The organism is Staphylococcus sp. HMSC62A08 (genome assembly GCF_001839105.1).
GTDB classification, from domain to species: Bacteria; Bacillota; Bacilli; order Staphylococcales; family Staphylococcaceae; genus Staphylococcus; species Staphylococcus caprae.
The window spans coordinates 1-57,671 of sequence record NZ_KV840045.1 but is presented as its reverse complement, the minus strand read 5'-3'; the positions used below and the strand labels follow the sequence as shown (position 1 = coordinate 57,671).

At 35.6% G+C, this 57,671-nt stretch carries 46 protein-coding genes, 5 pseudogenes, 1 riboswitch and 1 other annotated feature (1 of these 53 running past the window's edge); of the genes and pseudogenes, 11 read left to right on the top strand and 40 right to left on the bottom strand.

What is annotated here, in order from left to right; genetic code table 11:
• The 3 genes and pseudogenes from HMPREF3264_RS10660 to tadA all read right to left on the bottom strand — a co-directional run.
• Positions 1 to 263: pseudogene (locus HMPREF3264_RS10660) on the bottom strand (NADPH-dependent FMN reductase); it reaches 305 nt to the left of the window's first position.
• Between the two features lie 16 nt (positions 264 to 279).
• Positions 280 to 1,155, bottom strand: coding sequence for a Cof-type HAD-IIB family hydrolase (locus tag HMPREF3264_RS10655; RefSeq protein ID WP_070873299.1), 876 nt, complete (start codon positions 1,153 to 1,155; stop codon positions 280 to 282).
• Positions 1,156 to 1,246: 91 nt separating this feature from the next.
• Positions 1,247 to 1,753: a tRNA adenosine(34) deaminase TadA gene (gene tadA / locus HMPREF3264_RS10650; protein ID WP_070873298.1), complete on the bottom strand. Its 507-nt coding sequence runs from the start codon at positions 1,751 to 1,753 to the stop codon at positions 1,247 to 1,249.
• A gap of 66 nt (positions 1,754 to 1,819) precedes the next feature.
• Here tadA and HMPREF3264_RS10645 point away from each other — a divergent pair, with 66 nt between their 5' ends.
• From HMPREF3264_RS10645 to HMPREF3264_RS10630, 4 genes are all read left to right on the top strand, one after another.
• Entirely contained in the window at positions 1,820 to 2,437 is a 618-nt protein-coding gene (locus HMPREF3264_RS10645) for a deoxynucleoside kinase (RefSeq protein WP_044466950.1), read from the top strand.
• On the top strand, positions 2,430 to 3,095 hold the full coding sequence (locus HMPREF3264_RS10640; protein WP_002441135.1) for a deoxynucleoside kinase: 666 nt from the start codon (positions 2,430 to 2,432) through the stop codon (positions 3,093 to 3,095). The genes HMPREF3264_RS10645 and HMPREF3264_RS10640 overlap by 8 nt, the downstream gene beginning before the upstream one ends.
• A 76-nt stretch (positions 3,096 to 3,171) precedes the next feature.
• Positions 3,172 to 3,271: riboswitch (TPP riboswitch) on the top strand.
• 106 nt (positions 3,272 to 3,377) lie between these two features.
• Complete coding sequence (locus HMPREF3264_RS10635) at positions 3,378 to 4,130, top strand: 3-oxoacyl-ACP reductase (RefSeq protein ID WP_070873297.1); 753 nt, start codon at positions 3,378 to 3,380, stop codon at positions 4,128 to 4,130.
• 57 nt (positions 4,131 to 4,187) lie between these two features.
• Positions 4,188 to 5,489, top strand: a complete 1,302-nt coding sequence (locus HMPREF3264_RS10630; protein ID WP_070873296.1) for an LLM class flavin-dependent oxidoreductase — start codon at positions 4,188 to 4,190, stop codon at positions 5,487 to 5,489.
• Between the two features lie 123 nt (positions 5,490 to 5,612).
• On the opposite strand, the gene HMPREF3264_RS10625 is transcribed toward HMPREF3264_RS10630, so the two are convergent.
• The 3 genes from HMPREF3264_RS10625 to HMPREF3264_RS10615 form a co-directional block, all read right to left on the bottom strand.
• Positions 5,613 to 6,317 (bottom strand): HAD family hydrolase, encoded by a 705-nt coding sequence (locus HMPREF3264_RS10625; RefSeq protein ID WP_070873295.1) that lies wholly within the window; start codon positions 6,315 to 6,317, stop codon positions 5,613 to 5,615.
• Between the two features lie 159 nt (positions 6,318 to 6,476).
• Positions 6,477 to 7,553, bottom strand: a complete 1,077-nt coding sequence (locus HMPREF3264_RS10620) for a branched-chain amino acid aminotransferase (protein ID WP_070873294.1) — start codon at positions 7,551 to 7,553, stop codon at positions 6,477 to 6,479.
• Positions 7,554 to 8,030: 477 nt separating this feature from the next.
• A complete protein-coding gene (locus HMPREF3264_RS10615) occupies positions 8,031 to 8,990 on the bottom strand; it encodes an NAD-dependent epimerase/dehydratase family protein (protein WP_044466951.1) in 960 nt (319 codons plus the stop codon).
• A gap of 313 nt (positions 8,991 to 9,303) precedes the next feature.
• Between HMPREF3264_RS10615 and HMPREF3264_RS10610 the strand changes: the two genes are divergently transcribed.
• Positions 9,304 to 11,031 carry a 5'-nucleotidase C-terminal domain-containing protein gene (locus HMPREF3264_RS10610; RefSeq protein WP_070873293.1) on the top strand — a complete coding sequence of 576 codons (1,728 nt, stop codon included), beginning with the start codon at positions 9,304 to 9,306 and terminating at the stop codon, positions 11,029 to 11,031.
• Positions 11,032 to 11,094: 63 nt separating this feature from the next.
• Here HMPREF3264_RS10610 and HMPREF3264_RS10605 read toward each other — a convergent pair whose 3' ends face one another.
• Complete coding sequence (locus HMPREF3264_RS10605) at positions 11,095 to 12,729, bottom strand: ribulokinase (RefSeq protein WP_070873292.1); 1,635 nt, start codon at positions 12,727 to 12,729, stop codon at positions 11,095 to 11,097.
• A 228-nt stretch (positions 12,730 to 12,957) separates the two neighbouring features.
• Here HMPREF3264_RS10605 and HMPREF3264_RS10600 point away from each other — a divergent pair, with 228 nt between their 5' ends.
• From HMPREF3264_RS10600 to HMPREF3264_RS10590, 3 genes and pseudogenes are all read left to right on the top strand, one after another.
• Complete coding sequence (locus tag HMPREF3264_RS10600; protein ID WP_070873291.1) at positions 12,958 to 14,025, top strand: alcohol dehydrogenase catalytic domain-containing protein; 1,068 nt, start codon at positions 12,958 to 12,960, stop codon at positions 14,023 to 14,025.
• 27 nt (positions 14,026 to 14,052) lie between these two features.
• A pseudogene (locus HMPREF3264_RS10595) lies at positions 14,053 to 15,257 on the top strand (MFS transporter).
• Between the two features lie 175 nt (positions 15,258 to 15,432).
• A complete protein-coding gene (locus tag HMPREF3264_RS10590) occupies positions 15,433 to 16,218 on the top strand; it encodes a DeoR/GlpR family DNA-binding transcription regulator (protein WP_070873290.1) in 786 nt (261 codons plus the stop codon).
• A gap of 528 nt (positions 16,219 to 16,746) precedes the next feature.
• Here the strand turns inward: HMPREF3264_RS10590 and HMPREF3264_RS10585 are convergent.
• From HMPREF3264_RS10585 to HMPREF3264_RS10575, 3 genes and pseudogenes are all read right to left on the bottom strand, one after another.
• Positions 16,747 to 17,706, bottom strand: a pseudogene (locus tag HMPREF3264_RS10585) (ornithine cyclodeaminase family protein).
• Between the two features lie 636 nt (positions 17,707 to 18,342).
• Positions 18,343 to 18,849: a GNAT family N-acetyltransferase gene (locus HMPREF3264_RS10580; RefSeq protein ID WP_070873302.1), complete on the bottom strand. Its 507-nt coding sequence runs from the start codon at positions 18,847 to 18,849 to the stop codon at positions 18,343 to 18,345.
• Between the two features lie 156 nt (positions 18,850 to 19,005).
• Positions 19,006 to 20,193, bottom strand: a complete 1,188-nt coding sequence (locus HMPREF3264_RS10575; RefSeq protein ID WP_070873289.1) for a glycine C-acetyltransferase — start codon at positions 20,191 to 20,193, stop codon at positions 19,006 to 19,008.
• A gap of 185 nt (positions 20,194 to 20,378) precedes the next feature.
• On the opposite strand from HMPREF3264_RS10575, the gene HMPREF3264_RS10570 reads away from it, so the two are divergent.
• Positions 20,379 to 21,545 (top strand): M20 family metallopeptidase, encoded by a 1,167-nt coding sequence (locus tag HMPREF3264_RS10570; protein WP_070832704.1) that lies wholly within the window; start codon positions 20,379 to 20,381, stop codon positions 21,543 to 21,545.
• A gap of 213 nt (positions 21,546 to 21,758) precedes the next feature.
• On the opposite strand, the gene tuf is transcribed toward HMPREF3264_RS10570, so the two are convergent.
• The 28 genes and pseudogenes from tuf to HMPREF3264_RS10430 form a co-directional block, all read right to left on the bottom strand.
• The gene (tuf, locus tag HMPREF3264_RS10565) at positions 21,759 to 22,943 is read right to left on the bottom strand and encodes an elongation factor Tu (RefSeq protein WP_002432994.1); all 1,185 of its coding nucleotides are present in this window, start codon (positions 22,941 to 22,943) and stop codon (positions 21,759 to 21,761) included.
• 218 nt (positions 22,944 to 23,161) lie between these two features.
• Entirely contained in the window at positions 23,162 to 25,243 is a 2,082-nt protein-coding gene (fusA, locus tag HMPREF3264_RS10560; RefSeq protein WP_002441110.1) for an elongation factor G, read from the bottom strand.
• A gap of 117 nt (positions 25,244 to 25,360) precedes the next feature.
• Positions 25,361 to 25,831: a 30S ribosomal protein S7 gene (gene rpsG, locus HMPREF3264_RS10555; RefSeq protein ID WP_001137495.1), complete on the bottom strand. Its 471-nt coding sequence runs from the start codon at positions 25,829 to 25,831 to the stop codon at positions 25,361 to 25,363.
• A 70-nt stretch (positions 25,832 to 25,901) separates the two neighbouring features.
• Complete coding sequence (gene rpsL, locus HMPREF3264_RS10550; RefSeq protein WP_037541120.1) at positions 25,902 to 26,315, bottom strand: 30S ribosomal protein S12; 414 nt, start codon at positions 26,313 to 26,315, stop codon at positions 25,902 to 25,904.
• A 90-nt stretch (positions 26,316 to 26,405) separates the two neighbouring features.
• The gene (locus HMPREF3264_RS10545) at positions 26,406 to 26,666 is read right to left on the bottom strand and encodes a ribosomal L7Ae/L30e/S12e/Gadd45 family protein (RefSeq protein ID WP_002441106.1); all 261 of its coding nucleotides are present in this window, start codon (positions 26,664 to 26,666) and stop codon (positions 26,406 to 26,408) included.
• A 141-nt stretch (positions 26,667 to 26,807) separates the two neighbouring features.
• Positions 26,808 to 30,404, bottom strand: a pseudogene (gene rpoC, locus HMPREF3264_RS10540) (DNA-directed RNA polymerase subunit beta').
• A gap of 161 nt (positions 30,405 to 30,565) precedes the next feature.
• Complete coding sequence (gene rpoB / locus HMPREF3264_RS10535; RefSeq protein ID WP_002441102.1) at positions 30,566 to 34,117, bottom strand: DNA-directed RNA polymerase subunit beta; 3,552 nt, start codon at positions 34,115 to 34,117, stop codon at positions 30,566 to 30,568.
• A 216-nt stretch (positions 34,118 to 34,333) separates the two neighbouring features.
• Positions 34,334 to 34,942: a class I SAM-dependent methyltransferase gene (locus HMPREF3264_RS10530; RefSeq protein WP_070832674.1), complete on the bottom strand. Its 609-nt coding sequence runs from the start codon at positions 34,940 to 34,942 to the stop codon at positions 34,334 to 34,336.
• 205 nt (positions 34,943 to 35,147) lie between these two features.
• Positions 35,148 to 35,516 carry a 50S ribosomal protein L7/L12 gene (gene rplL / locus HMPREF3264_RS10525; RefSeq protein ID WP_002433406.1) on the bottom strand — a complete coding sequence of 123 codons (369 nt, stop codon included), beginning with the start codon at positions 35,514 to 35,516 and terminating at the stop codon, positions 35,148 to 35,150.
• Positions 35,517 to 35,556: 40 nt separating this feature from the next.
• Positions 35,557 to 36,058, bottom strand: a pseudogene (gene rplJ / locus HMPREF3264_RS10520) (50S ribosomal protein L10).
• 38 nt (positions 36,059 to 36,096) lie between these two features.
• Positions 36,097 to 36,243 (bottom strand) — a sequence feature (ribosomal protein L10 leader region).
• Positions 36,244 to 36,336: 93 nt separating this feature from the next.
• The gene (rplA, locus tag HMPREF3264_RS10515) at positions 36,337 to 37,032 is read right to left on the bottom strand and encodes a 50S ribosomal protein L1 (protein WP_002441096.1); all 696 of its coding nucleotides are present in this window, start codon (positions 37,030 to 37,032) and stop codon (positions 36,337 to 36,339) included.
• 238 nt (positions 37,033 to 37,270) lie between these two features.
• Positions 37,271 to 37,693, bottom strand: a complete 423-nt coding sequence (rplK, locus tag HMPREF3264_RS10510; RefSeq protein ID WP_002433084.1) for a 50S ribosomal protein L11 — start codon at positions 37,691 to 37,693, stop codon at positions 37,271 to 37,273.
• A gap of 203 nt (positions 37,694 to 37,896) precedes the next feature.
• Positions 37,897 to 38,445: a transcription termination/antitermination protein NusG gene (nusG, locus tag HMPREF3264_RS10505; protein WP_002441094.1), complete on the bottom strand. Its 549-nt coding sequence runs from the start codon at positions 38,443 to 38,445 to the stop codon at positions 37,897 to 37,899.
• A gap of 10 nt (positions 38,446 to 38,455) precedes the next feature.
• Entirely contained in the window at positions 38,456 to 38,638 is a 183-nt protein-coding gene (secE, locus tag HMPREF3264_RS10500; protein WP_037541116.1) for a preprotein translocase subunit SecE, read from the bottom strand.
• A 58-nt stretch (positions 38,639 to 38,696) separates the two neighbouring features.
• Entirely contained in the window at positions 38,697 to 38,840 is a 144-nt protein-coding gene (gene rpmG, locus HMPREF3264_RS10495; protein ID WP_070873288.1) for a 50S ribosomal protein L33, read from the bottom strand.
• A 116-nt stretch (positions 38,841 to 38,956) separates the two neighbouring features.
• Positions 38,957 to 39,535, bottom strand: coding sequence for a sigma-70 family RNA polymerase sigma factor (locus HMPREF3264_RS10490; protein ID WP_176746842.1), 579 nt, complete (start codon positions 39,533 to 39,535; stop codon positions 38,957 to 38,959).
• 69 nt (positions 39,536 to 39,604) lie between these two features.
• Positions 39,605 to 40,132: an NYN domain-containing protein gene (locus HMPREF3264_RS10485; protein ID WP_002441085.1), complete on the bottom strand. Its 528-nt coding sequence runs from the start codon at positions 40,130 to 40,132 to the stop codon at positions 39,605 to 39,607.
• Positions 40,129 to 40,878 carry a 23S rRNA (guanosine(2251)-2'-O)-methyltransferase RlmB gene (rlmB, locus tag HMPREF3264_RS10480; RefSeq protein WP_037541526.1) on the bottom strand — a complete coding sequence of 250 codons (750 nt, stop codon included), beginning with the start codon at positions 40,876 to 40,878 and terminating at the stop codon, positions 40,129 to 40,131. The genes HMPREF3264_RS10485 and rlmB overlap by 4 nt, the downstream gene beginning before the upstream one ends.
• Positions 40,879 to 40,885: 7 nt before the next feature.
• Positions 40,886 to 41,272, bottom strand: a complete 387-nt coding sequence (locus HMPREF3264_RS10475) for a Mini-ribonuclease 3 (protein ID WP_037541525.1) — start codon at positions 41,270 to 41,272, stop codon at positions 40,886 to 40,888.
• Positions 41,273 to 41,275: 3 nt separating this feature from the next.
• Positions 41,276 to 42,676, bottom strand: coding sequence for a cysteine--tRNA ligase (cysS, locus tag HMPREF3264_RS10470; RefSeq protein ID WP_070832668.1), 1,401 nt, complete (start codon positions 42,674 to 42,676; stop codon positions 41,276 to 41,278).
• On the bottom strand, positions 42,660 to 43,289 hold the full coding sequence (gene cysE / locus HMPREF3264_RS10465) for a serine O-acetyltransferase (RefSeq protein WP_002441077.1): 630 nt from the start codon (positions 43,287 to 43,289) through the stop codon (positions 42,660 to 42,662). The genes cysS and cysE overlap by 17 nt, the downstream gene beginning before the upstream one ends.
• Positions 43,290 to 43,707: 418 nt before the next feature.
• Positions 43,708 to 45,162, bottom strand: a complete 1,455-nt coding sequence (gene gltX, locus HMPREF3264_RS10460; protein ID WP_002441075.1) for a glutamate--tRNA ligase — start codon at positions 45,160 to 45,162, stop codon at positions 43,708 to 43,710.
• Positions 45,163 to 45,569: 407 nt separating this feature from the next.
• Positions 45,570 to 46,634 carry a PIN/TRAM domain-containing protein gene (locus HMPREF3264_RS10455; RefSeq protein ID WP_002441071.1) on the bottom strand — a complete coding sequence of 355 codons (1,065 nt, stop codon included), beginning with the start codon at positions 46,632 to 46,634 and terminating at the stop codon, positions 45,570 to 45,572.
• A gap of 202 nt (positions 46,635 to 46,836) precedes the next feature.
• Positions 46,837 to 48,204 (bottom strand): DNA repair protein RadA, encoded by a 1,368-nt coding sequence (gene radA / locus HMPREF3264_RS10450; RefSeq protein ID WP_002441068.1) that lies wholly within the window; start codon positions 48,202 to 48,204, stop codon positions 46,837 to 46,839.
• Positions 48,205 to 48,545: 341 nt separating this feature from the next.
• The gene (locus tag HMPREF3264_RS10445) at positions 48,546 to 51,002 is read right to left on the bottom strand and encodes an ATP-dependent Clp protease ATP-binding subunit (RefSeq protein WP_070832658.1); all 2,457 of its coding nucleotides are present in this window, start codon (positions 51,000 to 51,002) and stop codon (positions 48,546 to 48,548) included.
• A gap of 14 nt (positions 51,003 to 51,016) precedes the next feature.
• A complete protein-coding gene (locus HMPREF3264_RS10440) occupies positions 51,017 to 52,021 on the bottom strand; it encodes a protein arginine kinase (RefSeq protein WP_002441063.1) in 1,005 nt (334 codons plus the stop codon).
• Positions 52,014 to 52,577 (bottom strand): UvrB/UvrC motif-containing protein, encoded by a 564-nt coding sequence (locus tag HMPREF3264_RS10435; RefSeq protein WP_002441061.1) that lies wholly within the window; start codon positions 52,575 to 52,577, stop codon positions 52,014 to 52,016. The genes HMPREF3264_RS10440 and HMPREF3264_RS10435 overlap by 8 nt, the downstream gene beginning before the upstream one ends.
• A gap of 20 nt (positions 52,578 to 52,597) precedes the next feature.
• A complete protein-coding gene (locus HMPREF3264_RS10430; RefSeq protein WP_037541112.1) occupies positions 52,598 to 53,059 on the bottom strand; it encodes a CtsR family transcriptional regulator in 462 nt (153 codons plus the stop codon).
• 155 nt (positions 53,060 to 53,214) lie between these two features.
• Here HMPREF3264_RS10430 and HMPREF3264_RS10425 point away from each other — a divergent pair, with 155 nt between their 5' ends.
• Positions 53,215 to 54,429, top strand: a complete 1,215-nt coding sequence (locus HMPREF3264_RS10425) for a NupC/NupG family nucleoside CNT transporter (RefSeq protein ID WP_002441057.1) — start codon at positions 53,215 to 53,217, stop codon at positions 54,427 to 54,429.
• 143 nt (positions 54,430 to 54,572) lie between these two features.
• Here HMPREF3264_RS10425 and pdxT read toward each other — a convergent pair whose 3' ends face one another.
• Positions 54,573 to 55,133, bottom strand: a complete 561-nt coding sequence (gene pdxT, locus HMPREF3264_RS10420) for a pyridoxal 5'-phosphate synthase glutaminase subunit PdxT (RefSeq protein ID WP_002441056.1) — start codon at positions 55,131 to 55,133, stop codon at positions 54,573 to 54,575.
• Positions 55,134 to 55,136: 3 nt separating this feature from the next.
• Positions 55,137 to 56,024: a pyridoxal 5'-phosphate synthase lyase subunit PdxS gene (gene pdxS, locus HMPREF3264_RS10415; protein ID WP_070832655.1), complete on the bottom strand. Its 888-nt coding sequence runs from the start codon at positions 56,022 to 56,024 to the stop codon at positions 55,137 to 55,139.
• A 97-nt stretch (positions 56,025 to 56,121) separates the two neighbouring features.
• Between pdxS and HMPREF3264_RS10410 the strand changes: the two genes are divergently transcribed.
• Positions 56,122 to 57,501, top strand: coding sequence for a MocR-like pyridoxine biosynthesis transcription factor PdxR (locus tag HMPREF3264_RS10410; RefSeq protein WP_070873286.1), 1,380 nt, complete (start codon positions 56,122 to 56,124; stop codon positions 57,499 to 57,501).
• The last annotated feature ends 170 nt before the right edge of the window (positions 57,502 to 57,671 follow it).

Here is a 57,671-nt window from a genome sequence, read left to right as displayed (position 1 = left end):
GAATACGAACCATGATAATTAGGCGTTCCTAGAATGAAGAAATCAGCATTCATGGCTTTTTCTTGAAGATCTTTCACATTCTTCTTAATCTCATCAACCGCTTGAGTTGTACCTGAAAAGTCTAATTGATGAATAGGCGTTTCAGCTAAATCGAATATTTCAACATCCACCCCGTGTTCGTCTAATTGACCTGTAAGGTATTTAGCTAACGCGTTCGTATGTGAACCTACTCTAGCACTACCTACTATAATTAATCCTTTCATTATTTACACCTCTTGTTTATGATAATTGATTTTCATCTTTTAAAAATTTCATAATTGCTTTACCGACGCCACTATTTTCATTTGAATCAGTGACATACTTAGCCACAGCTTTCACTTCTGGTGCAGCATTATCCATGGCTACAGGGTAGCCTACTCTTTCTAGCATCGAAATATCATTTAAGTTATCTCCGAGTGCCATGACATTCTCTAAGTCAATACCAAGTTGTTTAGCAATGGTAGCTAAGGCAATCCCTTTTTGCGCATCTGAATGCGTAATTTCTAAATTACCTCTTGAAGAAGTAGAAACGGCAAGATTAGGTGATTTGGCTAGTTCTTGACCTACAATATCAATTTTTCCTAAATCAGAATCGAACGCTAAAATTTTCATAATCAATTCGCCAGGGATCTCTTCAATTTTGTCATAGTTATCTACAATTTTTAAAGTTCCATTATCGATACGTTTTTGAATACTATTTTTAATTTTTTCAACATCTGCTTTTTGACCGGCACGTTCAGCGATATCAATATATATTTCTAAATCTCTTTGAGGATCTTCTGTATAAATTCCTCTATTTGTATAGACTTGATAATAAATGTCTTCCTTCTTCAACGTAGTTGTAATCTTATTTACTAAGGAATGATTGAGATGAGACGTGCTCATGATATTGAACGTTTCGTCGCGAACTTCCGCTCCGTTCAGGCAGATATATGGTACTTTCAAATCTGTTTCAGCAACGGGTGTATTCGCTTCGTAAAAGGCACGTCCTGTTGCGATAACGACTGTAATACCGTGTTCTTGCGCAAATTTAATAGCTGCTTGATTTTCTGGAGTGATTTCATGTGCTGCATTAAGTAGCGTTCCATCCATATCTGTTGCAATTAACTTTATCATTCATTGACCTCGTTTCTTCCTGTTTGAAGGTAATATTTATGTTTTATTTTTTGAAAAGGCGAACGTGAATAGTCACCTTTAATTTACACAGTTATTCTAACAAATTTGTGTCATTTTGTATCTTGGCTTGTTTGAGGGCTCTCTTTTGTTGGCGTATGTTTTTGAAAAATTCACGTAGCAGTGTGCTGCATTCATTTTCCAAAATACCAGACTCAACTATCGCTCTGTGATTAAATTGCGGCTGTGCTAATAAGTTCATTAAACTCCCTGTACAGCCACCTTTAGGATCAATAGCACCGTAAACGACGCGTGGAATACGACTCATCACAATTGCACCCGCACACATCACACACGGTTCCAAAGTGACGTACAACGTGCAATCTTCTAAACGCCAACTCCCAATCACTTCTGACGCTCGTTCAATAGCAATGTGTTCAGCGTGAGCCGTGGGTTGTTGTAAAGTTTCTCTCAAATTATGAGCGCGAGCAATAACGTGATTATCTTTCACGATGACAGCGCCAATTGGAACTTCCCCTAGTTCTTGAGCCTTTCTTGCTTCTTTAATTGCTAAACGCATGTAATCATTATCAGTTCTCATATGTGTTGCAATACCTCACTTATGGTACAATACTCAATGTCTATTTTAACATTTGGAGAAGTGAATATGAATAAACCATTTATTGCAATTGAAGGACCTATAGGTGTAGGTAAATCCTCACTTGCACACAAGCTCAGTCAGACGCTTAACTATTATGAAGAACGAGAAATTGTTGACGAAAATCCATTTCTCTCAGATTTTTATGACGATATTGAAAAATGGAGTTTCCAAACTGAAATGTTCTTTCTGTGTAATAGATATAAACAAATTAGAGATCTTGAAGCGTTAGATCAAGGTGTTGTAAGTGATTACCACATACATAAGAATAAAATTTTTGCGAGCAATACGTTAGATGAGAAAGAATTTGATAAATTCAGCCGTATTTATGATATTTTAACTGAGGATCTTGAAATGCCTAATATGATTATCTTTTTAGATGCAGATTTAGATATTTTGAAATCTAGAATAGCCAAACGTAATCGTGACTTCGAACATACGATTGAAGATGATTATTTATTAACATTGAAAAAAGATTATAAAGCATATTATGAATCTTTAAAAAAGGAAGGCGCAAACGTGATCCTTATTGATACAACCGAGAAAGATTTTGTGGAAAATGATAACGATTATAAAGAAATTTTAGAATTAATAAAACCCATGATTGGAGATAGCAAAGATGAATAATTTTGGCATTCCTCAAAATGCAGTGATTACGATTGCAGGTACTGTAGGTGTAGGTAAATCTACATTAACGCAAGCACTTGCTGACAAATTAAATTTTAAAACTTCTTTTGAAAATGTTGATCATAATCCTTACTTAGATAAGTTTTATCACGACTTCGAACGTTGGAGTTTTCACCTACAAATATACTTTTTAGCGGAACGTTTCAAGGAACAAAAACGTATGTTTGAATATGGTGGCGGGTTTGTGCAAGACCGCTCTATCTATGAAGATGTTGATATCTTTGCGAAAATGCACGAAGAACAAGGTACAATGAGTCAGGAAGATTACCATACATACGCAGAATTATTTAATGCTATGGTAATGACACCTTATTTTCCAAAACCAGATGTACTGATTTATTTAGAATGTGATTATGACGAGGTCATTGACCGTATTAAGCAACGTGGTCGTGACATGGAAATCAATACAGATCCAGAATATTGGAAGAAGTTATTTAAACGTTATGAAGATTGGATTAACAATTTCAATGCGTGTCCTGTCGTGCGCGTCAATATAAATGAGTATGATATTCATGAAGATTTCGATTCATTAGACCCAATTATTGAGAAAATTGCACACATCATACAGACACATCGAAATGTAGATACAAGATCGTAAAACGACTTGAAACATAGTTCATATCCTATGTTTGACAACCATTTAAATTAAATATACGTTAATATTGCAAGTTAATTATTTGCACTAGGGGTGTTTTTTAACTGAGATGGAGACAATCCAAACCCTTTGAACCTGAACTAGTTCGAACTAGCGTAGGAAAGTGTGGACATCAATCTTACCATTAAACTGTTTTAATATTTAATCACTAAGATGCACAACTTTTCTTACGGAAGGGTTGTGCATTTTTATACCTAATTACAATTATTTTATTGGAGGATTATTATGTCAAAAACAGCAATCGTTACAGGAAGCAGTCGTGGTCTAGGCGCTAAAATCGCTCAAACATTAATTGAGAAAGGTTATAATGTCGTCGTCAATTACAAGCAGAGTAAAGAAAAAGCCGAAGCGTTAATTGAACATATAAGTGATGAAAAAGCCATCGCAATTCAAGCAGATGTAACGTGTCGTGATGAAGTTAACCAAATGATTGAAACAGCTACAGCACACTTTGGAAACATCGATATTGTGATTAATAATGCGTTAGTTAACTTTAAATTTGATCCTAATCAACAAAAAAGTTTCAAAGATCTAACATGGGATGATTACCAACAACAACTAGATGGTACTTTAAAAGCTGCATTCAATGTCACTCAAAGTGTCATTCAGCAATTTATCAACCAGCAAGATGGCAGAATTATAAATATTGGAACAAATTTATATCAAAACCCTGTAGTTCCTTATCATGAATATACTACTGCAAAGGCTGGCTTGATAGGATTCACACGTAACATTGCAGCAGAGTTAGGACAATATGGGATTACTGCAAATGTCGTTTCTGGAGGATTATTAAAAACAACAGACGCAAGTGCAGTCACGACACCTGAAGTGTTTGATTTAATTGCTCAAACTACACCTTTAAAAAAGGTAACTACACCACAAGATGTAGCAAATATGGTGGCCTATTTGGCATCAGATGAAGCTCGTGGCATCACTGGTCAAAATATTACAGTTGATGGCGGATTAACAATGAATTAATGTCTCAATTTTTCAAGTCATTCTTTATTAAAATAGAGAGACAAAGAGGTGTCATAATTGGAAGAATCACGTGAACTTAACATCGGTGTTTTACTTTATGGATGTGGACATCATCAAGCAGCATGGCGAATGGATAATTCTTATATAGAACAAATCGGAGACATATCGTACTATCAGCATCTGGCTCAAATTGCTGAAAGAGGATATTTTGATGTTGTATTTTTTGCAGATAATCAAGCTTTTAATGCAAGTGATGATACAACGTTGCCTGCGTTTTGGTTTGACCCTATCATTAATTTAACCGCAATTGCTCAAGTGACCTCTCATGTTGGTTTGGTACCCACAATCTCTAGCACCTTTTCAAATCCATTTACAGCAGCACGACAATTACTCAGTCTAGATCATATAACTCAAGGTCGAGTGGGATGGAACTTAGTCACATCTATGACCGATGCAGAAGCTCAAAATCACAGTCTTAAAAAGTTACCAGAAAGACCTGAACGTTATAAAAAAGCGGATGAATTTGCGTCAGTCATGAACCAATTGTTTACATCATGGTCAACATCATCTTTCGTTCCTAACAGACAGGACGATAAAATACTAGAATCTAGCGCTATTCAACCTTTCAATCATAAAGGGGACAACTTTCAAGTGCGTGGGCCATTAACAACGCCGCAAAGTCCTCAAGGAAAACCAGTATCCATGCAGGCTGGCGCCTCTAAAGAGGGCGTCGCATTAGCTGCAAAATATGCTGATGCTGTTTATTCTGTGTCTTGGAATATTGAACAAGCACGGGCTTACCGTGACAAATTGTCTGATGCCGTTGCTAAAAGTGAAAACCCAAATAGAACCATCAAAATTTTTCCTGGTTTAGTTACGTATGTGGCAGAGACACACGAGCAAGCAATGGCTAAAAAAGCAGAATTAGATCGTTACCTACCTATTGAAGAAGCCTTAAAGCAATTGAGCTTTTTCGTTCAACAAGATTGTTCAAATTGGGAACTGGATCAACCTGTGCCAGACTTACCACCTGTTGAAGCGTTCAAAGGCCCCGTTGGCCGTTATGAAACAGTGCTCGCCATTATTGAAGACAAGCAACCTACTGTACGCGAATTACTAGGATATTTGAGTGCGGGAGGTGGCCATCTTACTCTAATAGGTACACCCGAAGAAATTGTAGATACCATGGAGAAATGGATAGATGAAGGCGTCGCTGATGGTTTTAATCTTATGCCACCTTCTTTACCTTATAGTTTAGAAGATTTTGTGGAATTGATTGTACCTGAATTACAAAAACGTGGACGATTCAGAAGTGCTTATCAAGATGAAACTTTCCGTATGCGTTTAGGATTAGAATAAAGCAAAACGTTAAAGCGCAACTAAGATATTTTAAAAAGCGTGGTCTTTTTCTTGAGTCTGTACTGTACCCAAAAGTTGTACTTTGGTTTAGTATAGTGATTCAAGTTCCCACGCTTTTCTATATCAATTTGATTCATTTTTGTACTGGTCTAAAATTTGTTTCACATCTTTAGCACTATCAATAATGACATCCGCTTCATGCAATTCTTCTCTTTTAGCAATCCCAGTGAGTACACCAATACCTAGACCTAGTTTAGCATTAATTGCCGTTTTCATATCGTTGGCTGTATCGCCTATCATCGCCACTTGATTTGGTGAAACATCATATGCATCAAATAAGGGTGCCAAGACTTTTGGATTAGGTTTCTCTTCGGCATGTGTTTCTGTAGAGATGATGAGATCGAATAATGCTTTAGACTGTGTTTCCTCTAAAAATTGATTCACGCCTTTTTTCGTATCGCTTGTGACAATACCAATTTTATAGCCTTCATTTCTAAGTTCTTGAATCACATCTTGAACGCCTTCAATCCAGTTATTTTCAGGAACTCTCGTATCAACAAGTTCTTGACTTGTATCTCTTGTCCAGTCCGTTGTATCTTGACCCGTCACATCATTAAAAGATTTAATCATATCTCCTAGAGATCCTGAACCCATCACTGAATCAGGAACAATTTTGTCATCGATAATTCCAAGTTGACGATGCGCAACCTCTTTGTCATGAACCGGAAATGTTTCTAATAGTTTATCAACGAGACGGACACCAATTTTCTCCCAACTTTTATCAAATTCGATGAGCGTGCCATCTTTATCAAATAATATCCATTCCATCTTTACTTCTCTCCTGAAAATGATTTTATTAGTTTATACGTTTATTTATTATTGTAATATAGAGACATCGATAATTATAGAAAAGAGGATTGTTATTGAAAAGATGGTATTTAAAAAAGAGCCCTCTCATATGAGAAAGCTCTTTCTGAAAAAGACAAATTAATATTTAGGGACTTCTACTCTCCAGCCGTATTTATCTTCTAATTTGCCACTTTGGATTCCTGTATAAGTATCGTAAAGTTTTTGTGTAATTTCACCAGGTTCGTTATTATTGATAACAATTTCTCTGTCTTCATAGCGAAGTGTACCAACAGGTGAAATAACTGCTGCTGTACCTGAACCAAATACTTCTGTAAGTTCACCTTTATCGTAAGCATTGAATAATTCTTCGATAGAAACTTTACGTTCTTCAACTTCATATCCTAAATCTTCAGCTAATTGGATAATTGATTTTCTAGTGATACCTGGTAAAATACTACCATTTAATGCTGGCGTAACTACTTTTCCATTTTCAACGAAGAAGATGTTCATGCTACCCACTTCTTCAACATATTTCTGCTCAACACCATCTAGCCATAAAACTTGGTCATATCCGAGCTTGTTAGCATTGGTTTGTGCAAGTAAGCTAGCAGCATAGTTACCAGCAACTTTAGCGAATCCTACACCACCGCGAACGGCACGTACATATTCATCTTCAACATAAATTTTTGTTGCTTTCAATGTATCTCCGCCGTAATAAGCGCCTGATGGTGATAAGATAATTAATAATTTATATTGTTGAGACGCGCGTACACCAAGAATACCTTCTGTTGCGAAGACGAACGGACGAATGTATAGAGATTGTCCTTCTCCTTCTGGTACCCAATCACGTTCAATATCAATAAGTTGTTTCAATCCTTCAAGTAAAGCCTCTTCATCTACTTCAGGCATTTCTAAACGTGCTAATGAATTATTAATACGTTTGAAATTTTGGTCTGGACGGAATAAAACGACTTCATCATTATGTTTATATGCTTTAAGACCTTCGAAAACTGCTTGACCATAATGTAAACCTTGTGCAGCTGGCGAAACTTCTAATGGTGCATAAGGCACAATCTTCATATCATGCCAACCTTTATCTGCGTCATAATCCAGACTTAACATGTAGTCTGTGAAATATTGACCGAAGCCTAAATTGGATGGATCTGGCTTCTCTTTTAAGTTATCTCGTTGTTCAAATTTTACTTTTTCTGACATGATTATTGCCTCCTAATAATTTCTCCCAATCGAATAGTTATACTAGATTATATCAATCGTATATTTACTATTCAATAAGTTTTCTAAATATTCAAAATAAATACCCAAATGTAATTATGTATTCTTAATTAGTTAAACATTACCATACTAAAGTTACAAGTTTCGTTATTTATATTATACAAAATACTTGAATAAGAAATTAACTTCGCAACAAATTAAAAGAGGTTGGGACATAATCAATTGTCTCAACCTTCCTTAACATATTGGCAGTAGATGTCTGAATTGAAAGTGCGCTTATATCAAGCTTCTTTCAATCCTAGCCATCCTTGCCGGCGGGGCCCCAACATAGAGAATTTCTTAAAAAGAAATTCTACAAACAATGCAAGTTGGGAGAGAGACAACGAAAGTAATTTTGATAAATTATATTTCTGTCTCACTCCCAAAAAATAAGTGAACTTCGTTGTAAATAGTGAGTGGTTATTTAGCAACCTTTTCTTTCTCTTCGATAGCCTCAAGCATTACCTTTGTCATTGAAGCTAAATCATACTTAGGATCAAATCCCCATTCGCCACGAGAACAACTTGTATCAATACTATCTGGCCAAGTTGATGCAATTTGTTGACGGTCTGGATCAACATCATAATCTAATTCAAAGTCTGGATAAAATTCTTGAATCGCATTCTTAACCATTTCAGGTTCAATACTCATTGCACTTAAGTTATATCCATTGCGTGTTTCTAATTTAGCACCATCAGCTTCCATTAATTTAATAATGGCATCGATCGCATCATCCATGTACATCATATCCATGTATGTGTCTTTATCGATATAACTTGTATAACGACCCTCTCTCACTGCTTTAAAGTATATTTCTACTGCATAGTCTGTTGTACCTCCGCCAGGCTCTTTCACATGTGAAATAAGTCCAGGGAATCTTACACTACGAGTGTCTACACCAAACTTAACGAAATAATACTGGCATAATAATTCACCTGCGACTTTATTTACACCATACATCGTTGTAGGCTGTTGAATTGTTACCTGTGGCGTATTGACTTTAGGCGTTGACGCACCAAACGCCCCAATAGAACTTGGTGTAAAGAATTGCAAGTGATATGTACGTGCCGCTTCTAAGGCATTCATTAACCCACCCATATTTAAATCCCATGCAAATAATGGGTTCTTTTCAGCAGTCGCAGATAATAATGCTGCCATATGCATCAATGTATCTGCTTCAAAGTCTTTTACTAATTCAAACATATGATCTTTATCTGTAACATCTAAAATTTCGAACGGTCCATTTTGAACCGGAGAATCGACTTCAGGTTCCCTTATATCAGTAGCCAATACATTTTCAGTACCGTAAATTTCCCTACATTTCACAACTAACTCGGTTCCAATTTGGCCTAATGCGCCTGTAATCATTATCTTTTTCATCACGAAATCTCCCCTTGTTCATTTATAAAAATGCGATGTCCTTCTGATATGTACATATTCTTAATTTACATCTATATTATATTATAAAAGCGCTTTCTTGTATATGTAGTGAGCACATAATTGTATGAAAATAATATTTGGAGTTTTAAAATTTGGAGTTATAACCATATTAGTGATTGTGCTTTATACTCAGTGATTTTACTTTTTGTTAAATAGGTCTAAATTTAAAGTTAAAAATTTTAATAAAATAATTATCTATTCTTTTTATATGGTAATATTACATTGTAAATCCATTTTTATAAAGGAGGAAAATATGAAGAGAATACTTTTTAGTATCATCATTATACTACTCGTTGGTCTAGGTATTGTACCTAACGTAAATGACGCCTTTGCAGCTGAACATACTAGTACGAGTCACTCAAATCAAGAGCAGTCTCTAAGTAAACATAAGATATTACATACAAATGATATTCACGGTCGCTTTGTAGAAGAAAAAGGTCGTGTGATAGGCATGCCAAAATTAAAAGGATTAAAAAATAAAGAAAATCCTGATTTAGTTTTAGATTCAGGAGATGCCTTTCAAGGATTACCTGTTTCAAACCATTCAAAAGGTGAAGAAATGGCTGAAGCGATGAATAAGGTTGGTTATAATGCCATGGCTATCGGTAACCATGAATTCGACTTTGGCTATAACCAATTATTAAAGTTACAAAGTAAAGTGAAATTTCCGATGCTTTCTTCTAATATTTATAAAAACGGCAAAAGAGTTTTCAAACCTTCCACAGTGATTAAAAGAAACGGCGTACGTTATGGAATTATTGGCGTCACAACTCCAGAAACCAAAATTAAAACTTCTCCAGACGCTGTTAAGAATGTAGAGTTTAAAGATCCTTTAAATAGCGTTAAAAATGCTATGAAACACATTGACGGCAAAGTTGACGTTTATATTGTTTTATCTCACCTTGGTATCGATAAAAATACGAAAGAACAGTGGCGAGGTGATTATTTAACAGATCAATTATCGAAGGACAAATCATTTAAACAACCTATTATTGTATTAGACGGTCATTCTCATACAGCTATTAAACATGGTATGAAATTTCATAATAACATCTTAGCTCAAACTGGGACTGCTTTAGAAAATGTTGGTAAAATTGATTTCACTTTTAACCATGGTAATGTTTCAGATTTAACAGCGAGTTTGATTAATGTTAAAGACACAAGCAATGTGAAAGCTGACCCAGCTCTTGAGAAACAAGTCAATAAAGCAAATGATGAATTCAAAAAACAAACTTCCACTGTTGTCATTCCTAATAATAAAGTCGAATTCAACGGCGAAAGAAATATAGCTCGCAAACAAGAAACAAATCTAGGCAATTTAATTACGGATGCAATGGAAGATTATGCAACTAAGAACTTTAAACATAAACCTGATTTCGCTATCACAAATGGTGGCGGTATTCGTGCATCAATTTCCAAAGGCAAGGTTACAAAATATGATATTATATCTGTTCTTCCTTTCGGTAATTTAATATCTCAAATTAAAGTTAAAGGTTCAGATGTGAAGAAAGCTTTTGAACATAGCTTAAGTGCACCAACTGAAACTAAGAATGGCAAGAAACAACTCTCATCAAACGGCGGTTTCTTACAGGTTTCTAAATCCATACGCGTTTATTATGATATCAATCAAAAATCTGGTTCAAGAGTGAAAGACATTCAAGTGGTTAATCACGATACTGGAAAGTTTGAAAAATTAGACCCTAATAAAACATATTATGTAGCTACGAATGACTTCACTGCTAATAAAGGTGATGGCTATGATATGTTTGGAGGAAAACGTGAAGAAGGTATTTCGTTAGACGAAGTTGTAGGCAGTTATATCCAAAAACATGATCTAAGTAAATATAATACTACTCATCCTGTAAGAGTGATTAATGGTAAACCAAGCTCAGCTAAGAAATCCACAAGTGATTCTAATCAACATACTCACTCTAAAAATTCAACATCAAAAACAGCACAACCTCATAAGAAGTCAGCATAAAAATAAAGTGACTCTGAGTTGAACCTCTATTCTCAGAGTCACTTTCAAAATTTAATGATTGTTCTATACTTCCATTAGTTTACCCACATTGCGCATAATTCTCGCTTTTTTATAACCATGTATGTCATGAAGTTCTTTATACGCACTAAATAACTTTTTGTAACGTTTCACTTTCTCTGGTGTTGGCTCAATTTCATATAGTACAGGTTCTTTCATTGCACCAATTGCCTGATTTAAATTACTATGTGCCCCACCACATAACGCACCTAGTATTGCTGCTCCTATAGCAGGTGCATACTCACTATCAATGATTGTAATTTTTTTATTTAACACGTTAGCGTAAATATCCATCATTAGAGGATTCTTTTTAGGAATACCACCACAAGCGAAGACTTCTTCTACATCCATATTCCAACTTTGATACTGTTGCATAATCATTTTAGTACCGAACGCAGTAGCTTCTAAATAAGCACGATATATTTCTTCATGCGTTGTTTGTAAAGACATTCCAAATATACAACCTTTAAGATTGCTATCACTAAGTACACTTCTATTACCATTGTGCCAATCTAACACAACCAACCCACTCTCACCTGGTAATTGATGTTCAACTTTTTCATTTAATAATTCAAATATTGAAATGTCTCTTTGTTGTGCTTCATCTACATATTCTTTCGGTGCTTGTTTCGCAACGTATTCAAACAAATCTCCAACTGCTGATTGACCAGCTTCGTATGCATACAATTCCGGAATAATTGCGCCTTTTACCGAACCAGAGATACCTGGGACTTTATGTTGTTCCTCATTAAGCATCAAATGACATGTGCTCGTACCGATAACCATCGTCGTTTGTTTATCTTTTTGTGAACCAATACCTAATAAACTAGAATGGGCGTCGATAATAAATGGGCTGACCTTTGTTTCTTTACTCAAACCTAATTTCTGAGCCATTTCTTTAGATATTGTACCAACTGTTTCTCCAATTTTTACGATTGGCGCATCGACTTTGTCACGCACGATTGCAGATAATTCATCGTCGACTTTATCAAATAAATCATAATGGAATCCTTCATTTTCTTCCCAAAATGATTTGAAACCAAGCCCACAATTCGATCTCACATTTTGACCAGTAAGTTGGTTAACAATCCAATCACCGGCTTCCATAATATTCTGAGTCACATTCATAACTTCAGGCGCTTTATTTTTCACTTCCATAATTTTTGGAATCATCCATTCACTGCTCACATTAAATCCATAATATCCTAGCCAACGATTTTGGTTATCTAGTGCTGTTTGAAATAGTAAATCTGCTTCAGCTTGAGCTCCATGATGTTTCCATAATTTGACGTATGCGTGCGGATTATTTTCGAACCCCGGCAGGTTATGAATCGGTGTTAAATGTTCATCTGTAAACATGACCGTAGAAGATGTGAAATCTATTCCAATTCCTACGATTTCACTCGCATCGACACCAGATTCTTCAATAATTGCTGGTATCCCTTCTTCTAAAACTTCCATATAGTCATTACTATTTTGTAAAGAAAAACTTTGAGGTAACTTTGTACCATTTAATGATCGTTCTATTGTGCCATGTGTATACGGCTTTACATACTTAGCAACAATGCTCCCATTATCTGTATTCACTAAAAAAGCTCTACCTGAGCCTGTACCATAATCTACACCTATACTATATGTCATTCGTAATACCCCCGATAGTATCTATCTTTAACATCTCTTTATCAATAGCTTAAGAAAGCGTTTTCTTAAATAATAAGCATAAATAAACAATAAATCAATGATAAAGTTTCCAACGAAACATAAATGTGCAGATTTTGAACAAAAGTGATTGACAATTACAATTGTAAGCGTTTACTATTATTCACATAAACAAAAAAGAGCAATCGAATTAAGGGGAGTTGAACATAAATGAGCATTAATGCAGATGCATATCGTTTAGTAAAACCGGGAGAATTTGAATTCACTACTATCACACATGAATTTAACGATGGAGATGTCATCGTAAATCCTAAAAAAGCAAGTGTGTGTCACGCAGATTTACGTTATTACACAGGTAATCGTCGTAAAGAAGCGTTAGAGAAAAAATTACCTATGGCATTATTCCATGAAGGTATTGGCACAATCGAAGAATCGAAACATCCTAATTTTAATAAAGGCGACAAAGTAGTGATTGTACCAAATATTCCATCTCGTCTTAGAACAGGTGATTTCGCAGAGACAGATTTATTAGATAATTACGATGAAAATGCCGTGTTTATGGGTAGCGGTTATGACGGTATTTGCCAAAATAGAATGGTCGTACCTGGAGAAAATATCGTAAAAATTCCTAATCATTTGGATGAAGACGTCGCATTATTAGCAGAACTTTGTTCTGTATCACTATTTCCAATTAATCAACTTAAAGAAGTCACAACTCAGTCTTCTCCTCAAGTAGCAGTCTTTGGTGACGGCCCTGTAGGCTATCTTGCTGCTACTGCACTTCACTACATTTATGGTATCGATAAAGAAAATTTAATTGTCTTCGGTGCGATTGAAGAGAAATTAAAATCATTCGAAAGTTTTGCTACTACGCATCTTGTTTTTGATTATGACTTTAACAGTCATAGAGGTGTACACACAGTGTTTGAATGTTGTGGTGGTAAATTCTCAGAGTCAGCAATTAACCAAGCGATTGATTTAATCGATCGTCAAGGCCAACTCGTATTGATGGGTGTCACTGAAGAACTTGTTGGAATAAATACTAGAGATGTCTTAGAAAAAGGATTAACTCTATCTGGTAGTTCTCGAAGTACAAAAAAAGAATTCGAACAATTAATTCAAGCATTTGAAAACGAGGAATACCAAGAAGCATTAAAAAAATTAATTCCAGAAGATTACTATGATATTTATAGCACTGAGGATCTTAAAAAAGCAATGGATGACACTGCAGCTCATAAAGGTTGGAAGAAAACATATCTTCAATATCACTGGGCTTAGGTTGATTACATCTAAGGAGAGAGTCATATGATAAATCAAAACACTATTTTAGGTATGCCACGCAAAATTGTTTGGGGATATATAGGTATACTTGTCTTTATGATGGGTGATGGCTTAGAAATTGGATGGCTAAGTCCATACTTACAACATAATGGTTTTAATAGTCATGAAGTAAGCTGGTTATTCAGTTGTTACGGTATAACAGTAGCCATTGCAAGTTGGTTCAGTGGTGTACTTGCGGAAGCGCTTGGCGGAAAACGTACGATGTTTATTGGGCTCATTTTATATGTGATTGGAACTGTCTGCTTCGTAGGGATTGCTCTACCATCAGAAAGTTTAGCAATTATGTATCCAGCTTATGCATTAAGAGGACTAGGTTACCCACTATTCGCCTATTCTTTCTTAGTTTGGATTTCTTATCGTTCTGAACAACGTACTTTAGGCGCAGCAGTTGGCTGGTTCTGGCTCGTCTTTACTGGCGGTTTAAATGTGCTAGGTGCGCTATACTCAATTTTCGCGATTAAATATTTCGGACATATTGGAACATTATGGAGCTCACTCTTCTGGGTTATTCTCGGTGCTATTTTAGCGTTAGCGTTGAATCGAGATAAATTACCTACGGATAAAAGTAATGCTAAATCTAAATTATTAGAGATGGGCAAAGGTTTTACAATTGTAGTGGAACAACCTAAAGTTCTTTTAGGCGGTATTGTCCGTGTAATTAACACAACTGCACAATTTGCATTTCCTGTATTCCTACCTCTAAATGGCTTGCTGTATGGTCAGCTATTTTCTTCGGAAATATCGTCTTTAATCTAATTTGGGGAATAATCGGTGATAAAATTGGTTGGCGTAATACTGTTATGATTTTTGGTGGTATTGGTAGTGGTATTTCATGTCTATTAATGGGCTATGTGCCTATTTGGACTCATGGTAATATTATCTTACTTACAGTAGTCGGTGTTGCTTGGGGTATCTTCATCGCAGCTTATGTTCCTTTAACTGCTTTAATCCCTTCACTCGTTAAGAAAGACAAAGGTGCAACACTTTCTATATTAAACTTAGGTGCAGGTTTACCTGTATTCGTAGGTCCTATGATTGTACGATTCTTCTTAGATCCTTTAGGTGATTTAGGAGTCATTTGGATTCTTGGCATATTGTATTTCATTAGTACTATTTTAACGTTCTTTATAAAGATGCCTAAAAGTCAACAATACGGTGAAATAGAATAGGTAATAGGCTGTGGAGAGAATTAGTTTCCTTTCTTTCTACAGCCTTTTCTCTTCGTTTGTTATAATAACGTTGAAGATAACTCTTTTTATTGAAAATTAATATAAAATCTCGAGATACAAATACATATCATACATTTTACACAAATCAATGATATCGAAAATGGAGACGACGCCTATGTTACCAGCAGAAAGAGAACAAAATATAATTTCATACTTGAAAAAACATAAAACTGCAACGGTTCATACCTTAGCTGCAGAGTTCAACGTACATGACGCAACCATACGTCGTGATTTAATTAAACTTGAACAATATAATCAAATTAGACGTACACATGGTGGTGTCGTCTTAAACAGTACTGACGTATCAAGTGAACTTAATTTTGATGATCGAGAAACTACAAACTACTATGAAAAATTAGGAATCGGTCAAAAGGCAGCGGAATTTGTCAATGACGGAGATACACTCATCATTGATACACTCATCATTGATTCTGGCTCAACGACATTACAATTTGCACGAGCGATAGTACATAAACAGAATCTCACTGTCATCACTAATGATATTCATATTGCCTCAGTTTTACGTTCCATGAATCATCGTGTCATCGTAACAGGTGGCGTATTATATCATAATAACTATGTACTCAACGGCTTTATAACAACTCAAACATTACAATCCTTTAATTCTATGAAGGCATTTATAGCGACGCCTGCTTTAGACGCTGTCAAAGGTATGACGCATTATAGTGAAGAATTTATTGCTGCAAAAAGACAAATGGTCGAACAAGCGCATGAAGTCTATTTACTTACTGATAGTACGAAGTTAGATAAAGTTGCATTCTATCAAGTGAGTCCAATTGAAAAGATTCATACACTTATTACAGATAACCAACATGATTTAAGTGCATATCGTGAAGTATGTTCGAACGTTGTAGCAATTGATCCCAAAGATTATGAATAGTTTATCATGTTATTTGGAATTAGTATTTCTCGGGAAATAACTTGAAGCATTAATCTCTTCTATTCAGTCTGAGGTTTGTCTGAAGTCAGAGTGAACACCCTCTTTTTTGAAAACATTTGAAAATGATAATTGAGAACGGTATCATTTATTATATAATCGTAAAGTACAAGGATGATTGACATGAAAGAGGCACCAAAAACATATAAACAAGAACAATTGGGTTTAATCATTTCTTTAATCGTGTTTATATGTTTTATCTATCAAGATATACATATCCTTTGCACGAAACAAGAGTTAACTCGTATTCTTCTTTGTAGCTTTAGTTTAATTGGATTTCTGTTTCTTTGTGTGCTCAACGTTATGCGCATTATTTCAAATTATCGTCGCCGACCATAAGTGATTTTAAATAGGAGATCGGGACATAATTCCATTAAAAAAGTAGTAGCAAGATGACTTCAATGGAAAATCATCTTACTGCTACTTTTTGTTTATCTTTTAAGGATAATGCTTTTGTTCACCCTCGTCTGATTATGATTTTTTATTTTCTAGTGACTTTTTATAAAAATACTGTGCAACAACGATATCTACAATTGCTAATCCTACTGATTTAAATAATGTGACCTCTTTTTCGTCTTCACGACCCGCTTTCTTTCCTGAGACGATATCACCTAACTCACTGTATAACATATCATCAGTCAATACACCCTCATCTTGAGGCACTTTTAAGTCACCTGTCTCCTCCATAGCCGCTTCAGTTGATTCAACAACGATCTTATTAGCAACCATCATAGACTCTGAAGGTAACTCTTGCATATCAGGCTTGAATGATCCTACTGCATTAAGATGTACGCCCGGATGTAACGTATGTGAATATACTGGCTTTGAAGCATTTGTAGCTGTTACAACAACATCTGCTCCTTCCATTGCCTCATCCGCTTCATCATAAACTTTTACTTTAACTCCGAATTGTTGTTGAGTTGTTTTAGCAAGTTTTTCAGCCTTTTCCTTTGTCCTACTTGAAAAGTGAATTTCCTCAATATTTCTTACAGCCATTACAGCTTCTATGAGACCTTCAGCTTGTACACCAGCACCAATAACGGTTTATACTTTAGCATCTTCACGAGACAAGTATTTGGTAGCAACACCAGAGATCGCGCCTGTTCTAATTTTAGTTAAATAACCACCATCTAATACTGCCAGCGTTTCCCCTGTTTCATAATCGCTTAATATGACTGAACCAGTAATCGTTGATTTTCCTTTTTTAGGATTGTCAGGAACGAAAGAAACTGTTTTTAACCCAACAATTTTTAATTCATCTGATAATGCTGGCATGACTAAATAACGATTCTCTTCATTAAATGGTATGACATGTCGTAGCGGTGTTTCGGTCTTACCTTCAGAAAATGCCTGAAGCGCTTGTCCTACCTCTTCGATAACTTCATTCATATTTAATAACTCTGCTTGAGTTTGTTCGTCTAAATATCGCATTTAACCCCTCCTTATTAATGAAAAAGCCTCTTTTTTAATAACATTCCCTATGAAAAAAGGATGTAACACTTTAATTAATTTTAAAACAAAATCGGTAGTAATATTGGAAGAAGTACAATGACATTAAAGAGATTAATGAAAATACTGACATTAAGAACATTTTTAATAGCATTTTGACGTTGAAGTAGAAATCTTAAACATAATGAAATGATAAGTAATGTGATACTAAACAAACCAAAAATTGATATAATATCTAGCCCAAATTTACTTATATTGTTGAAATTGATACAAATACAAATGATTAAAATAAGATAATTCAATAGGTTCATTCCATAAATTAAATACTTCATTGTTTGCTCCTATTTATGTGACTTTATTTTCATGTGCTATGGTTCATAAGCATTTAACTTTTCTAGATGATATATTGACTAAATCCGATATTTGAAACAAAAGTGTTGGATTTATTAAATTTATGTTGTGACAATGTAAATTCCGTGCTATTCTTTTATTTATAAATAAAAGGCAATGTGCACTAACACATTACCTTGCGATTTTGCTTTTATATAAGCAAAACTATTTAACTAACTTTTGACACATATCATTCTTCGTTTTCGAAGGATGATTTTTTTATTTTTATTATTTATTCAAAATTTGATATCGATTAACGACTTTCCCATTCTTTTTAATATAGGGTTCGATTTCATAGCCACCGTACTTTTTTATTACATTTTGTGAGGCATAATTGAATGGATTTGTAGTCATGAACACTGTTTCAACATTGAGAGATTTTAAATAATTAAGAGCTTGTCCTAATAAGATTGAGGCATACCCTTTACCTCTATATGATGACGCGACACCGTATCCAACATGACCACCAATATTAAAAAACCTATAAAAAAGAACATGTCTAATATCTACTGCGCCCACGATATTTCCGTCAACAAAATAGAATAGTGTCGTTGAAGGAACACCACCCTCACTCGGCTTTTCTTGATTAAGCTCATCAACCATAGCTTTAAATGATTGATATTCTTTCAAATTTGTATTTCCTGGGACTACTTTCTCATCATTGTCATACCATTCTTGAATATAAACTTTGAATGCTTCTTCGTCTTTATACGTAAGTTGCCTTAATTCTTCCACACCGTCATACCTCTTCTCATCCATTCTTATCACTTTTATTGTAAAATGAATGCCCCATCATATTAAAGCATTTTAAATAGAAAAAATTAAGGAAGTGGGTTAGAAATATAATTTAGTAACATTACTTTCATTTCCCACTCCCTATATAATAGCAATTTATATAATATTTAATTCTTTTCCGACCTTTTCATAAGCAGCGAGCGCTTTGTCTAACATGTCTTTCGTGTGCGCAGCTGTAGGCATGTTTCTTACACGGCCAGTGCCTCTAGGAACTGTTGGGAAGACGATTGATTTAACGTAGATGCCTTCTTCTTTAAGACGTTTACTGAACGCTTGTGTATCTTTCTCATCACCAATTATTACAGGAGTAATTGGTGATTCTGATTTTCCAGTATCGAAACCTAATTTAGAAAGTCCATCCTTTAAGTATTGTGCATTCTCCCATAACTGATCGTGTAGTTCTGTAGAAGCCATTAACTTTTTAACAGCTTCAGTAATAGCCTTCGTATCTCCAGGTGCAAGTGATGTTGAGAATAAGAATGGTCTTGATTGTGCTTTCAGCCAGTCGATTAATTGTTGAGATCCGGCAACGTAACCACCTACTACACCGATTGCTTTAGACAATGTGCCAATTTGGAAATCGATTTTATCTTGTAATCCAAAATGTTTAACTGTACCTGCACCTTTGCCCATCACGCCTGAACCGTGCGCATCGTCAACGTATGTTAATAAACCAAATTCTTCAGCAATTTCAACGATTTCTGGTAGTTTGGCAACGTCTCCATCCATACTGAATACGCCATCAGTGATGTACATCACTTTATTATATTGACCTGACTCTACCGCTTCTTTAGCTTTTGCACGTAAATCATCCATATCTGAATGATTTACACGGATAATTTTAGCTTTAGATAAACGACAGCCATCAATAATAGAAGCATGGTTGAGTTCGTCAGATAAAATCGCGTCGTTCTTATTCATGACAGCTGAAATAGCAGCCATATTACAGTTAAATCCTGATTGATATGCGATAGCTGCTTCAGTTCCTTTAAACTTTGCAAGTGTTTCCTCTAATTCATCATGTAAATCTAACGTACCATTAATAGATCGTACAGCACCTGCACCCACACCATGTGTATCGATAGCTTGTTTGGCTGCTACTTTTAAATCATCGTTTGTTGCTAGTCCTAAGTAGTTGTTTGATGATAAATTAACATATGTTTTTCCATCAATTTTAATTTCAGGTCCGTTGGCACCTTCAATTGAATCAATTTCATTGTATAAGCCATTGTCTTTTAAGTATTGAATATTTTCATCTAAAAACTCATGTAGTGATTGAACCACAATGGAATCCCCCTTGCATTGTCTATTTTCTTTAATGATACCTTAATTTTTGAAATCATGAAAGCCTTATCATTTGAGCATTATAACTGTTTAACACTCTTGAAAATAATTCATATGAAGGTCTACTGTAGCTATGGCAATAATGATATACTTATAACGATAATATGACGGAAGAAGTGATAAACGTGTTTGATTGGTTCCAATTGGCAAGCAAAAAAGAGAAGAGAATGGTTCAGCTGCGACGATATTTACATCAATATCCTGAACTCTCTTTCGAAGAAAAACGTACACATGACTTTATTGTGAATCAATTAAGCCAGTTATCATGCAATATAGAAACGCCAGTTGGCCGTAATGGTATTAAGGCGACATTCAAAGGCGCTGAAGACGGTCCTACAATTGCATTTCGCGCAGATTTTGATGCTTTACCTGTTCAAGAATTAAATGATGTTCCATATCGCTCTAAACATGAAGGCTGTATGCATGCATGTGGTCATGATGGTCACACTGCCATCTTACTTGGCGTTGCTGAGATTGTGAATGAACATCGTCATTTGTTGAAGGGTAATGTGGTGTTCATTTTTCAATATGGTGAGGAAATCATGCCAGGTGGTTCTCAAGAAATGATTGATGCTGGATGTCTTCAAGATGTTGATAAGATTTATGGAACGCATTTATGGAGTGGTTATCCATCAGGTACAATTTATTCAAGACCCGGAGCGATTATGGCATCGCCTGATGAATTTAGTATTACGATCCAAGGAAAAGGCGGTCATGGTGCAAAGCCTCATGAAACGATTGACCCTATCGTTATCATGGCTGAATTTATATTGAGTGCACAGAAGATTGTTTCTCGTACGATTGACCCAGTTAAAGAAGCCGTATTAACGTTTGGCATGGTTCAAGCTGGTTCTACAGATAGTGTGATTCCTGATACCGCGTTCTGTAAAGGAACCGTTCGCACCTTTGATACTGCACTACAAAATCATATCCAAGAAAAAATGGATAAACTTTTACAAGGGTTAGCAGTTGCTAACGACATCACATATAAGATGGAGTATATTAAAGGATATCTTCCAGTGCATAATCATCCTCAAGCATATGAAGTCGTTAAACAAGCAGCAAATGATTTACATTTGAGATTTAATGAGTCTGATTTGATGATGATTGGAGAAGACTTCTCACATTATCTTAAAGTACGTCCTGGTGCTTTCTTCTTAACAGGCTGTGGTAATGAAGATAAAGGAATTACAGCACCTCATCATAATCCATATTTCGATATTGATGAGACAGCTTTTAAATATGCAGCAAGTGAATTCTTGAAGATTTTAGAAATTGAACAGGTATTTTAGTTTTTAGATACAAAGGTAGTGTATGACTCTTACTTTTAAACAAGTGAGCACTCATACGCTACCTTTTTTATTTTTGAAAAATATATCAAGTGGTTGTATTTCGAGTATCGCTTTTTAGAAAAAATTCTAGAAAACAATGTGGAACATGATAGGGTAAATTGCGCACAAAAAAAGAACCCCCAAAAGGGAGTCCTTTGTATCAAATAATAAATATTATTCGAAGATTTCAGTTACAACGCCTGATCCTACAGTACGTCCACCTTCACGGATTGAGAAACGAGTACCGTCTTCAATTGCGATAGGAGCGATTAATTCAACTGTCATTTCAACGTTGTCGCCAGGCATAACCATTTCAGTACCTTCTGGTAAGTTTACAACACCAGTTACGTCAGTAGTACGGAAATAGAATTGTGGGCGGTAGTTACTGAAGAATGGAGTGTGACGTCCACCTTCGTCTTTAGATAAAACGTATACTTCAGCTTTGAATTTAGTGTGTGGTGTGATTGAACCAGGAGCAGCTAATACTTGACCACGTTGTACGTCTTCACGAGCAACACCACGTAATAATGCACCGATGTTGTCACCAGCTTCAGCGTAGTCTAATAATTTACGGAACATTTCTACACCAGTAACAGTTGTTTTAGAAGTTTCGTGGATACCGATGATTTCAACTTCTTCACCAACTTTGATTTGACCACGTTCAACACGGCCTGTAGCAACAGTACCACGACCAGTGATTGAGAATACGTCCTCAACTGGCATCATGAATGGTTTGTCAGAATCACGTTCTGGAGTTGGAATGTAGTCATCAACTGCTTGCATTAATTCTAAGATTTTTTCTTCGTATTGAGCATCGCCTTCTAAAGCTTTTAATGCTGAACCAGCGATTACAGGTACATCGTCACCTGGGAAGTCATATTCGCTTAATAAGTCACGAACTTCCATTTCAACTAATTCTAATAATTCTTCGTCGTCAACCATGTCAACTTTGTTTAAGAATACAACTAATGCTGGTACACCAACGTTACGTGATAAAAGAATGTGTTCACGAGTTTGTGGCATTGGACCGTCAGCAGCAGATACTACTAAGATACCGCCGTCCATTTGAGCAGCACCAGTAATCATGTTTTTAACATAGTCAGCGTGTCCTGGGCAGTCAACGTGAGCATAGTGACGTTTGTCAGTTTGATACTCGATGTGTGCAGTATTGATTGTAATACCACGTTCTTTTTCTTCTGGAGCGTTGTCAATCATGTCGTATGATTGTGCAACAGTGTCACCATTTTTAGCTAATACAGTTGCGATAGCAGCTGTTAAAGTTGTTTTACCATGGTCAACGTGACCGATAGTACCAATATTGGCATGTTCTTTTGAGCGATCAAATTTTTCTTTTGCCATTATTAAATCTCTCCTATTCTTAGTAAAAGTTATTTCAAATTTATCTCTCATGATAGTTTCTCACCATCATGAGAAGATAATTGATTGAGTTTAGCCTAAAAGAATTTATAATTCTTTTATAATGCATTTACCCCTAAAAATCAAATCATAAAAGTGATAGCTTAACAATAAGCTCAACCTGTATTTTAACCTAGCATGGCTAGTCTTAACAAGTTATATTATTCACCTTTATTTTTCTTGATGATTTCATCAGCGATTGATTTAGGAACTTCTGCATAGTGGTCAAAGTACATAGTGTAAGTACCGCGACCTTGAGTGTTAGAACGTAATGAAGTTGCATAACCGAACATTTCTGAAAGTGGTACAAAGGCATTTACAACTTGTGCATTACCACGAGGTTCCATACCATCTACACGTCCACGACGAGCAGTTACGTCACCCATGATATCGCCCATGTATTCTTCAGGCATTTCGATAGTTACTTTCATCATTGGTTCTAAGATAACTGGATCACATTTTTTAGCAGCTTCTTTAAGTGCTAATGATGCAGCAATTTTGAAGGCCATTTCTGATGAATCGACATCATGGTATGAACCATCAAATAATTTAGCTTTAACATCGATTAATGGATAACCAGCTAAGACACCATTTTCCATAGCATCTTTAAGACCTTGTTCAACTGATGGAATGTATTCACGTGGAACTACACCACCGACGATAGCGTTTTCGAATTCGAAACCGCCACCTGTTTCGTTAGGTGTGAATTCAATGTGAACATCACCGTATTGACCACGACCACCAGATTGACGAGAGAATTTACCTTGAACTTGTGCAGCTTGCTTGAATGTTTCACGGTATGAAACCATTGGCGCACCTACATTACATTCAACGTTAAATTCTTTCTTCATACGGTCAACTAAGATGTCTAAGTGTAATTCACCCATACCACCAATGATAACTTGTCCAGTTTCTTCATCAGTGTGTGCATGGAATGTTGGGTCTTCTTCTTGTAATTTAACTAAAGCTTGAGTCATTTTGTCTTGGTCAGCTTTAGATTTTGGTTCAACAGATAAGTGGATAACTGGTTCTGGGAATTCCATTGATTCCAAGATAATGTCGTTTTTCTCTCCACATAAAGTATCACCAGTACCTGTTTCTTTAAGACCTACCGCAGCAGCGATATCGCCTGAGTAAACAGTATCGATTTCTTGACGTGAGTTTGCGTGCATTTGTAATAAACGACCTACACGTTCACGTTTGTCTTTAGTTGAGTTCTTCACATATGAACCTGAAGTTAATGTACCAGAGTATACACGGAAGAAAGTTAATTTACCAACGTAAGGGTCAGTCATAACTTTGAATGCTAATGCAGCAAATTCAGCTGAATCGTCTGGTTTAGCAATTACTTCTTCTTCAGGATCATTAGCACGGTGACCAATAATTGGTTTAACGTCTAATGGTGAAGGTAAGTAATCAATTACTGCGTTAAGCATTAATTGAACACCTTTGTTTTTGAATGCTGTACCACAAAGTACTGGGTAGAATTCTACGTCAGTAGTTGCTTTACGGATAGCAGCTTTTAATTCGTCGATTGAAATTTCTTCGTCACCAAGATATTTCTCCATTAATTCGTCATTGTTTTCAGCAACGGCTTCAATTAATTGAGCACGAGCTTCTTCAGCTCTTTCTTTGTGATCGTCAGGAATTTCAATTTCGTCGATTTCTGTACCTAAATCATTTGTATATTTAAAGCATTTCATTTCAACTAAGTCAATGATTGCTTCGAATTCATCTTCAGCACCAATTGGTAATTGAATAGGTGCAGCGTTTGCTTGTAAACGATCATGTAAAGTGCTTACTGAATAGTCGAAGTTCGCACCTAATTTATCCATTTTGTTTACAAACACGATACGTGGTACACCGTAAGTAGTTGCTTGGCGCCAAACAGTTTCTGTTTGTGGTTCTACACCTGATTGAGCATCAAGTACAGTTACCGCACCATCTAATACACGTAATGAACGTTCAACTTCTACAGTGAAGTCTACGTGTCCAGGTGTATCGATAATGTTTACACGGTGTCCATCCCATTGTGCTGTAGTTGCAGCAGATGTGATTGTGATACCACGGTCTTGTTCTTGTTCCATCCAGTCCATTTGTGAAGCACCTTCGTGTGTTTCACCAATTTTGTGGATACGACCTGTGTAATAAAGAATACGTTCAGTCGTAGTAGTTTTACCAGCATCAATGTGAGCCATGATACCGATGTTACGAGTATTTTTCAAAGAAAAGTCTCTTGCCATGTGTTTTTCTCCTTCCAGTATTTACTGAATAAGTACTATAGATATGGCGATGCCCTAAGCATGAGCCATTATTGGTAAACCATATAACGGAACACACTCAGGGTAAAAGCTTTCATCTTACCAACGGTAGTGAGCAAATGCTTTGTTTGCTTCAGCCATTTTGTGAGTGTCCTCACGCTTTTTGACTGCACCACCTGTATTATTTGCAGCGTCTAAGATTTCGTTAGCTAAACGATCTTCCATAGTTTTCTCACCACGAAGACGAGCATAGTTTACTAACCAACGTAATCCTAAAGTAGTACGACGTTCTGGGCGTACCTCAACTGGTACTTGGTAGTTAGAACCACCCACACGACGAGCTTTAACTTCTAATACTGGCATAATGTTATTGATTGCTTCTTCGAATACTTCTAATGCATCACGACCACTACGTTGTTCAACTAGGTCGAATGCAGAATAAAGAATTCTTTGAGCTGTTCCGCGTTTACCGTCTAACATAATTTTGTTAATTAATTTAGTAACTAACTTAGAGTTATGAATTGGATCCGGTAATACGTCTCTTTTTGGTACTGATCCTTTACGAGGCATAATGTAAATCCTCCCTTCCTATTATAGTATAATCTTTAAAAATGTATTTAAAATTTACGTAATCTTAAACTTAATTTTTAGGTTTTTTAGTTCCGTATAATGAACGTCCTTGTCTACGTCCATCAACACCTGAAGTATCAAGTGCACCACGTACGATATGATAACGCACACCAGGTAAGTCTTTTACACGTCCACCACGTACAAGTACTACACTGTGTTCTTGTAAGTTGTGTCCGATACCAGGGATGTATGCGTTGATTTCAATGTTGTTTGATAAACGCACACGTGCATATTTACGTAACGCTGAGTTAGGTTTTTTAGGTGTCATAGTACCTACACGAGTACAAACACCACGTTTTTGAGGTGAGTTTAAGTGAGTAAATTGTTTCTTTTTACTATTGAAACCTCTGTTTAAAGCTGGTGAATCTGATTTTTTAGATTTGCTTTTTCTTGGTTTACGTACTAATTGGTTAATAGTTGGCATTGAATGTGTCCTCCTCTCTTCATTTTTTAATCCCACACATCCAGGTGGTTCATTTTAAGGTTAAATAAAATTTAGTAAGTAAAATACTTACTAATTCTCATTCAATAACGCAACAATCGTTGCATTAACGTTGATACCTACATATTCTCCTAAAGCACGTTGGCTTCGGAAAAATGTAACTGGTATATTTTCTTGATTGATATAGCTTAACACGCGAGTCAATAGATGAACTTCAACGTCTTTAGCAATAATCAATGATGTAACTTGATCTTTCTTTAACGCTTTAAGCGTTTCTTTAAGACCAACTACATAGTGTTGTTTGTTAAAGCGTGCAACTTTTTCATTAGACATGTACATATCCTCCAAAGTTCTGCTTGCATCAACCTTTAATATATTAACATTTTTTAGTACACATAGTCAACATTATATCTATGCTTTTATAAATTAATATAAGAGAGTGGGAAATGGTCTCTCCCACTCTCAAAGAATATCTTATTCAGTGATTTCTACTTCTTCATCAACTTCTGTTACAGGAGCTGATGTTTTCTCATATTGAATATCACTATAACGTCTCATACCAGTACCAGCTGGAATCAACTTACCGATAATAACGTTTTCTTTAAGTCCGAGTAAGTCATCGCGTTTACCTTAAATAGCCGCATCTGTAAGTACACGTGTTGTTTCTTGGAATGATGCAGCTGATAAGAAGCTTTCAGTTTCAAGAGAAGCTTTAGTAATACCAAGCAATACTGGTTTAGAAGTTGCAGGGCGTTTACGATGTTTGAATGCTTCTCTGTTAGCATCTGTAAAGCTGTGGATGTCTACAAGTGAACCTGGTAATAATTTAGTGTCACCAGCTTCGATAATACGAACTTTACGTAACATTTGTCTTACCATTACTTCAACGTGTTTATCGTCAATTTCAACACCTTGCATACGGTAAACTTTTTGTACTTCTTTAAGTAAGTAACTTTCAGTTGCATTCAAGCCAGCAACGGCTAAGTAGTTCTTAGGTTCAATAGAACCTTCTGTAAGAACTTCACCACGTTCTACAGATTGACCTACTTCTACTTTAAGTCTTGAAGTACCTGAAGCTAGATAAGATCTAGTTTCATTAGCGCCTTTAACGATGATTTCTTGTTGACGATCTTTAGCTAATTTAATATCTTCAACGACACCTTCGATTTCAGTAATAACCGCTTGACCTTTAGGGTTACGCGCTTCGAAGATCTCTTGAATACGTGGAAGACCTTGTGTGATATCGCTTCCTGCTACACCACCTGTGTGGAATGTACGCATTGTAAGCTGTGTACCTGGTTCACCGATTGATTGAGCGGCAATTGTACCAACTGCTTCACCCACTTCAACTTTTTCACCAGTTGCAAGGTTTTTACCGTAACATTTTTCACATACACCGTGACGCGTGTTACAAGTAAATGCTGAGCGGATGTACATTTGTTCGATACCAGCATCTGTGATTTGTTTAGCGATATCTGCTGTGATTAATTCATCTGGACGGATAATAATTTCATCAGTCTCAGGATGACGAATTGTTTCTTTAGAATAACGACCTTCGATACGTTCGATAAACGGTTCAATCATTTCTGTACCTTCTTTGATATCAGAAACTAATAAACCTCTGTCAGTACCACAGTCTTCTTCACGAACGATAACATCTTGTGCAACGTCAACAAGACGACGAGTAAGGTAACCAGAGTCAGCTGTTTTAAGGGCTGTATCGGCAAGACCTTTACGCGCACCGTGTGTAGAAATGAAGTATTCTAACACTGTTAAACCTTCACGGAATGAAGATGTGATAGGTAACTCGATGATTTTACCTGATGGTGCAGCCATTAATCCACGCATACCTGCTAATTGCGTGAAGTTAGAAGCGTTACCACGGGCACCAGAGTCACTCATCATGAAGATTGGGTTTGTTTTCTCAAGTGATTGCATTAATTCGCCTTGAATTTGGTCTTTCGCATCAGTCCAAATTTCAACAACAGCGTTATAACGTTCATCTTCAGTGATTAAACCACGGTTAAATTGCTTAGTAACACGTTCAACTAATTTTTCGTGTTCGTCTAAGATATCTTGTTTATCTGGAAGTACCACGATGTCAGATACACCAACTGTAATACCAGCTTTAGATGAGAATTTGAAACCTAAGTCTTTCATTCTATCTAACATCATAGAAGTATCTGTAATACTGAATCTGTTGAATACTTCTGCAATGATATTTCCTAAAAATTTCTTATTAAATGGCTCAATAAGTTCTTCATTTTCAAAGTATTCTTTTAAGCCACCTTCACCTAATTGTGTAGGGTCTACAAAGTATCTATCAGGTGTTGTACTTTCTAAGTTTGTTTGGCTTGGTTCATTTATATATGCGAATGAATCCGGAATAATTTCATTGAAAATAATTTTACCTACAGACGTAGCTAAAATTTTACTATTTTGTTCATCAGTGAACGTTGGATTGTTGAATGAACTTGCATGTACACCAATACGAGTGTGTAAGTGAACATAGCCATTCGCATATGCTTTTAATACTTCGTTTGTATCATTAAAGATAGCACCAGTATTAACAGCATCTTTACGTTCTAATGTTAAGTAATAGTTACCTAATACCATATCTTGAGATGGTGTAACGACCGGCTTACCATCTTTAGGGTTAAGGATGTTTTGAGCAGCTAACATTAACATACGTGCTTCGGCTTGAGCTTCTTTAGATAGAGGTACGTGAACAGCCATTTGGTCACCATCAAAGTCTGCGTTGTAAGCAGTAGTTACAAGTGGGTGAAGACGGATTGCACGTCCTTCAACTAATGTTGGTTCAAATGCTTGGATACCTAATCTGTGAAGCGTAGGCGCACGGTTAAGTAGTACTGGATGTTCAGTAATAACATCTTCTAATACGTCCCAAACTTCGTCATCCATACGTTCGATTTTACTTTTCGCATTTTTAATGTTTGTTGCGATTTCACGTTGAACTAATTCTTTCATTACAAATGGTTTGAATAGTTCAAGTGCCATTTCTTTCGGTAAACCACATTGATACATTTTCAAGCTAGGTCCTACCGCAATAACTGAACGTCCTGAGTAGTCAACACGTTTACCAAGTAAGTTTTGACGGAAACGACCTTGTTTACCTTTCAACATATGTGAAAGTGATTTCAATGGACGGTTACCTGGACCAGTTACTGGACGACCACGGCGACCGTTATCAATTAAAGCATCTACTGCTTCTTGTAACATACGTTTTTCGTTTTGAACGATGATGCCAGGAGCACCTAAATCTAATAAACGTTTTAAACGATTGTTACGGTTGATCACACGACGATATAAATCGTTTAAGTCACTTGTTGCAAAACGTCCGCCGTCTAATTGAACCATTGGACGAATTTCTGGTGGAATAATTGGAAGTACATCTAAAATCATCCATGAAGGATTATTACCAGAATTTCTAAATGATTCAACAACTTCTAAACGTTTGATTGCACGAGTTAATCTTTGACCAGTAGCTGATTCTAACTCGTCACGTAACATTTTTAATTCTTCATCTAAATCAATTTCTTCTAATAGGTCTTTAATTCCTTCAGCACCCATTTTAGCTACGAATTGATTTGGATATTTGTCATAGTATTCTCTGAATTCAGCTTCAGATAGTAAAGTTTTCTTTTCTAAACCAGTTGGACCTGGATCAACTACAACATAAGAAGCGAAGTAGATGACTTCTTCTAATGCTCTTGGAGACATATCAAGCAATAGACCCATACGACTTGGAATTCCTTTGAAATACCAAATATGTGATACAGGTGCTGCTAATTCTATGTGTCCCATTCTTTCACGACGCACTTTTGATTTAGTTACTTCAACGCCACATCTATCACATACCATACCTTTGTAGCGTACACGTTTGTACTTACCACAACTACATTCCCAGTCTTTCGTAGGTCCGAAAATTCTTTCACAGAAAAGACCATCTTTTTCTGGTTTTAAAGTACGATAGTTTATTGTTTCAGGTTTCTTAACTTCACCATAAGACCAAGAACGAATTTTTTCAGGTGAAGCTAATCCTATTTTCATATAATGGAAATTATTTACATCAATCAAGGAGCCTACCTCCTTCAATTTAGATTAGCTGTGCTATTTGATTGATTTACATTCATTGAAATCGAATACCTTAAAGAGGTTGAAATGGCAACCATCTCATAACCTCTTTAGGATTCATTTATCTTAAGTGCTTATTAATCAGTTGTTTCTTTTTGTGATTCGGGAGCATTTTTTTGTTGTAAATCTACTTTGCGTTCAGTTGCATCTTCATCATCAACGTCCGCCATTTCAATTTCGTTGTCTTGCTCGTCCATCACTTTAACATCTAATCCTAAACTTTGTAATTCTTTCATCAATACTCTGAATGATTCTGGAACACTTGGTCTAGAGATATTTTCACCTTTAACGATAGATTCGTAAGTTTTAACACGACCTACTGTATCGTCAGATTTATAAGTTAAGATTTCTTGTAATGTGTATGCAGCACCATATGCTTCAAGTGCCCATACCTCCATCTCACCGAAACGTTGACCACCGAATTGTGCTTTACCACCAAGTGGTTGTTGTGTAACAAGTGAGTATGGTCCAGTTGAACGTGCGTGTAATTTATCGTCAACCATGTGAGCAAGTTTAAGCATGTACATGACACCTACAGAAATACGGTTATCGAATGGTTCACCTGTACGTCCATCGTATAATACAGTTTTACCATCACGAGCCATACCTGCTTCTTCAATTGTTGACCATACATCATCATCGTTTGCACCATCGAATACTGGAGATGCTACATGGATGCCTAAGTTCTTAGCAGCCATACCTAAATGCAACTCAAGTACTTGTCCGATGTTCATACGTGATGGTACACCAAGTGGGTTTAACATGATGTCGATTGGACGACCATCTGGTAAGTATGGCATATCTTCTTCAGGAACAATTTTAGAGATAACACCTTTGTTACCGTGACGACCACACATTTTGTCCCCTACATGAATTTTACGTTTTTGAACGATATAAACACGTACCAATTGGTTTACACCTGGAGATAACGTATCATCGCCTTCTTCACGATTGAATACTTTAACATCTAGAACGATACCGCCTGCACCATGTGGTACACGTAATGATGTATCGCGGACTTCACGAGCCTTTTCACCGAAGATAGCATGTAATAATCTTTCTTCAGCTGTTAATTCAGTTACACCTTTAGGCGTTACTTTACCTACTAAGATGTCACCGTCTTTAACTTCAGCACCAACATAAACGATACCGCGATCGTCTAAGTTTTTAAGTGCACTTTCAGATACGTTAGGAATGTCACGAGTAATTTCTTCAGGTCCTAACTTAGTATCACGAGCTTCAGATTCATATTCTTCAATGTGAATAGAAGTATAAACGTCATCTTTAACTAAACGTTCACTCATGATAACAGCATCCTCGTAGTTATAACCGTCCCAAGTCATGAAACCAACTACAACGTTACGTCCTAATGCCATTTCACCTAATTCCATTGAAGGACCGTCAGCTAAAATTTCATTGTATTCTACTACATCACCAACAGAAACAATTGGACGTTGGTTATAACATGTACCAGAGTTTGAACGTTTGAATTTAGCTAATGGGTAACGATCTAATTCACCTTCATGTTCAGTGCCGTTTTCTTCTACTAAACGACGTACTAATACTTCGTTAGATTCAACGTGTTCAACGCGTCCTCTATGTTTAGCAGTAATCGCTGCACCTGAATCACGTGCGGCTACATGTTCCATACCTGTACCAACAAATGGCGCTTCTGGATTCATCAATGGTACTGCTTGACGTTGCATGTTCGCACCCATTAATGCACGGTTAGAGTCATCATTTTCTAAGAATGGAATACAAGCTGTCGCTGCAGATACTACTTGTTTAGGAGATACATCCATGTAGTCCATTTTCTCTTTAGCCATAACTGTGTTATTACCACGGAAACGACAAACAACTTCGTCATCTAAGAAACGACCATTTTCGTCTAAACGAGAGTTCGCTTGGGCAACAACGTAACTATCTTCTTCATCAGCAGTTAAGTAATCAATTTGGTCAGTGATAGAGTTCGTATCTAAATCTACTTTACGATAAGGTGTTTCAATAAAACCAAATTCATTTACTCGTGCATAACTTGATAATGAGTTGATTAAACCAATGTTTGGCCCCTCAGGTGTTTCGATTGGACACATACGGCCATAGTGAGAATAGTGAACGTCACGCACTTCCATTTGGGCACGTTCACGCGTTAAACCACCAGGTCCTAATGCTGATAGACGACGTTTATGAGTCAACTCAGCTAATGGGTTAGCTTGGTCCATGAATTGCGATAATTGTGAACTTCCGAAGAATTCTTTAATAGACGCAATAACCGGACGAATGTTGATTAATTGTTGTGGTGTGATTGAATCAGTGTCTTGAATAGACATTCTTTCACGAACAACACGTTCCATTCTTGATAAACCGATACGGAATTGGTTCTGTAAAAGTTCACCAACTGAACGTAAACGACGGTTACCTAAGTGGTCGATATCATCTGTATAACCAATACCATTTAATAAGTTGAAGAAATAACTCATTGACGCAATGATATCAGCTGGTGTAATACATTTAACTTCTGAATCTGGTAATGCATTACCAATTACAGTAGTTGTGCGACCTTCTTCATCATTAGGTACATAGACTTTAATTGATTGAATTTCAACAGGTTCGTCAATAACGCTACCTTCTAATTCGAAAACTTCACTGTTAGCGTTTGTTTCTAAAACGTCCATGATTTCGTCAATTTTACGACGATCTAATACAGTACCTTCTTCAGCTACAATCTCACCTGTTTCACTATTAACAATAGGTTCTGCTAATTTTTGATTAAATAAACGGTGTTTTAAATGTAACTTTTTGTTAGCTTTGTAACGACCAACACTTGCTAAATCATAACGTTTAGGGTCGAAAAAGCGTGAGTATAATAAGCTTTTAGCATTTTCAACTGTTGGTGGTTCGCCAGGACGTAAACGTTCATAAATTTCTAATAATGCTTGTTCAGTATTTTCAGTACCATCTTTTTCTAATGTATTACGTAAATATTCACTCTCACCTAGTAAATCAACAATTTCTTGATCAGTTGAGAAACCTAGAGCACGTAATAATACTGTCAATGGTAATTTACGAGTTCTATCGATACGAACGTATACTACATCTTTCGCATCTGTTTCATACTCTAACCAAGCACCACGGTTAGGAATGATAGTTGCATCGTAGTTTTCGCGTCCATTTTTATCAATTTTCTCGTTGAAATAAACGGATGGTGAACGTACTAATTGAGAAACGATAACACGTTCAGCACCATTGATAACGAATGTACCTGTGTCAGTCATTAATGGGAAATCACCCATGAAGACTTCTTGTTCCTTCACTTCGCCTGTTTCTTTAATAATGAGACGTACTTTCACACGAAGAGGTGCAGCATAAGTAGCGTCACGGTTTTTAGATTCTTCTAAATCGTATTTCGGATCACCTAATCTATAATCTACAAATTCTAAAGATAGGTTACCTGTGAAATCTTCAATTGGAGAAATGTCTCTAAACATTTCTAATAAACCTTCTTTAAGGAACCAATCGTAAGATTTAGTTTGAATTTCTATTAAGTTTGGTAATTCTAATACTTCTGAAATTCTCGCGTAATTTCTACGTTTACGATGTCTTCCATATTGGACAACTTGACCTGCCAAACAGATTCACCCCTCAAAAATTGTGTGTTTTACTGATACTTTTTAAAAGGAAACAATAACGAATATAAAAGACAAAAAGAAAACGGCAACACTTATGATGACACCATTTTCGATTTATATTTATACTTAATTTATTTATCCTTTTTACGTAAAAGTACACACTTATTGAACATAAATTTTTACATTTTATAACTATATCAGAATACGATTTTGAAATCAACCTTTTGAACTTTTCAAAATATAATATCCCTTACTCTTATTAACAACTTCTACGTTATTAAAAAGAGCTTCCATCTTTTTCTTCGCAGATGGCATACCTTGTTTCTTTTGAATCACAACGTAAAGTTCGCCCTGTGCTTTAAGCTTTTCATAAGCTTCTTCAAAAATACGATGCACAATATCTTTACCTGCACGAATGGGTGGATTAGTTAAAACATAATCAAATCGTTGATTATCTACATCTGATAAACAATCACTTTCAATAATTTCAGCGTTTTCAATTTGATTTTTTGTTTTATTTATTTCCGCAAGCGCTAGAGCCCTGTTATTAACGTCTAGTAATGACAGCTGATGATGCGGAGAAATCTTTGCAATTGTTAAACCAATTGGCCCATATCCACACCCTACATCTGCAATATGTTTACTAGGACCTGGAGGATGCTCTTTCAAAAAGGTTTGAATCAGTAAGTCTGAACCAAAATCTACTTTATCTTTCGAGAATACTCCTGCATCCGTAGTGAACTCTAGACGTGTTTTATCGAAATGATAGCTAATTTTCTTTTGATTACTTTTCACTTCTGGATTTTCATCATAATAGTGACCCATTTCTCCACCTCGAATCAAATTTATCAAATACGCATGTGCGTGATTACAAAATACTATATATTACCATAAACTAACTAAAAACCCCGTTATCGCAATAACGGGGTTTTAATTTCTCAAAGAATTCAGGTTGTATGCATGTTGACTAGACTAAAGAAGTTGGTCGAACATGACGTTTCAACCTAACTATTTAATTAGAAAGTAGAAACTATTTTAATTCTACAGTAGCTCCAACTTCTTCTAATTGTTCTTTAAGTTTTTCAGCGTCTTCTTTAGGCATAGCTTCTTTAATTACTTTAGGAGCTCCGTCTACTAATTCTTTAGCATCTTTTAAGCCTAAGCCAGTTGCTTCTTTAACTGCTTTAACAACTTTGATTTTTGAAGATCCAGCTGAAGTTAATTCAACATCAAATTCAGTTTTTTCAGCTGCTGCGTCGCCGCCACCAGCTGCGCCTGCTGCTGCTACTGGAGCTGCTGCAGTTACACCAAATTCTTCTTCAATTGCTTTTACTAAATCGTTTAATTCTAATACTGACATTTCTTTAATTGCTTCAATGATTTGTTCTTGATTAGCCATTTTATAATTCCTCCATTAATTTTAATTTTATTATGCGCAATTATTCAGCGCTTTCTTCTTTTTGTTCACCAACGGCTTTAACTGCATAAGCGAAGTTGCGTACTGGAGCTTGTAATACTGATAAAAGCATTGATACAAGACCATCGTGTGAAGGTAATGAACCAACAGTTTTAACTTCTTCAGCTGAGATTACGCTACCTTCCATAACGCCTGTTTTAACTTCTAAAGCTTCGTGTTCTTTAGCAAATCCTGCGATAACTTTCGCTGGAGCTACAACATCTTCAGTTGAAGTTGCGATAGCTGTTGGACCTGTTAAGAATTCATCTAAGCCTTCGATACCTGCTTGTTCAGCTGCACGACGAACCATAGTGTTTTTGTAAACTTTGTACTCAACACCAGCTTCACGTAATTGTGAACGTAATTCAGTAACTTCTGCTACTGTTAAACCACGGTAGTCAACGATAACTGTTGATACTGAATTTTTAAGTTGTTCAGCAATTGCATCTACTTGTTGTTTTTTTTGCTTCAATGATAGCAGACATTCAGACACCTCCATTTATATTTTTTGGTGCTTTTTTTAATTGCAATAAAAAAAGCACTTTCTACCCACGGCAAAAAGTGCTTGAAAGATCATTAATCATCACGTTCAAGTCAATTTTAGCCTCGGTAGGATAAGTTTTAAGTTATAAATAACTCCTACTGTCTTAGGTAAAATAATCACAATTAATAATATAACTGCTTTGATGTAATAAGTCAACAAAAAATTTACAGACTGAAAGATTGCTTCCTTCAGTCTGTAATCGTGTTGACTATTTTAAATTTATAGTTTGAAAGATGAAGTATCAACTTTAACTCCAGGACCCATTGTTGTAGTAACAGCAACAGATTTGAAGTAAGTACCTTTAGCAGAAGATGGTTTAGCTTTTGCTAAAACGTCTTGTAAAGCTTTGAAGTTTTCAACTAATTTTTCATCGTCAAATGAAACTTTACCGATAGAAGCATGTACGATACCAGCTTTTTCAGCACGGTATTCTACTTTACCAGCTTTGATTTCTTCAACTGCTTTTTTAACGTCCATCGTTACTGTACCAGTTTTAGGGTTTGGCATTAAACCTTTAGGTCCTAATACACGACCTAATTTACCAACTTCGCCCATCATGTCTGGAGTAGCTACAACTACGTCAAAGTCAAACCAACCTTGTTGGATTTTTTGTACGTAATCTGCTTCGCCTACGTAATCTGCACCTGCTTCTTCAGCTTCAGTGATTTTATCGCCTTTAGCGAATACTAATACACGTTGAGATTTACCAGTTCCGTTTGGTAAAACAACTGCACCACGGATTTGTTGGTCATTCTTACGTGTATCAATTCCTAAACGGAATGCTACTTCAACAGATGCGTCAAAGTTAGCAATGCTAGTTTCTTTAGCTAATTTAATTGCTTCTTCAACACTGTAGTGTTGCGTACGGTCAACTTTACTAGCTGCTTCTTGATACTTTTTACCTTTTTTAGCCATTTATTGTTCCTCCTTTAGTGGTTTTAGCGGAATTTCCTCCCACATTTACTTGCCTCTTGCAAGTTAAGAGCAGATAACAGTGGAAATTGAGCGAGATAATCATCTTATCTTTAACGAATGATTGCATTATCTCAACCTCATATGAATAGACAATATCAATTGTTTACCTTCTCTGTTACCTGCTTTTATCGTCTAAATTAAGTTCGTTTTAAAAAATTAATTTATAGTTTAACTTCAATTATTCTACAGTGATACCCATGCTACGTGCAGTACCTTCGATAATACGCATAGCTGCTTCTTCGTCTGCAGCGTTTAAGTCTTGCATTTTAGTTTGAGCAATTTCGCGTACTTGATCTTTAGTTACTGATGCAACTTTTGTTTTATTAGGTTCACCTGAACCTTTTTCTACGCCAGCTGCTTTTTTAAGTAGTACTGGAGCCGGTGGTGTTTTAGTAATGAATGTGAATGAACGGTCTTCATAAACACTAATTTCTACCGGAATGATTAAACCTGCTTGTTCTTGAGTACGTGCATTGAACTCTTTACAGAATCCCATGATGTTCACACCTGCTTGACCTAATGCTGGACCAACTGGTGGTGCTGGGTTCGCTTTACCTGCAGGAATTTGCAATTTAACTACTTTTTCTACTTTTTTAGCCACGATGTGCACCTCCTTGATATCGTGATGTGGTCACAGGGCTCAGTTTTGCCCTCCCACTCTTAAACATTTCGTGACGAAATGAACGCTCTAAAAGCGCGACCACATTATTTTAACACTCGCCCTATTGAAAAATCAATAGTAAAATTTCATCTTTTAATCGAAAGTTTTTTATCGTTTTTCAAATGAGCCTTTATAAATTCAGATTACAGCTTTTCTATTTGATCGAATTCAACTTCTACAGGTGTTTCACGACCAAACATATCTACAAGTACAGTTAATTTAAATTTATCAGCTTCAATTTCTTGTACTTCGCCAACTTGATTTGCAAAAGGTCCTGATTTAATGCGAACTTGTTCACCTACGTCAAGTTCAACATCAATTGTTTTTTCTTTAAGTCCCATTTGCTTAAGAATGAAGCGCACTTCTTCAGGAAGTAGCGGGTTCGGTTTTGAACCTGCTCCTGCTGAACCTACGAACCCTGTAACACCAGGTGTATTTCTAACTACATACCATGATTCATCAGTCATTACTAATTCTACAAGTACGTAGCCAGGGAATGTTTTTTTAACAAGTTTCTTCGCTTTACCGTCTTTAACTTGTGTTTCTTCCTCTTCTGGTATGACAACTCTGAAAATCTGTTCTGTCATATTCATAGATTCTACTCTTTTTTCTAAATTCTTTTTAACTTTGTTTTCATATCCAGAATAGGTATGCACAGCATACCAACGCTTTGCGCCCACTTCTTCAGACATGTCTTCACTCCTAACCTAATAATAATTGTTTCAATGCATTAATTCCTATATCTAACGCATAGAAAAAGACTAAGAAGAAAATAACTGTAGATACAACGATTACAGTATATTTGAACAATTCTTCTTTTGTTGGCCAACTTGTCTTTTCCATTTCTGACTTAACGCCTTTAAAGAAGTTCTCTTTTTTAGCCATTAGTAAGACCTCCACATTTTCAGACTCGATTCTAAGTCACATTCAACTTAATATTACTCTATTTTGATTCTTTATGAACTGTATGCACATTACACTTTGGGCAATACTTTTTTAAAGTTAATCTTGTTGCTGAACCTTCTTTTTTAGGGACATTATAATTTCGATTGCCGCAAACTTCACAATTTAAAGGTACTTTCTTCACGTTTATTCACCTTTACTCATTATAATACCAATATACTATACATAAATGTCGTTATAAATGTCAAACTTCCTTTTCTGGTTGAAATTGCTTAGATAATAAGAATTATCATACATATATTACTTCTTTAATTGCCATTTCATTTTAATTTTACAACGTTGTATAGCATTGTAAACGTCTTTATCTCTTAATCTTAATATATGTGCTATTTCTCTCGGTTTATACTCTCTTCTTACTAAATGTATAATCTCCTTTTCCATTCTGCTTAATGTAAATACTTGTTTGTTGAATTCCTTCGACAATTCTTTTCTGAAAAATGACCGCTCAACTTCATCAATTGCTAAAGCACAATTGTAATCCACTACACACTCATTTATAAGTAATGGCTCACGGTGGCGTTCAGCTTTCAACTTTCTCAAATAGTCATATTTAACAGAACGTATAAGAAAATATAAATACCTTTTAAATGGTATAGACCTACTAAAATCAAAATTTTGAAGAGCTAGATACATTTTTATGAGAATATCTTGATACATATCTTCAATATCAAATTGATTTGATGTTAAGTAACCAATCTTTCTAAAAATAAATGGCCTTAATTCTTCAAGTAACGTTATAAATAATTGATCAATGTCTTCATTTGCATCAGTAAAATAACACTTTGATGTTTGCTCGTGATGTTTATTATTCAAACTGATTTACCTAACCTTCCGTATAAATTTAGGTTAGTTTAAATGAAGAAAGGTCAAATTCGCAATAGTACCAAATCAGTCTTTATGATGGTTTCCGCGTCTTATTTTTTCAAATTCTTCTAGTATTTCATTTGATAGCTGAATTCGAGTTCTTGGCTTCTTTTCACTAAAATCATCAATGGATTTACTCACTGTTATTTCATTTTCTTTTAAATCGCGCCACATTTCTCTTGAGGAAATACGGTAGGCACCTGAGCCAAATATTGCATGTTGTTCACTCATATCGCTCGTTACAACAGTAATATGCGTTGTATGTTTGTCATATAGCTCATAGACATAGCGCTCAATAAAGCTATCTGCAGTTTCCTTTTCTTTAGTGAACACTGTTTTTACACCGTGATACACATATTCGCGTTCAATACCTGATTGTTCATACGCATCAAAAACACAAACAATTTCATCTGCAATCAGTGCATTGTAATTCGCAATAGCGTCTAAAAGTTGTTCTCGTGCTTCTTCTAAACTTTCTTTAGCTACCGCACTGAGTGTCGGCGATTGACCTATCATGTTATAGCCATCGATAATTAAATATCTTTCTTTCATGAGGATGCCTCAGTTTCATTTCTTTTACGGAAAACTTCATACATCATCAAACTCGCTGCTACAGAAGCGTTAAGACTATTTACATGACCGACCATAGGTATTTTAATGTAAAAGTCGCATTTATCACTGACTAAGCGACTCATACCTTGACCTTCACTGCCAATAACGATAGCTAAAGACATATCCGCTTGTAAGTCTCTATAATCTGTAGCATTATTCGCTGCAGTGCCTGCAACCCAAAAACCATTATCCTTTAATTCGTCAATCGTTTTAGAAAGGTTAGTTACACGAATAACTGGAACATGTTGTATTGCACCTGTTGAAGCTTTAGCAACAGTTTGTGTTAAGGCTACTGAACGTCTTTTAGGTATGATAACGCCATCGACACCAGAAGCATCAGCAGTTCTTAATATTGAACCCAGATTATGCGGATCTTCTAAACCATCCAAAATCATTACAGTAGAAAAACCATCTTTATCTTTTTGACTTTGTAAAAATTGGTCAAAATCTGCATATTCATATGGGGCGACTAATGCAGCAACGCCTTGGTGAGGTGCATTTGATAAAAAATCTAATTTAGATTTCGGTACTGTTTGAACAATCAGTTTTTGAGCTTTTGCATTTTTTAAAATTTCGTTGATTTGTTGTTTTTTTATACCATCTTGAATCAAAATTTTATTAATGGCATGGCCTGAAATAATTGCCTCTTTAACTGCATGTCTGCCTACTATGACGATATCTTCCACATCCACACTACCTTTCATTTACTATTTCAACAATGTTATGAAGTAATTCTTCTAAACGCGTTTGTTGATGATCTAAATATAAAAAACCTATAACAGCTTCTAATGCTGAACTTTTTCGATATGTTTGAATATCTGTATTTTTAGCTTTTGTGTAACTTTTAGCGTTGCGCCCTCTTTTCAAGACATTCAACTCTTCTTCAGTGAACCAATCATCTGAGATTAATCGTTCTAATGTCTGTGCTTGACTTTTAGCAGAAACATATTGTTTTGATACTTGGTGTAAACGATTGGGTTTACTTTGCAACTTAAGAACAATGTATTCTCGAATATGTTGATCCAAAACAGCATCGCCCATGTATGCAAGTGTAAGCGGATTTAACAATTTAACATTCATCATTTAACCACGCTTAAATCTTACACCTTGTGGTGTATCTTCTAAAATAATGTTGCGTTCTTTAAGCATATCTCTAATTTCATCCGCACGAGCGAAATCTTTATTTTTACGGGCTTCATTACGCTCTTCTATTAATTTCTCAATCTCTTCATCTAATAACTCATCAGCTTCTTTTCCTTTAAGGGGAACGCCAAGAACATCACTAAAGATTTGATATACTTCTTTAAATTTATTGAATACCTTTGTGGAAGTTGTATTTTCAAGAACATATTTATTAGCGAGTTTAGCTAAATCATACCATGCAGTTACAGCATTGGCAGTGTTGAAGTCGTCATCCATTACAGTTTCGAATTGTTTAAGAATTTCATCAATTTGATTCATATATTCTGTGTGTTCTTCTAAATCTGTAGCAATCGCTTCACGTTCTTCTATAAGTTTATAGCTGTTACGTATACGTTCTAAACCGCTTCGAGCTGCACCCACAAGTTCTAAATTATAATTGATAGGACTACGATAATGTACACTAATCATGAAGAATCGAAGCACATCAGGATCTATTTCTTTAATAATGTCATGCACTAAAATAAAGTTACCTAATGATTTACTCATTTTTTCATTGTCGATATTAATAAAACCGTTATGCATCCAATAGTTAGCGAATGGTGCGTGATTGTGTGCTTCTGATTGGGCAATTTCATTTTCATGGTGTGGGAATTGTAAATCGGAACCACCAGCATGAATATCTATCGTTGGTCCTAACTCGTGGTAAGCCATTACAGAGCATTCAATATGCCAACCTGGACGCCCTTCACCGAATGGGCTATCCCAGCTAATTTCACCAGGTTTCGCTTTCTTCCATAAAGTAAAGTCTAAGGCATCTTCCTTTTGCTCACCGGCTTCAATTCGTGCACCTACTTTGAGGTCATCTAACGATTGATGGCTGAGTTTACCATATCCATCAAACTGACGTGTTCTAAAATAAACATCGCCATCACTTTCATAAGCATATCCTTCATCTACGAGTTCTTTGATGAAATCAATAATTTCTTGCATATGATTCATCACGCGTGGATTTGATGTTGCTTTTTTGACGTTTAAAGCACCAACGTCTTCGTAAAACGCTTTGATGTATTTCTCAGCAATTTCTGGGACACTTTCATTTAATTCCTTAGAGCGGTTGATTAACTTATCATCTACGTCAGTAAAATTCGAAACGTAAATAACTTCATATCCTTTATATTCAAAATATCTTCTGACTACATCATAATTAATTGCAGGTCGTGCATTCCCGATGTGTATATAATTGTAAACCGTCGGACCACATACATACATTTTCACCTTACCTGGTTCAATCGGCTCAAATGTTTCTTTCCGACGTGTTAACGTATTATATAATGTAATCATCTTGAATCTCTCCATTCTTAGCTTTTTCAAGTTGTCGTTCTAAATGTTTGATTTGTTCGAAAAGTGGATCCGGTAAATTACGATGGTCAAATGTTTTACCAATTCGTTTGCCTTCTTGCTTAACAATATGACCTGGAATACCGACAACAGTTGTATAACTTGGTACAGATTGTAGTACAACAGAGTTCGCACCAATATTAACATTTGAATCAATTTGTATATTACCTAAAACTTTAGAACCTGCGGCGATTAAAACATTATCTCCAATATCAGGATGACGTTTTCCTTTTTCTTTTCCTGTACCACCTAGTGTCACACCTTGGTAAATTGTGACATTATCCCCGATTGTACATGTTTCACCAATAACGACACCCATGCCATGGTCAATAAATAAACGTTTGCCTATTTTAGCACCAGGATGAATTTCTATTCCTGTGAAAAATCGTGACACTTGTGAAATAACTCTCGCTGCAACATAGCGCTTTTTATTATAAAGTTTATGCGCTACTAAATGACTCCATACTGCATGTAATCCCGCGTAAGTAGTAACAACTTCTAAAGTTGAGCGTGCTGCTGGATCCTGTTCAAACACCATTTTTATATCGTCTCTCATTCTTTTTAACAAGACCTTCTCCCCCTTAGCCTAATCAAATTGATTTTTATTTCATCAATGCTTTTTTTAATACATGTGCCTGATTTAAAAATTCATGATATCAAAATAGCGCCTCTAACAATTCAGTTGCTAGAGGCGCTATCGCACGGTTCCACTCTTCATTCAGCAATGATACTTATAATCGTATTCATTACTCTCATTATCATTATTTATTTAAAGTAGCAAAGGTGCATTCATTAATCTATATGGTATGCTCGCAGCTACCGCACACTCTCTGAGTCATATAATGATTAATTACTAATCCTTTGATTCATTTTATAGTTATAATAATAGGTCGTTAGTAGTGAAATTTCAAGTCGTAACATACGCTTTTTAGAAAAATGAATTCAGCGTATGTAAATGACAATCTTGGAAGCTCTTATACATATTTTTGTAAACGAGATAATACTTTTTCTTTACCTAATACTTCAATTGTATTTGGTAATTCTGGTCCGTGCATTTGTCCTGTTACAGCTACACGAATAGGCATAAACAATTGTTTACCTTTGATTCCAGTTTCTTTTTGAACTTCTTTAATTGTTTTCTTGATTTCAGCAGCTTCAAATGGTTCTAAAGCTTCTAATTTACCATACAAGTGGTTCATTAATTCTGGAACTTGTTCACCATTCACAACTTCTTGTTCTTCTTCATTAAGTTCAGGCATTTCATGGAAGAACATTTCTGATAATGGAACGATTTCACCTGCATAACTCATTTCTTTCTGATAAAGTGCAACAAGTTTGCGTCCCCAATCTTTATCTTCTTCAGAAGGATTTTCAGGGATGAGGTTTGCTTTGATTAGATGCGGTAAAGCCAATTCAAATACTGTTTCAGTGTCTTTCGTTTTCATGTATTGGTTGTTTACCCAAGCTAATTTTTGTCTATCAAACATTGCAGGTGATTTAGATAAACGTTTTTCATCAAAGATTTTAATAAATTCTTCTTTAGAAAAGATTTCTTCTTCGCCTTCAGGTGACCAACCCAATAATGTAATAAAGTTGAATAGTGCTTCTGGTAAGTAGCCTAAGTCACGATATTGTTCAATAAACTGTAGGATTTGACCGTCGCGTTTACTTAACTTCTTACGTTCTTCGTTAACAATAAGGGCCATATGTCCAAAACGTGGTGGTTCCCAACCAAACGCTTCATAAATCATTAATTGTTTTGGTGTGTTAGAAACATGGTCGTCGCCACGAATAACATCTGAAATTTTCATATAATGATCATCTACAGCAACTGCAAAGTTATATGTTGGTACACCGTCTTTTTTCACGATAACCCAGTCGCCTATATTATTAGAGTCGAATGAAATTTCACCTTTAACCATATCGTTAAATGTATAAGTCTTATCTTTAGGCACACGGAATCGAATAGAAGGTTTACGGCCTTCTGCCTCGAATTGTTGACGTTGTTCTTCTGTTAAGTGTGCATGTTGACCACCGTAACGAGGCATTTCACCACGAGCAATTTGTCCTTCACGTTCTTCTTCTAATTCTTCTTCTGTCATATAACATTTATATGCTTTATCTTCGTCAAGTAATTGTTGAATTAGTGGGTTATAAATGTCCGCACGTTCAGATTGGCGGTATGGGCCATAACCTTTATCTTTATCGATAGATTCATCCCAATCTAAGCCTAACCATTTTAAGTTATCAAATTGAGAAGATTCTCCGTCTTCGAGGTTACGTTTGCTATCTGTATCTTCAATACGAACAACAAAATCTCCATCATAATGTTTCGCAAATAAATAGTTAAATAATGCTGTTCGAGCATTACCAATATGCAAGTATCCAGTTGGACTCGGTGCATATCTTACTCTAATGCGTTCACTCATTATATTCACTCCTATGATTATTAATTATGGGCTGATGTAATGGCAGAAGTTGATTAAAAGAAATCATTACATTTTAAAAGCAATTGTAATTTCTTTATTTTTTAGCCACTTTTCAAACCAATTTAAGCATGTAAGCTGCCAAGTTTTTGATGGTTTAATTCAATTTTAAAAAAGTTATTCAAAAGTTAATGATGTGTTGGACCATTCCTTTGTGAATAACTTCCCTCAATAATTGATTATTCATTCTTACATAACATTCAGTAATATTGTAGCACTTAAATCCGTCTTTGATAAGTCTATTGTTTACGTAAGTCTTCTTCAAACTTCTCTTTATATATAAAAAGGTTTCATGTAAAATTCATATTTCAGTTCAAAATATACCGTTTCACATGAAACCTGCTTTTGATTTAATTTTCAGAATTGGGAGTGTCTTCTTCATGATGTTTCGCAAAAACAATCCTACCTGAAGAAGTTTGTAATAGACTCACTACTTCTAAATTAACCTGTTGACCAATTAATTTCTTCGCGTTGTCAACAACTACCATCGTACCATCATCTAGATAACCTACACCTTGACCAGGTTCTTTCCCCATCTTAGTTAAAAGTATATTTAAGCGGTCACCCTGATGAACATTTGGCTTAATCGCCTCTGATAAATCATTGACATTTAATGCTGTAATGCCTTGCACGTGACACACTTTATTTAAATTATAGTCAGTGGTAATGACATGGGCATGATGCTGTTGCGCTAACTTAATGAGTAATGTATCGATATCACTATGAGACTTCGTCGGATGTATCACACGTGTAGGGTAATTCAAATCATAGAGTTGATTAAGGATATCTAAACCACGCTGTCCTTTCTCACGCTTTACACTATCATTTGCATCTGCTACAACTTGTAATTCATTGATGACTCCTTGAGGAATAAGGATATCGCCATCGATAAAACCGCAACGAATGACATCTAATATACGACCATCAATAATCGCGCTTGTATCTATAATCTTTGGTATAGCTTTACGTGTATTATAAGACATGGATCTTGCCATATTTTCCGGCAAAAACATTAACATCTCATCGCGTTTCTTTAAACCAAATTGGAAACCTAGATAACATAAAATAATCGTAATGATAATAGGAATAAAATGATTAAGTATCGAATTTCCTATAAGTTCTAAAATAAAAGAAACCATAACTGAGATAAAGAGTCCTATAATCAGACCAATTGTTGCAAATAAAATTTCCACTGCACTTCGTCGCATAATGACTTGTTCAAGTTCTTTAAAAGCATGGGTCACTCTTTTAATAAAAAATCCAAATATAGCAAAAAATAAAATAATGCCTACAAATCCATCTACATAGTGATTCGTAATAATCGGTGGAACTTTCATACCTATATCAGCTACGACTTCTGGAATAATAATAATTCCTAATGCAGCGCCGATAATAATATAAATAACTAACACCATTAATCTAATGATACTCAACCTTATCCTCCTCTCACGGATGTCTATTCTCTGTATGTATACTTATTTCAGTATTATTGAATCGAGATTTCATACGCGTAAATTTATTGTAGTAAAAAACGACATGCGTTGAATGAAAACATCAAATACATATATACTTCTTTGATACATGATAAACATTTTCATTCTTTTCATAAAATACTTTCTATGAAGAACGGAGCGCATATTTTAAAGCTTCATGGACAGAAGATACACCAATCACTTGGATACCTTCTGGGAAAGTCCACCCTCCTATATTTGTTTGAGGGATAATCGCACGTTTGAAACCAAGTTTAGCCGCTTCTTGAATCCGTTGTTCTATACGAGAGACTCGACGAACTTCGCCCGTTAGACCTACCTCACCTACAAAACAGTCTAAGCCGTCTACAGCTTGATCTTTAAAGCTTGAGGCAGTGGCTACTATAATACTTAGGTCTACAGCCGGTTCTGTTAACTTCACTCCACCTGCAACTTTGATATATGCATCTTGTTGCTGAAGCAAGTAATTTTCTTTCTTTTCTAATACTGCCATAAGTAAGCTTAACCGATTATGGTCAATACCTGTAGCCATACGTCTAGGATTATTAAACGTAGTAGGTGTAACTAATGCTTGTACCTCAATCAGCAAAGGACGTGTGCCTTCCATGGTTGGCACAATGGTCGATCCTGGTACATTAGTTGATCGTTCTTCTAGAAACATTTCAGAAGGATTTAAGACACCTTTCAAACCACTCTGCTTCATTTCGAAAATGCCCATCTCATTTGTAGATCCAAAACGGTTTTTAACCGCTCTTAAAATTCGGTATGCATGATGTTCATCGCCTTCAAAGTAAAGCACCGTATCTACCATATGTTCTAGCAATCTCGGCCCTGCTATCTGACCTTCTTTCGTCACATGCCCAACAATAAATGTCGCAATATCCATTTGCTTCGCGATATTCATCAGACTTTGTGTACTTTCTCTTACTTGAGACACTGATCCTGGCGCTGAACTTATTTCTGGATGATAAATGGTTTGGATGGAATCCACGACGAGTAAATCTGGGCGTTCATCTTTAACGGTTTGGTGGATAACTTCTAAATCCGTTTCAGCTAAAACGTTGAGTTGACTAGAATCTTCTTCTAAACGCTCAGCACGTAGTTTAGTTTGATTTATCGATTCCTCACCAGTGATATATAAGACATTTTTACTTTGAGATAACGCAGCACAGATTTGCAACAGTAATGTAGATTTACCAATACCTGGGTCTCCTCCGATAAGCACAAGTGACCCACTTACAATACCTCCACCAAGCACTCGGTTAAATTCTTTTGAATCTGTGAGAATTCTAGGCGTCGTCTCATGTTTAACACTATTTAATTTCTGTACTTTTCCTGCTGCTTCTTTAGTTTTCACACCATGTTTAGGGTTCGCAGCTTTCTCTACAATTTCTTCCATTTGGTTCCATGCACCGCAATTAGGACACTTCCCCATCCATTTAGGAGATTGATAGCCACACGCCATACATTCAAATATTACTTTTTTCTTGGCCACTTTTGCACCTCCAAATTGTTATGAACAAATCTATTTTAAACTGACAATTTGATTATGACAAATTAAATGTGAATGATTTTGATAACGATTAATTTTATTATGAATTTATGCTTATGCGAGTTGAGAATTATTGATTTTTCGAGAAATTTAATTTCCTTAAGTTTATTTTAATTCTTATACATCGCACTGCATTCTATGAAAAATAAAGATAAATTAGTTTATCTGAACATACGGAAAAATTTATGAATAAAAAAAGGTACCCCTCAATTAAAGAGGAATACCAATAATAGTCATAGATTACTATCGTTGATTCAATTTTACTTTCTATGCGTTATATCAATTTAAGCTTCTGTCGTTTCTTTTTCTGAAGATGTTTTCTCGTGAATATCATATTTAAACTCTTCGCCATTATGATCAATAGTAACTTCTTTACCTTCAATCTTGTTACCATCTAAGATTAATTCACTTAAGTTATCTTCTACAGTTTTTTGAATTGCTCTAATTAATGGACGCGCACCGTATTCTGGATCGTAACCTTCTTCAGCAATTTTTTCTTTCGCTTTATCAGTTACAACAATATTAATATTTTGTTCAGAAAGACGAGCAGTAAGTTTATTTACCATCATAGTAACGATTTCTTTCAATTCTTCTTTAGAAAGTTTGTGGAATACAATGATATCGTCTACACGGTTTAAGAATTCTGGACGGAATGAATTTTTAAGTTCTTTCATCATTGTTTTACGAATTGTTTCATAATCGTTACCTTCAGAAGCGCCACCAAATCCTGCAAATCGTTGGTCTTGTAATTCTTGTGCGCCAACGTTTGAAGTCATGATGATGACTGTATTACGGAAATCTACAGTACGACCTTTCGTATCAGTTAAATGGCCATCATCTAAGACTTGTAAAAGGATGTTAAATACATCAGGGTGGGCTTTTTCAATTTCATCAAATAGGATAACTGAGTATGGTTTACGTCTTACCTTTTCAGTTAATTGACCACCATCGTCATGGCCTACATAGCCTGGAGGCGCACCTACTAAACGACTCACTGCATGTTTCTCCATAAACTCACTCATATCAACACGAATCATTGCATCATCTTCACCAAACATAGATTCAGCTAATGCACGTGCTAATTCAGTTTTACCTACACCAGTAGGTCCTAGGAAGATAAAGCTACCGATTGGACGTTTAGGATCTTTAAGTCCCGCACGAGCACGTCTCACAGCTTTACTGATTGAATTCACTGCGTCATTTTGACCAATTACACGTTCGTGGAGTGTATCTTCAAGATTGAGTAAACGTTCAGATTCAGTTTCGTTAATTTTAGTTAATGGAATACCTGTCCATCCTGCAATTACTTCTGCTATATCTTCTTCAGATAATGCCGTACTTACGCCACCTTGAGAATTTTTCCATTCATTTTTAGCGTCTTCATATTGTTTTTCAAGTTTAGATTGTTTATCTCTTAAATTAGCTGCATTTTCAAATTCTTGTGCATGAACAGCAGCATCTTTTTCATTTTTAACATTTTCAATTTCTTGTTCAATTTCTTTAAGATTGTTAGGTGTTGTATGACTTTTAAGTCTAACTTTAGAACTTGCTTCATCAATAAGATCGATTGCTTTATCTGGTAAGAAACGATCAGATACATAACGGTTGCTTAATTTTGCAGCTGCTTCTAAAGCTTCATCAGAAATATTAATTCTATGATGTGCTTCATAACGATCGCGTAAGCCTTTCAAGATTTCAATTGTGTCTTCTACTGTTGGTTCATCAACTTGAACGGGTTGGAAACGACGTTCTAATGCTGCATCTTTTTCAATGTTTTTACGATATTCATCTAAAGTTGTAGCACCTATACATTGTAATTCTCCTCTAGCTAGGGCTGGTTTAAGGATGTTAGATGCATCGATAGCACCTTCAGCACCACCAGCGCCAACTAATGTGTGTAACTCATCAATAAATAGAATGACGTTACCTGCTTGATGAATTTCTTCCATAACTTTTTTCAAGCGTTCTTCGAATTCACCACGGTATTTCGTACCAGCAACTACAGTACCCATATCAAGTGACATGACGCGCTTTTCTTTTAATGTTTCTGGTACTTCATTATTAACAATCGCTTGTGCTAAACCTTCAGCAATTGCTGTTTTACCTACACCTGGTTCACCGATAAGTACTGGATTATTTTTAGTACGACGGCTTAACACTTCAATGACACGAGTGATTTCTTTATTACGTCCTACTACGGGGTCTAAAGTACCATCTTTCGCTATAACAGTTAGGTCTCTAGCTAAACTATCCAATGTTGGTGTATTATTTGATTTATTTGCTTGAGCATTTTTATTACTCATTTCTGGGCTACCTAAAGCTTTAACAACTTGCGCACGTGCTTTTGTGATATTTAAATCTAAGTTGGCAAACACGCGTGCTGCGACACCTTCATTTTCACGGATTAAACCTAAAAGAATGTGTTCTGTACCTACGAAATTATGATGTAACTTTCTTGCTTCATCCATTGAAAGTTCAATCACTTTCTTAGCTCTAGGTGTGTAATGTAACGTGCCCATTTGTTCTTGACCGTGACCAATCAACTTCTCAACTTCTTCAATCACTTTGTCTTCAGTAATATTAAAACTTTCTAATACTTTAGCAGCAATACCTTCAGGTTCTTTCATTAAACCTAATAAAAGGTGTTCTGTACCAATATTTGAATGGTTCAAACGAATTGCTTCTTCTTGTGCATGCGCTAAAACTCGCTGCGCACGTTCTGTTAATCTACCAAATAGCATATATAAAATACCTCCTATTTTATATGTTCTCTTAATAAATCGGCTCTTTTTTCATTTACTGTTTTATCATCATCTTCATCTATTAAAAATGGTGACTGTATACCTACCATTAATTCATTAAATTTAAAATCATTAAGCGTTATATAATTTAAATCGATACCGAGTTTGACTTCACTTAAGCGATAGGATGCTTCTTCCATTGAGATAATTCTACTATTTTGTAGAATCCCTAGCGAACGATAAACTCTATCAAGCGTTTCTACTGGATTATGCTTATCAAGTCTTTCTCTAATTTGTTTCTCTTCATTGATGATTTGGTTAACGACTTCAGTTAAATTATCAATGATTTCTTCTTCAGTTTTCCCTAAAGTGAGTTGGTTTGAAACTTGATAAATGTGACCATATACTTGTGAACCTTCTCCATAAATACCTCGAATCGTAAATCCAAAACGATTAATCGTCTGTGCAATACGGTTCATTCTCTTCATGATAGAAAGTCCAGGTAAATGTAACATGACACTCGCACGCATACCTGTGCCTATATTTGTTGGACAGGTTGTAAGATAGCCTAAATGTTCGTCATAGCTAATATCTAGTTCTTGGTCCAAGTCATCATCAATCTTTGAAGCTCTTTGATATAAATCATTGAGCGACAAGTCAGTTCCTAACGCTTGGATACGAATGTGGTCTTCTTCGTTAATCATCACACTTAGAGATTCATCTTCGTTAAGCAATACTGCAGAGGCTGGTTGTTTAATAAGTTCAGGACTTACAAGATGTTTCGCAACTAATTTCATTTTACTTTGTTGATCCATTGTATCTAAACGTTGTAACTGTAAGTCTGGAAGCGCATCTTGAACTTCATTTATTACTCGAAATCCTTCTTGCTCGGACGGGAACATCAAAGGATGAACATGATTCTCAAGATTTCTTGCTAATCTTATTCTTGAAGAAATGACTACAGGTGCCTCTTCAGTCATTTTCATCCATTGACTAATGTTAGTATGAATGTCACTCATGACGAGACACCTCACTTTCATCTTTTAATGCTTTAATTTCGTCACGAATCACTGCAGCTTCTTCAAAGTTTTGTTCTTCTATTAATTTATTTAGATATTTCGTTTTTTCTTCGATTTGCTTTTTAATTGCAAGTTTCTTATGTGAAGATTGAGGCGTTTTACCTACATGTTCAAATTGTCCACCTTGTACGCGTCGAACGATATCTATAATGTCGTCTTTAAACGTGGCGTAGCAGTTAGCACAACCAAATTTACCAACATGCGCGATATCTTTCAGTGTCATATGACATGTCGGACATTGCTTCTCCTCTTTAAACGCCATTTCTTGAAAATTAATACCATGTTTCGTAGCGAGATGTTGTAATATTTGTTTGACCACAAATGCTTCTTCTATATCGTCTTGATGCGAATGGTAAGACGTGTCGTCATGGGATTGATGCCAAGGATTATCGCCTTGAGCACATATTGAGCATACCCATTTTTCATGCGTACCGTCTTTACTTTTAACTGTTAATTTTACTTCCGCTTCATTTAAATGGCAATTTTCGCAAAGCACGTTTAAACACCTCACTTCATTTAATAATAGTTAATCACTGGTAATAATCGTTTTAAAATATTAGCTCTTATAATATCTCTTGCAACGACATCCATTTTTAGTGTTTCTCGATCAATAACTGCTTGTATCATTTTAGCTTCTCTGTCATTAATCAATCCTTTGTCTAATAAACCATCTATTATATAATAAGCTTGTTGTTGTGAAATAGAAGGTCCAATCAATTGAAGTAAGTGATTAATATAACCTGTTGCATCTTTGTTTTCAATTTTAGTGATTCGGATATAACCTCCACCACCGCGTTTACTTTCTATTTCATAACCATGTTCGTTTGTAAAACGAGTCTTAATAACATAATTTAATTGGGAGGGTACACAATCGAATCGTTGTGCAATATTTGCACGTTGGATTTCTACCACATCTTCGTTTGTTTCCTCGAATAAATGTTTAATGTATTGTTCTATGATGTCGGACATGTTATGCATGGATATCACCTCTTTTTGACCTTCTTTGACTTTATTATATGACCACCTTTGACCTTTTTCAACCAATTTGATTTTAAAATTTAAATTTTATGATGTTAGCGCGTTCAATTTATTGTATGATAGAGAATAGAAAAAATTAAAGGAATGAAAAAAATATGCATATTGTGATTGGGATTATAGGAATTATTTTCTTTTTAGCACTCGCATTCTTATTTAGTTCAGACAGAAAAAATATACGCTGGAAGTATGTTGGTTTACTATTAGTAATTCAACTTATATTCGCATTTATTTTATTAAAAACACATATCGGAATCAGTGTCATCGGTAGTATTTCGTATGGCTTTAGTTACCTATTAAAGCAAGCAGCGGAAGGTGTCAATTTCGTATTCGGTGGTTTTAAATTTGTAGATCCAAAGAACCCACCATTCTTCTTTAGCGTATTGTTACCTATTGTATTTATTTCAGCACTTATCGGTATATTACAATATACGCGAATCTTACCGCTTATTATTAATTTTTTAGGTTTCTTAATTTCTAAAATTAATGGCATGGGACGTTTAGAATCATATAACGCTGTAGCAGCAGCAATCTTGGGACAATCAGAGGTATTTATTTCATTAAAACAACAACTGCCATACATACCTAAACAACGTTTATATACGTTAACAGCATCAGCTATGTCTACAGTATCGGCATCAATTATCGGTGCATACTTCACGTTAATTGAACCTAAATATGTTGTAACAGCTGTTGTTCTTAATTTATTTGGTGGTTTCATCATCGCGTCAATCATCAATCCTTATAAAGTGAATGAAGAAGATGATAAATTATTAGTTGATGAAAGTGAAACTAAGAACCAATCATTCTTCGAAATGCTCGGGGAATACATTTTAGACGGATTTAAAGTTGCGGTCATCGTAGGCGCAATGTTAATTGGTTATATAGCTATCATCGCTTTATTAAATGGAATCGTCAGCGGTATCTTTAGTTTATTCTCACACGGTGCAATTACCTGGAATTTCCAAACATTGATTGGATTTGTCTTTGCTCCATTTGCATTCTTAGCAGGTGTACCATGGCATGACGCTGTTCAATCTGGTTCTATTATGGCGACTAAATTATTATCAAATGAATTCGTTGCAATGCAAGCACTTGGTAAAACACATGGTTTATCTGAACACGCTAAAGGTGTCACTTCAGTATTCTTAGTATCATTTGCTAACTTTAGTTCGATCGGAATCATTTCAGGTGCAATTAAATCATTAAATGATAAAAAAGGTGACGTCGTCGCACGTTTCGGATTAAAACTATTATTTGGTGCAACACTTGTATCATTTATTTCAGCAGCCATCGCAGGATTCTTTATTTAATTCATACTTAATTATTGCAGGAGTAACTTGGGGAGTTACTCTTGCTTTTTTATTTTTAATTTAGAATTTATACTTTTTTGAAATGCATTTTCCTCAAAATAAAAAACGGCCATCTTCAAGATGACCGCTTTATTAGAAAATGTTCAATCCTTCTTAATCATATGATTAATGAAATATTCAGTTACTCGATAATCATCGGTTAATTCTGGATGGAATGAGACTCCAAGATATTTCCCTTGTTTCACTGCCACAATTTTATCGCCTACTCGGCTTAGCACATCAACGCCTTCTTCAACCTGAGCAATATGAGGAGCTCTAATGAATACACCTTCAATATCTTCTGCAATTCCTTTAATATCAAGCTCAGATTCAAAGCTATCGACTTGTCGACCAAATGAATTACGCTCGACGGTAATATCTAACTTCTTCAGATAACCTGACTCTCCCTCTACATCTTTGGCAAGTACAATTAAACCTGCGCAGGTACCAAACATTGGTAGATCAGAATTCTGTAATACTTCTTTGAATCCGTATAAATCCATTAATCGTCTTAATGTTGTGGACTCTCCACCCGGTAAAATCAATCCATCAATCTCTTCAAGTTGTTCTACTCTTTTCACTGCAATGCCCTCATGACCACTTAATTCTATATGACGAATGTGTTCACGAACCGCACCTTGCAACGCTAATACACCTATTTTCATAAATTACCAACCACGCTCTTGCATACGTTCTTCTAATGAAATTTGGTTAATATCTAAACCTTTCATAGCTGTGCCAAGCTCACTTGCTAATTTACCAATCAGTTCATAATCTTGATAATGTGTTGTAGCTTGTACAATTGCTTTAGCAAATTTTTCAGGATCTTCTGATTTGAAAATACCTGATCCTACGAATACACCGTCGGCACCTAATTCCATCATTAAAGCAGCATCTTGGGGCGTTGCTACACCGCCTGCTGCAAAGTTAACTACTGGAAGACGACCTTTATCCTTAATTTGCTTTAATATTTCAAAAGGCGCACCTAATTCTTTCGCAAATGTCATGATTTCATCATCGTTCATAACAGTCAGACGACTCACTTCAGCATTTACACGGCGCATATGACGAACAGCTTCAACAATATTACCTGTACCTGGTTCACCTTTAGTTCGTAACATTGCTGCTCCCTCACCAATACGGCGTGCAGCTTCGCCCAGGTTACGACATCCGCATACAAATGGTACTGTAAATTGATCTTTTCTTAAGTGATATTCTTCATCAGCTGGAGTTAATACTTCAGATTCATCAATGTAATCGACACCCATTGCTTCTAATACTCTAGCTTCAGTAATATGTCCAATGCGGGCTTTAGCCATAACAGGTATAGACACTGCGTTCATTACTTCCTCAACAATTTTAGGATTAGCCATGCGTGCTACACCGCCTGCTGCTCTGATGTCTGATGGAACGCGTTCTAGTGCCATAACTGCAACTGCACCTGCTTCTTCAGCAATCTTAGCTTGTTCTGCATTGACAACGTCCATAATGACGCCACCTTTTTGCATTTCAGCCATTCCTCTTTTTACTCGTTCTGAGCCTACAATTTTTGACATGTTATTTACCCCTTTACTTCTTGATTAAATTCATTTTAAAAGATAAACTGATATTTAAAAAGGTACAATTTATACATAAAACAAGGGGCCAGTTTATATGAAATCAACACAACCACTTTACTTATCCCTATATGAAAAATTAAAAAAACAAATTATTGAAGGTCTATACCATTCTAATGATAAATTTCCTTCTAAACGACAACTGAGCGAACATTTATCAATGAGTCATACGACTATTGAACATGCATATCAATTACTATTAGATGAGGGGTTTATTTATTCAAAACCTAGATCAGGTTATTATGTATCAGATATAGAATCTCTACCTGTTGTCAATACAGAGTCTTATCATGATTATATGGGGAATGAAATCAATGAAGAAACTTATAACAATGATGGACCTCAATACGCTTTTAACCTAGCTGAAATAGATTCGGAAAGCTTCCCTATGCACATTTTCAGAAAATATGCCAAAGACGTGTTCGAAGATGATCAACTCGATCTATTACAACGTGGTGAAGTTCAAGGAGTTTATGCGTTACGACAACAAATTGCACATTACTTATTTAATAGTAGAGGCGTAACATGTCACCCTAATCAAATCATCATTGGTTCTTCTACCAGTCAACTGCTTGATATGATTACCAACTTACTGAAACATGAAAAATTTATTATTGAGAAACCAAGTTACCCTCCAATTAAACACGTTTTAGATAAAAAGAATATGAATTACTTACAAGTTCCAGTTGATAAAAACGGTATACAAATCCAACCTATACTAAATTCACAAAATAACGTCTTATATATTACACCATCCCACCAATTTCCAACTGGCCACGTCACTAATCTCAAAAAAAGAACGCAACTTATCCAGTGGGCTCAAAAAGATACGCATCGTTATATTATTGAAGATGATTATGATTCAGAGTTTAGATACTTTGGCAAACCAATCCCGGCTTTACAAAGTTTAGATACTAAAGGAAAAGTTATATATATCAGTACATTTTCAAAATCACTATTCCCTAGTTGTAGAATTGCATACATAGTATTGCCTGAAAAAGTAATGAACACTTATAAACAAAGAAGATTTAAAGAAGGAAATACCGTACCCGTTCATCTTCAACATATGGTTGCAAGATTCATGAGTAGTGGTAGTTTTGAAAGACATTTAAATAAAATGCGAAGAATTTATAGAGATAAATTGAATTATATATTAAAAAAACTCGCTCAATATAGTGAACAGTTAAAAATAGAAGGCGCTTTGACTGGTATGCATTTCACCTTAACTGTAATGAATGGTTTGAGTGTACCCCAATGCTTAGAGAAAGCAAAAAAGAACAATCTAAAATTAGAATTGTATAACTATGAAGACACACCTTCTAAATATCCTAAATTCATTTTAGGTTTCGGCGGGATTAAACAAGATGCGTTAGAAGACCATGTGAACGCCCTGATTAACTCGTTAATTATAAAGTAACACTTCTTTTTTAAAAGTTAGTGTTACTTATGCGATAGCTTTTAGGCTATCGTATTTTAATTAACATTTGTGAAAAGAATCATTCTTTCTCTATAGCTAATCGCTTTTGTACCTGTCGGGGCGCCGATTGCTTTTTAGACATAAAAAAAGAGACCTTTCGGTCTCGATTC

What these genes read in the sequence shown, in the direction of transcription:
- HMPREF3264_RS10455 (WP_002441071.1), bottom strand. Translation starts at nt 46,634, where the DNA reads ATGGTGTTAGTTATTTATATTATTATCGGCGCTGCATTAGGAATTATT.
- HMPREF3264_RS10425 (WP_002441057.1), top strand. Translation starts at nt 53,215, where the DNA reads ATGCATATTGTGATTGGGATTATAGGAATTATTTTCTTTTTAGCACTC.
- HMPREF3264_RS10610 (WP_070873293.1), top strand. Translation starts at nt 9,304, where the DNA reads ATGAAGAGAATACTTTTTAGTATCATCATTATACTACTCGTTGGTCTA.
- HMPREF3264_RS10625 (WP_070873295.1), bottom strand. Translation starts at nt 6,317, where the DNA reads ATGGAATGGATATTATTTGATAAAGATGGCACGCTCATCGAATTTGAT.
- HMPREF3264_RS10440 (WP_002441063.1), bottom strand. Translation starts at nt 52,021, where the DNA reads ATGAGTGACATTCATACTAACATTAGTCAATGGATGAAAATGACTGAA.
- HMPREF3264_RS10635 (WP_070873297.1), top strand. Translation starts at nt 3,378, where the DNA reads ATGTCAAAAACAGCAATCGTTACAGGAAGCAGTCGTGGTCTAGGCGCT.
- pdxT (WP_002441056.1), bottom strand. Translation starts at nt 55,133, where the DNA reads ATGAAAATAGGTGTATTAGCGTTGCAAGGTGCGGTTCGTGAACACATT.
- HMPREF3264_RS10605 (WP_070873292.1), bottom strand. Translation starts at nt 12,729, where the DNA reads ATGACATATAGTATAGGTGTAGATTATGGTACAGGCTCAGGTAGAGCT.
- secE (WP_037541116.1), bottom strand. Translation starts at nt 38,638, where the DNA reads ATGGCTAAAAAAGAGAACTTCTTTAAAGGCGTTAAGTCAGAAATGGAA.
- HMPREF3264_RS10445 (WP_070832658.1), bottom strand. Translation starts at nt 51,002, where the DNA reads ATGCTATTTGGTAGATTAACAGAACGTGCGCAGCGAGTTTTAGCGCAT.
- HMPREF3264_RS10410 (WP_070873286.1), top strand. Translation starts at nt 56,122, where the DNA reads ATGAAATCAACACAACCACTTTACTTATCCCTATATGAAAAATTAAAA.
- fusA (WP_002441110.1), bottom strand. Translation starts at nt 25,243, where the DNA reads ATGGCAAGAGACTTTTCTTTGAAAAATACTCGTAACATCGGTATCATG.
- HMPREF3264_RS10475 (WP_037541525.1), bottom strand. Translation starts at nt 41,272, where the DNA reads ATGAATGTTAAATTGTTAAATCCGCTTACACTTGCATACATGGGCGAT.
- gltX (WP_002441075.1), bottom strand. Translation starts at nt 45,162, where the DNA reads ATGAGTGAACGCATTAGAGTAAGATATGCACCGAGTCCAACTGGATAC.
- cysS (WP_070832668.1), bottom strand. Translation starts at nt 42,676, where the DNA reads ATGATTACATTATATAATACGTTAACACGTCGGAAAGAAACATTTGAG.
- HMPREF3264_RS10545 (WP_002441106.1), bottom strand. Translation starts at nt 26,666, where the DNA reads ATGTCTAATGAAAAAGTTGCACGCTTTAACAAACAACACTATGTAGTT.
- tuf (WP_002432994.1), bottom strand. Translation starts at nt 22,943, where the DNA reads ATGGCAAAAGAAAAATTTGATCGCTCAAAAGAACATGCCAATATTGGT.
- HMPREF3264_RS10430 (WP_037541112.1), bottom strand. Translation starts at nt 53,059, where the DNA reads ATGCATAACATGTCCGACATCATAGAACAATACATTAAACATTTATTC.
- HMPREF3264_RS10590 (WP_070873290.1), top strand. Translation starts at nt 15,433, where the DNA reads ATGTTACCAGCAGAAAGAGAACAAAATATAATTTCATACTTGAAAAAA.
- HMPREF3264_RS10485 (WP_002441085.1), bottom strand. Translation starts at nt 40,132, where the DNA reads ATGAAAGAAAGATATTTAATTATCGATGGCTATAACATGATAGGTCAA.
- pdxS (WP_070832655.1), bottom strand. Translation starts at nt 56,024, where the DNA reads ATGTCAAAAATTGTAGGCTCAGAACGAGTAAAAAGAGGAATGGCTGAA.
- rpsL (WP_037541120.1), bottom strand. Translation starts at nt 26,315, where the DNA reads ATGCCAACTATTAACCAATTAGTACGTAAACCAAGAAAAAGCAAATCT.
- HMPREF3264_RS10655 (WP_070873299.1), bottom strand. Translation starts at nt 1,155, where the DNA reads ATGATAAAGTTAATTGCAACAGATATGGATGGAACGCTACTTAATGCA.
- tadA (WP_070873298.1), bottom strand. Translation starts at nt 1,753, where the DNA reads ATGAGAACTGATAATGATTACATGCGTTTAGCAATTAAAGAAGCAAGA.
- rplL (WP_002433406.1), bottom strand. Translation starts at nt 35,516, where the DNA reads ATGGCTAATCAAGAACAAATCATTGAAGCAATTAAAGAAATGTCAGTA.
- rpsG (WP_001137495.1), bottom strand. Translation starts at nt 25,831, where the DNA reads ATGCCTCGTAAAGGATCAGTACCAAAAAGAGACGTATTACCGGATCCA.
- HMPREF3264_RS10530 (WP_070832674.1), bottom strand. Translation starts at nt 34,942, where the DNA reads ATGGGTCACTATTATGATGAAAATCCAGAAGTGAAAAGTAATCAAAAG.
- rplA (WP_002441096.1), bottom strand. Translation starts at nt 37,032, where the DNA reads ATGGCTAAAAAAGGTAAAAAGTATCAAGAAGCAGCTAGTAAAGTTGAC.
- HMPREF3264_RS10640 (WP_002441135.1), top strand. Translation starts at nt 2,430, where the DNA reads ATGAATAATTTTGGCATTCCTCAAAATGCAGTGATTACGATTGCAGGT.
- HMPREF3264_RS10620 (WP_070873294.1), bottom strand. Translation starts at nt 7,553, where the DNA reads ATGTCAGAAAAAGTAAAATTTGAACAACGAGATAACTTAAAAGAGAAG.
- HMPREF3264_RS10600 (WP_070873291.1), top strand. Translation starts at nt 12,958, where the DNA reads ATGAGCATTAATGCAGATGCATATCGTTTAGTAAAACCGGGAGAATTT.
- HMPREF3264_RS10645 (WP_044466950.1), top strand. Translation starts at nt 1,820, where the DNA reads ATGAATAAACCATTTATTGCAATTGAAGGACCTATAGGTGTAGGTAAA.
- HMPREF3264_RS10615 (WP_044466951.1), bottom strand. Translation starts at nt 8,990, where the DNA reads ATGAAAAAGATAATGATTACAGGCGCATTAGGCCAAATTGGAACCGAG.
- nusG (WP_002441094.1), bottom strand. Translation starts at nt 38,445, where the DNA reads ATGTCTGAAGAAGTGGGCGCAAAGCGTTGGTATGCTGTGCATACCTAT.
- cysE (WP_002441077.1), bottom strand. Translation starts at nt 43,289, where the DNA reads ATGAGAGACGATATAAAAATGGTGTTTGAACAGGATCCAGCAGCACGC.